Origin of the sequence: Thiomicrorhabdus heinhorstiae, from assembly GCF_013391765.2 — a bacterium.
In the GTDB taxonomy this organism is placed as follows: domain Bacteria; phylum Pseudomonadota; class Gammaproteobacteria; order Thiomicrospirales; family Thiomicrospiraceae; genus Thiomicrorhabdus; species Thiomicrorhabdus heinhorstiae.
This window is the reverse complement of sequence record NZ_JACBGI020000001.1, coordinates 286,406-343,139: the sequence shown is the minus strand read 5'-3', so window position 1 is coordinate 343,139 and position 56,734 is coordinate 286,406. Positions and strand designations below refer to the sequence as shown.

General features: G+C 47.4%; 57 protein-coding genes, 1 pseudogene and 1 riboswitch (2 of these 59 cut by a window edge). Of the genes and pseudogenes, 30 read left to right on the top strand and 28 right to left on the bottom strand.

Annotation, left to right across the window (positions count from 1 at the left end):
• The 5 genes from kdsB to H8792_RS01685 all read left to right on the top strand — a co-directional run.
• A protein-coding gene (gene kdsB, locus H8792_RS01705) for a 3-deoxy-manno-octulosonate cytidylyltransferase (protein WP_194947398.1) crosses the window boundary here: on the top strand, positions 1–660 show its 3' portion. 114 nt of this gene lie to the left of the window's left edge; 660 of the gene's 774 nt are visible here — the last part of the coding sequence; the start codon falls outside the window, past its left edge; the stop codon is at positions 658–660.
• A gap of 11 nt (positions 661–671) precedes the next feature.
• Complete coding sequence (locus H8792_RS01700) at positions 672–875, top strand: hypothetical protein (protein WP_194947397.1); 204 nt, start codon at positions 672–674, stop codon at positions 873–875.
• A 141-nt stretch (positions 876–1,016) separates the two neighbouring features.
• The gene (locus H8792_RS01695) at positions 1,017–1,307 is read left to right on the top strand and encodes a DUF3817 domain-containing protein (RefSeq protein WP_194947396.1); all 291 of its coding nucleotides are present in this window, start codon (positions 1,017–1,019) and stop codon (positions 1,305–1,307) included.
• A 123-nt stretch (positions 1,308–1,430) separates the two neighbouring features.
• Positions 1,431–2,300: a tetratricopeptide repeat protein gene (locus tag H8792_RS01690; RefSeq protein ID WP_194947395.1), complete on the top strand. Its 870-nt coding sequence runs from the start codon at positions 1,431–1,433 to the stop codon at positions 2,298–2,300.
• A gap of 75 nt (positions 2,301–2,375) precedes the next feature.
• Positions 2,376–2,828: a BLUF domain-containing protein gene (locus H8792_RS01685; RefSeq protein WP_194947394.1), complete on the top strand. Its 453-nt coding sequence runs from the start codon at positions 2,376–2,378 to the stop codon at positions 2,826–2,828.
• A gap of 5 nt (positions 2,829–2,833) precedes the next feature.
• Here H8792_RS01685 and H8792_RS01680 read toward each other — a convergent pair whose 3' ends face one another.
• The 4 genes from H8792_RS01680 to H8792_RS01665 are packed head-to-tail and all read right to left on the bottom strand — an operon-like array spanning position 2,834 to position 7,699.
• The gene (locus H8792_RS01680; RefSeq protein ID WP_194947393.1) at positions 2,834–3,688 is read right to left on the bottom strand and encodes a cobalamin-binding protein; all 855 of its coding nucleotides are present in this window, start codon (positions 3,686–3,688) and stop codon (positions 2,834–2,836) included.
• A 29-nt stretch (positions 3,689–3,717) separates the two neighbouring features.
• Positions 3,718–4,326, bottom strand: a complete 609-nt coding sequence (cobO, locus tag H8792_RS01675) for a cob(I)yrinic acid a,c-diamide adenosyltransferase (protein WP_194947392.1) — start codon at positions 4,324–4,326, stop codon at positions 3,718–3,720.
• Between the two features lie 37 nt (positions 4,327–4,363).
• Entirely contained in the window at positions 4,364–5,839 is a 1,476-nt protein-coding gene (locus H8792_RS01670; protein ID WP_194947391.1) for a cobyric acid synthase, read from the bottom strand.
• 36 nt (positions 5,840–5,875) lie between these two features.
• The gene (locus H8792_RS01665; RefSeq protein WP_194947390.1) at positions 5,876–7,699 is read right to left on the bottom strand and encodes a TonB-dependent receptor plug domain-containing protein; all 1,824 of its coding nucleotides are present in this window, start codon (positions 7,697–7,699) and stop codon (positions 5,876–5,878) included.
• A 127-nt stretch (positions 7,700–7,826) separates the two neighbouring features.
• A riboswitch (cobalamin riboswitch) is annotated at positions 7,827–8,024 on the bottom strand.
• 128 nt (positions 8,025–8,152) lie between these two features.
• On the opposite strand from H8792_RS01665, the gene H8792_RS01660 reads away from it, so the two are divergent.
• From H8792_RS01660 to H8792_RS01645, 4 genes are read left to right on the top strand one after another with little or no spacing between them, the layout of a single operon-like run.
• Positions 8,153–8,983, top strand: a complete 831-nt coding sequence (locus tag H8792_RS01660; RefSeq protein ID WP_194947389.1) for a CvfB family protein — start codon at positions 8,153–8,155, stop codon at positions 8,981–8,983.
• Positions 8,984–9,004: 21 nt separating this feature from the next.
• Positions 9,005–10,636: a hypothetical protein gene (locus H8792_RS01655; RefSeq protein WP_194947388.1), complete on the top strand. Its 1,632-nt coding sequence runs from the start codon at positions 9,005–9,007 to the stop codon at positions 10,634–10,636.
• A gap of 16 nt (positions 10,637–10,652) precedes the next feature.
• On the top strand, positions 10,653–11,465 hold the full coding sequence (locus H8792_RS01650; protein WP_194947387.1) for a hypothetical protein: 813 nt from the start codon (positions 10,653–10,655) through the stop codon (positions 11,463–11,465).
• A gap of 30 nt (positions 11,466–11,495) precedes the next feature.
• A complete protein-coding gene (locus tag H8792_RS01645) occupies positions 11,496–11,816 on the top strand; it encodes a hypothetical protein (RefSeq protein WP_194947386.1) in 321 nt (106 codons plus the stop codon).
• A gap of 40 nt (positions 11,817–11,856) precedes the next feature.
• Here H8792_RS01645 and H8792_RS01640 read toward each other — a convergent pair whose 3' ends face one another.
• The gene (locus H8792_RS01640; protein ID WP_194947385.1) at positions 11,857–12,696 is read right to left on the bottom strand and encodes a 23S rRNA (adenine(2030)-N(6))-methyltransferase RlmJ; all 840 of its coding nucleotides are present in this window, start codon (positions 12,694–12,696) and stop codon (positions 11,857–11,859) included.
• A 209-nt stretch (positions 12,697–12,905) separates the two neighbouring features.
• On the opposite strand from H8792_RS01640, the gene H8792_RS01635 reads away from it, so the two are divergent.
• From H8792_RS01635 to H8792_RS01605, 7 genes are all read left to right on the top strand, one after another.
• The gene (locus H8792_RS01635; RefSeq protein ID WP_194947384.1) at positions 12,906–13,874 is read left to right on the top strand and encodes an HlyD family secretion protein; all 969 of its coding nucleotides are present in this window, start codon (positions 12,906–12,908) and stop codon (positions 13,872–13,874) included.
• Complete coding sequence (locus tag H8792_RS01630) at positions 13,871–14,833, top strand: ABC transporter ATP-binding protein (RefSeq protein WP_194947383.1); 963 nt, start codon at positions 13,871–13,873, stop codon at positions 14,831–14,833. The genes H8792_RS01635 and H8792_RS01630 overlap by 4 nt, the downstream gene beginning before the upstream one ends.
• A 5-nt stretch (positions 14,834–14,838) precedes the next feature.
• Positions 14,839–15,969: an ABC transporter permease gene (locus tag H8792_RS01625; RefSeq protein WP_194947382.1), complete on the top strand. Its 1,131-nt coding sequence runs from the start codon at positions 14,839–14,841 to the stop codon at positions 15,967–15,969.
• Between the two features lie 14 nt (positions 15,970–15,983).
• A complete protein-coding gene (locus tag H8792_RS01620) occupies positions 15,984–17,165 on the top strand; it encodes a 3-phosphoglycerate dehydrogenase family protein (RefSeq protein WP_194947381.1) in 1,182 nt (393 codons plus the stop codon).
• Between the two features lie 130 nt (positions 17,166–17,295).
• Positions 17,296–17,859, top strand: coding sequence for a hypothetical protein (locus H8792_RS01615; RefSeq protein WP_194947380.1), 564 nt, complete (start codon positions 17,296–17,298; stop codon positions 17,857–17,859).
• 191 nt (positions 17,860–18,050) lie between these two features.
• The gene (locus H8792_RS01610) at positions 18,051–19,046 is read left to right on the top strand and encodes a putative transporter (protein ID WP_194947379.1); all 996 of its coding nucleotides are present in this window, start codon (positions 18,051–18,053) and stop codon (positions 19,044–19,046) included.
• Complete coding sequence (locus H8792_RS01605; protein ID WP_194947378.1) at positions 19,039–19,812, top strand: ATP-binding protein; 774 nt, start codon at positions 19,039–19,041, stop codon at positions 19,810–19,812. Before H8792_RS01610 ends, H8792_RS01605 begins: the two co-directional genes overlap by 8 nt.
• A 58-nt stretch (positions 19,813–19,870) precedes the next feature.
• Here H8792_RS01605 and H8792_RS01600 read toward each other — a convergent pair whose 3' ends face one another.
• Positions 19,871–20,536, bottom strand: a complete 666-nt coding sequence (locus H8792_RS01600; RefSeq protein ID WP_194947377.1) for a hypothetical protein — start codon at positions 20,534–20,536, stop codon at positions 19,871–19,873.
• Between the two features lie 358 nt (positions 20,537–20,894).
• On the opposite strand from H8792_RS01600, the gene H8792_RS01595 reads away from it, so the two are divergent.
• The 5 genes from H8792_RS01595 to H8792_RS01575 all read left to right on the top strand — a co-directional run bounded on the left by H8792_RS01595 (position 20,895) and on the right by H8792_RS01575 (position 25,106).
• The gene (locus H8792_RS01595) at positions 20,895–21,230 is read left to right on the top strand and encodes a hypothetical protein (RefSeq protein WP_194947376.1); all 336 of its coding nucleotides are present in this window, start codon (positions 20,895–20,897) and stop codon (positions 21,228–21,230) included.
• Positions 21,231–21,413: 183 nt separating this feature from the next.
• Positions 21,414–23,093 carry a glutamine--tRNA ligase gene (gene glnS, locus H8792_RS01590; protein WP_194947375.1) on the top strand — a complete coding sequence of 560 codons (1,680 nt, stop codon included), beginning with the start codon at positions 21,414–21,416 and terminating at the stop codon, positions 23,091–23,093.
• Between the two features lie 61 nt (positions 23,094–23,154).
• On the top strand, positions 23,155–23,658 hold the full coding sequence (locus H8792_RS01585) for a DUF3010 family protein (protein ID WP_194947374.1): 504 nt from the start codon (positions 23,155–23,157) through the stop codon (positions 23,656–23,658).
• Positions 23,659–23,687: 29 nt separating this feature from the next.
• Positions 23,688–24,407, top strand: a complete 720-nt coding sequence (locus H8792_RS01580) for an SIMPL domain-containing protein (protein ID WP_194947373.1) — start codon at positions 23,688–23,690, stop codon at positions 24,405–24,407.
• 87 nt (positions 24,408–24,494) lie between these two features.
• Entirely contained in the window at positions 24,495–25,106 is a 612-nt protein-coding gene (locus H8792_RS01575) for a LysE family translocator (RefSeq protein ID WP_194947372.1), read from the top strand.
• Positions 25,107–25,130: 24 nt separating this feature from the next.
• Here H8792_RS01575 and H8792_RS01570 read toward each other — a convergent pair whose 3' ends face one another.
• From H8792_RS01570 to H8792_RS01550, 5 genes are all read right to left on the bottom strand, one after another.
• On the bottom strand, positions 25,131–26,117 hold the full coding sequence (locus H8792_RS01570; RefSeq protein WP_194947371.1) for a nuclease-related domain-containing protein: 987 nt from the start codon (positions 26,115–26,117) through the stop codon (positions 25,131–25,133).
• A 247-nt stretch (positions 26,118–26,364) separates the two neighbouring features.
• Positions 26,365–26,829, bottom strand: coding sequence for a peroxiredoxin (locus H8792_RS01565; protein WP_194947370.1), 465 nt, complete (start codon positions 26,827–26,829; stop codon positions 26,365–26,367).
• Between the two features lie 98 nt (positions 26,830–26,927).
• Entirely contained in the window at positions 26,928–27,614 is a 687-nt protein-coding gene (locus tag H8792_RS01560; protein ID WP_194947369.1) for an MOSC domain-containing protein, read from the bottom strand.
• Between the two features lie 75 nt (positions 27,615–27,689).
• Positions 27,690–29,078: an aldehyde dehydrogenase gene (locus tag H8792_RS01555; RefSeq protein WP_194947368.1), complete on the bottom strand. Its 1,389-nt coding sequence runs from the start codon at positions 29,076–29,078 to the stop codon at positions 27,690–27,692.
• A gap of 3 nt (positions 29,079–29,081) precedes the next feature.
• Positions 29,082–29,405, bottom strand: a complete 324-nt coding sequence (locus tag H8792_RS01550; RefSeq protein WP_194947367.1) for a TfoX/Sxy family protein — start codon at positions 29,403–29,405, stop codon at positions 29,082–29,084.
• Between the two features lie 293 nt (positions 29,406–29,698).
• Here H8792_RS01550 and H8792_RS01545 point away from each other — a divergent pair, with 293 nt between their 5' ends.
• Entirely contained in the window at positions 29,699–30,025 is a 327-nt protein-coding gene (locus H8792_RS01545) for a hypothetical protein (protein WP_194947366.1), read from the top strand.
• 161 nt (positions 30,026–30,186) lie between these two features.
• On the opposite strand, the gene H8792_RS01540 is transcribed toward H8792_RS01545, so the two are convergent.
• Positions 30,187–31,140 (bottom strand): hypothetical protein, encoded by a 954-nt coding sequence (locus tag H8792_RS01540; RefSeq protein ID WP_194947365.1) that lies wholly within the window; start codon positions 31,138–31,140, stop codon positions 30,187–30,189.
• 159 nt (positions 31,141–31,299) lie between these two features.
• Entirely contained in the window at positions 31,300–32,406 is a 1,107-nt protein-coding gene (locus H8792_RS01535; protein WP_194947364.1) for a serine hydrolase domain-containing protein, read from the bottom strand.
• A gap of 435 nt (positions 32,407–32,841) precedes the next feature.
• On the opposite strand from H8792_RS01535, the gene edd reads away from it, so the two are divergent.
• Entirely contained in the window at positions 32,842–34,671 is a 1,830-nt protein-coding gene (edd, locus tag H8792_RS01530) for a phosphogluconate dehydratase (protein ID WP_194947363.1), read from the top strand.
• On the top strand, positions 34,668–35,291 hold the full coding sequence (gene eda / locus H8792_RS01525; protein WP_194947362.1) for a bifunctional 4-hydroxy-2-oxoglutarate aldolase/2-dehydro-3-deoxy-phosphogluconate aldolase: 624 nt from the start codon (positions 34,668–34,670) through the stop codon (positions 35,289–35,291). Before edd ends, eda begins: the two co-directional genes overlap by 4 nt.
• On the opposite strand, the pseudogene H8792_RS12775 reads toward eda, so the two are convergent.
• From H8792_RS12775 to apbC, 15 genes and pseudogenes are all read right to left on the bottom strand, one after another.
• Positions 35,288–35,386: pseudogene (locus tag H8792_RS12775) on the bottom strand (hypothetical protein); the annotation flags it as partial. The gene eda and the pseudogene H8792_RS12775 overlap by 4 nt on opposite strands.
• Positions 35,377–36,399, bottom strand: coding sequence for a DUF3800 domain-containing protein (locus tag H8792_RS01520; RefSeq protein ID WP_194947361.1), 1,023 nt, complete (start codon positions 36,397–36,399; stop codon positions 35,377–35,379). The gene H8792_RS01520 and the pseudogene H8792_RS12775, both read right to left, overlap by 10 nt.
• A 111-nt stretch (positions 36,400–36,510) precedes the next feature.
• The gene (locus H8792_RS01515) at positions 36,511–37,164 is read right to left on the bottom strand and encodes a DUF2026 family protein (protein ID WP_194947360.1); all 654 of its coding nucleotides are present in this window, start codon (positions 37,162–37,164) and stop codon (positions 36,511–36,513) included.
• Entirely contained in the window at positions 37,142–38,431 is a 1,290-nt protein-coding gene (locus H8792_RS01510; protein ID WP_324187580.1) for a hypothetical protein, read from the bottom strand. The genes H8792_RS01515 and H8792_RS01510 overlap by 23 nt, the downstream gene beginning before the upstream one ends.
• Before the next feature lie 283 nt (positions 38,432–38,714).
• Positions 38,715–39,230 carry a ribonuclease HI gene (locus tag H8792_RS01505; protein ID WP_194947359.1) on the bottom strand — a complete coding sequence of 172 codons (516 nt, stop codon included), beginning with the start codon at positions 39,228–39,230 and terminating at the stop codon, positions 38,715–38,717.
• A 27-nt stretch (positions 39,231–39,257) separates the two neighbouring features.
• Positions 39,258–39,692: a DUF1841 family protein gene (locus tag H8792_RS01500; protein WP_194947358.1), complete on the bottom strand. Its 435-nt coding sequence runs from the start codon at positions 39,690–39,692 to the stop codon at positions 39,258–39,260.
• Positions 39,693–39,696: 4 nt separating this feature from the next.
• Positions 39,697–40,329 carry an endonuclease III gene (gene nth, locus H8792_RS01495; RefSeq protein ID WP_194947357.1) on the bottom strand — a complete coding sequence of 211 codons (633 nt, stop codon included), beginning with the start codon at positions 40,327–40,329 and terminating at the stop codon, positions 39,697–39,699.
• A 22-nt stretch (positions 40,330–40,351) separates the two neighbouring features.
• On the bottom strand, positions 40,352–41,107 hold the full coding sequence (locus H8792_RS01490; RefSeq protein WP_194947356.1) for an electron transport complex subunit E: 756 nt from the start codon (positions 41,105–41,107) through the stop codon (positions 40,352–40,354).
• On the bottom strand, positions 41,100–41,747 hold the full coding sequence (gene rsxG / locus H8792_RS01485; protein ID WP_228766867.1) for an electron transport complex subunit RsxG: 648 nt from the start codon (positions 41,745–41,747) through the stop codon (positions 41,100–41,102). The genes H8792_RS01490 and rsxG overlap by 8 nt, the downstream gene beginning before the upstream one ends.
• An 8-nt stretch (positions 41,748–41,755) precedes the next feature.
• Positions 41,756–42,805, bottom strand: a complete 1,050-nt coding sequence (locus H8792_RS01480; protein ID WP_194947355.1) for an RnfABCDGE type electron transport complex subunit D — start codon at positions 42,803–42,805, stop codon at positions 41,756–41,758.
• On the bottom strand, positions 42,805–45,180 hold the full coding sequence (gene rsxC, locus H8792_RS01475; protein ID WP_194947354.1) for an electron transport complex subunit RsxC: 2,376 nt from the start codon (positions 45,178–45,180) through the stop codon (positions 42,805–42,807). Before rsxC ends, H8792_RS01480 begins: the two co-directional genes overlap by 1 nt.
• Entirely contained in the window at positions 45,177–45,743 is a 567-nt protein-coding gene (gene rsxB / locus H8792_RS01470) for an electron transport complex subunit RsxB (RefSeq protein ID WP_194947353.1), read from the bottom strand. The genes rsxC and rsxB overlap by 4 nt, the downstream gene beginning before the upstream one ends.
• 49 nt (positions 45,744–45,792) lie before the next feature.
• Positions 45,793–46,368, bottom strand: coding sequence for an electron transport complex subunit RsxA (gene rsxA, locus H8792_RS01465; protein ID WP_194947352.1), 576 nt, complete (start codon positions 46,366–46,368; stop codon positions 45,793–45,795).
• A 70-nt stretch (positions 46,369–46,438) separates the two neighbouring features.
• On the bottom strand, positions 46,439–48,547 hold the full coding sequence (metG, locus tag H8792_RS01460; RefSeq protein ID WP_194947351.1) for a methionine--tRNA ligase: 2,109 nt from the start codon (positions 48,545–48,547) through the stop codon (positions 46,439–46,441).
• Positions 48,548–48,779: 232 nt separating this feature from the next.
• Positions 48,780–49,904 (bottom strand): iron-sulfur cluster carrier protein ApbC, encoded by a 1,125-nt coding sequence (gene apbC / locus H8792_RS01455; RefSeq protein ID WP_194947350.1) that lies wholly within the window; start codon positions 49,902–49,904, stop codon positions 48,780–48,782.
• 302 nt (positions 49,905–50,206) lie between these two features.
• Here apbC and mutL point away from each other — a divergent pair, with 302 nt between their 5' ends.
• From mutL to hflC, 6 genes are all read left to right on the top strand, one after another.
• A complete protein-coding gene (mutL, locus tag H8792_RS01450; protein ID WP_194947349.1) occupies positions 50,207–52,060 on the top strand; it encodes a DNA mismatch repair endonuclease MutL in 1,854 nt (617 codons plus the stop codon).
• A gap of 58 nt (positions 52,061–52,118) precedes the next feature.
• Entirely contained in the window at positions 52,119–53,087 is a 969-nt protein-coding gene (gene miaA, locus H8792_RS01445; RefSeq protein ID WP_228766866.1) for a tRNA (adenosine(37)-N6)-dimethylallyltransferase MiaA, read from the top strand.
• Between the two features lie 256 nt (positions 53,088–53,343).
• A complete protein-coding gene (hfq, locus tag H8792_RS01440; protein WP_194947348.1) occupies positions 53,344–53,613 on the top strand; it encodes an RNA chaperone Hfq in 270 nt (89 codons plus the stop codon).
• A gap of 86 nt (positions 53,614–53,699) precedes the next feature.
• Positions 53,700–54,992, top strand: a complete 1,293-nt coding sequence (hflX, locus tag H8792_RS01435; protein WP_194947347.1) for a ribosome rescue GTPase HflX — start codon at positions 53,700–53,702, stop codon at positions 54,990–54,992.
• Positions 54,993–55,153: 161 nt separating this feature from the next.
• Positions 55,154–56,368, top strand: a complete 1,215-nt coding sequence (gene hflK, locus H8792_RS01430; protein ID WP_194947346.1) for an FtsH protease activity modulator HflK — start codon at positions 55,154–55,156, stop codon at positions 56,366–56,368.
• Positions 56,368–56,734: the start of a protease modulator HflC gene (gene hflC / locus H8792_RS01425; protein ID WP_194947345.1), read on the top strand. It continues 491 nt past the right edge of the window; the window shows 367 of its 858 coding nt (coding positions 1–367); its start codon is at positions 56,368–56,370; the stop codon falls past the right edge of the window. The genes hflK and hflC overlap by 1 nt, the downstream gene beginning before the upstream one ends.

The window sequence follows — 56,734 nt, the reverse complement described above, 5'->3', positions numbered from 1 at the left end:
CAGAGTGGAGCCGAACGGATTATTATTGCGACCGAGTCGGAAAAAGTCGCCGGCGTTTGCCGCGCTTTCGGTGCGGATGTTTGCCTGACGGGCGAGCATCATCAATCCGGAACCGAACGGATTGCCGAAGTGATCGAGCTGTGCGAATTGAATGAAGACGATATTATCGTCAATGTTCAGGGCGACGAACCGATGCTGCCGGTCGAATTGATTCACCAGGTGGTTGATGGTCTGGAACAGAATCCGCATATCAATATGGCAACCTTGTGCGAGCCGATTGAATCGATTGAAACCCTGTTTGATCCGCATGCGGTTAAAGTCAGTCGCGATATTAATCAATGCGCGATTAATTTCAGCCGGGCACCGCTGCCGTGGGCGCGGGACAATTTTGCCAAGGAACCGAAAACTCTACCGGACAACTGGCATTACAAACGTCACATCGGCCTGTATGCGTACAGAGCCGCATTTGTAAAACAGTATGTTGCCTGGCCGGAATGCGATTTGGAACATGTGGAAAAACTCGAACAGCTTCGAGTTTTGTGGCATGGCGAAAAAATTCTGGTTCTTGACGCCTTGACCGATGCGGGAGTGGGTGTCGACACCGCCGAAGACTTGAAAACCGTACAACGTTTGTTGTCGCTAAGCGTTGACGGACAATAAGAGACGGCAGTATGTTGAAGTACATTACCTTGCTGATAGTCGTGTATTTTTTCTACTGGTTGCTCAAGCAGAAAATTCGCGAACGTAAGATGGAAATAAAAGGTGAAGTCGTCAGCAAGCAGCCGATCCGTCCAATCACTTTGATGAGTTTTATAATGGTCGCCGTTTATGGCGGCTATATGTTGTATTACCTGCTAACGTCTCAAGCTTCCTGAAATAGCCTGATCTCTCTATTTTCTTCCAAGGCGTTATCCTAAAAATTGAATTTCTTAAGATTCACTTCATCTTTTGCTGTGGCGGTTTGTGCGGATTTATGAATAATAGAATGAACTTATTTATACATAGGGAAATGTAATATGTCTGTTGTTTCTTTTCGCTGGCTGCGTTTTTCTGCGCTGCTTGAAGGGTCGTCATTATTGCTTTTATTGCTGGTTGCTGTGCCTTTAAAACGCTTAGCCGATATGCCGGAAGCGGTTGCGATTGTCGGGCCGATACATGGTGTCTTGTTTTTATTCTTCATTTCCATGCTGTTTTCACATGCCGCACGCGGCGATTTAAGCGCTAAGCAAACGCTGATCGGTTTTATCGCTTCTTTTATTCCAACCGGAACCTTTATTTATAAGGCAAAAGTGTTAAAAAGCACTTAAGCGAGCATTTCCAAGTCTAAAATCATATATTTTTGTTAATGATTCTTATAATTTTTTATAAACATCATTAACAAAAATGCTCATTATAATGGAACCGTTTTCAATAAATTGACGGGGAAATTTATGAGCAACGATGCCTATATTTTTGATATTACTGATAAAAACTTTGACGATCTGGTTATTCAGAATTCACATCAATTACCGGTAATATTGTTATTTATGGGAGTTTATTCCGGACCATGCATTACCATGGAGCGGAGCCTGAGTGAATATGCTAAAGATTTCAGCGGTCAATTTATTTTCGCCAAGGTTGATATTGATGAGCAGCCGGAATTAGCGAAGTCCTTCGATATTCAAAATGTTCCGACAACCTTTGTCATGCGTGACGGTGAAATCGCCGAAGCGGTTGAAGGTTTTATCGAAAATGAAGAGTTAGGCATTCTGTTAAAGGGATTGGGAATTTACCGTCGTTCCGATGAATTAAGAGAGCAGGCGCGTAGCGTCTATCTGCTGGGGAATGTCGCCGAAGCCGTTCGACTTCTGACCGAAGCGATTCAAGCCGATCCGGGTAACGTCCGCGTGGCGATGGATATGACGCAGATCATGATCGATCTTGACCAGCTGGAACAAGCGACCGGACTCTTCAATCGTCTGCCGGATTCGGCCAAATCCTCACAAATGGGTAAAGCCTTGATCGGGCAGTTGACCTTTAAGGGACTGGCGGCTAAAACCATCGGTAAAGACGCCTTGCTAAGTGTGGTGCAAAACGGTAGCGAAGATCCTCAAACCCGTTTCGATTTAGCCTTGTGCTTGGTGGCCGAACACGACTATTCACAGGCTATGCAGCAGTTGTTTACCATCCTGAGACAAACTCCGGGGTTTAAAGAAGGTGCGGCCAAGGAGCTGGCGGTAACGGTCACCAATATGCTGGAAGTTAACGAGCCGCAGATGTCTCAGCAATTCCGTCGTCAGTTGGCTAATCTGCAAAACTAACCTTAGGCGGCAGCTGTAAAGAAATCCAAGGCCCGGCCGATAACTTATTTTAAGTTTGTAAAAAGGGCCTTGTTTATGTCAGCAGACAATCATGAAAATCTCATCCACCTGATTTACATCAGCTCTTCTAAACAAGTTCTACCGCAATCGGAGATCGACGGCATTTTGCAAAGCAGTCGTCGTAATAACGGTGAAATGGATGTTTCAGGTATGTTGCTCTATGCTGATAATACCTTTTTCCAGGTTTTGGAAGGCGAGCTGTCTAAGGTTGAAGCTCTGTACGACAAGATTTCTGCCGATCCACGCCATCTCAGAGTGATGAAACTGATTCAGGAACCGATCGAAGAGCGTGACTTTGCTGATTGGACTATGGGCTTTTCCGGTATGACTCGTCAGCAGTTGAATCAGATTGATGGTTTAAATGATTTCTTCCTGTCGGGAGAAAGCTTGATCTCTCTTGATGAAGGGCGGGCACGTAAACTTCTCTTGGCGTTTAAAGATGGTGCCTGGCGCCAACAGCTCCGTTAAGTGCGTTAATTGGAACTGTCGCGCGCTTTGTTCACTAAGTTACATAGATCCGGCAGGGCGCGAATAAAGCGTTCCGTCGGCCTCTGATAAAGGTCGTTATTGACTCTGAATATATGGCGGTTTTTTACCGCCGTGATAGTGGGGTAACGCATCCAGGCGGTCTGCCAGTCTTTTTGAAATGCCTTATCACCTCCGAGTAGAATCAATTGCGGATCACGTTGCAAAACCGCTTCCAATGAAATCTGGGCACTCAGACTAGGTAGATCGTTAAAAATATTTTCCGCATTGCATAGTGCCAGTCCCTGACTGATAAATTGCTCTTTTCCCATGGTAATCAGTGGGTTATTCCATATTTGATAGAAAGTGCTCACGTTTGCTTTACGCTGATTTTGTTGGCGAATTTCCTGCAAATGCGCCTGCAATTCATCGGCTGTTTTGATTGCCGTCTCGTCGGTTCCTGCCAGTTTTCCGATTGCTAAAATCGTGGACGGAATATCTTCCAGCTTATGAATTTCGTTTTCTACGACCCGAAAGCCCAGAGACTTCAAACGTTCGATATCCTGCAATCGATTTCCGGATTTCCAACTCAGGATGATATCGGGTTTCAGTTGAATCAGGGCTTCGAGGTTTAAGCTATTGTAATCGCCGATGACAGGTAGTTTTTCAGCTTGTGGAGGATAGTCGGAATAGTTGACGACGCCGACGAGATGATCGCCGGCTCCGGCTGAATAAATCATCTCGGTCAGATGTGGCGCGAGGCTGACGATTCGTGGTAAAATCGATTTTTCAGAATGGTTGTCGGCGGCAAAAAGTGGTTTGACGGACAGCAGGTAGATAACACCGATTAGAAATGGCGCCATCAGTCTTAGTCGGTTGCCCCCCAAAAACACTAGAAATCGATCCCTTTTTGCGCCTTGATTCCGCTGGTATAGGCGTGCTTTTCATCTTTGATTTCCGACACCGTATCCGCCAGTTCGCGTAATTCGTCCAGTGCCGAACGTCCGGTGACCACAACATGCTGCATCCCCGGTCGTTCGCTAATGGTATTGAGTACGAGATCCTTATCCAGATAGTCGTAACTCAGTAAGTAAGTAAGTTCGTCTAAAACGACCAGATCGTAACTTGGGTCTTGAAGCATGTTGCTGGCGATTGCCCAACCTCTCTCCGAGGTGGCAATATCCTGATCTCGGTTTTGCGTCTCCCAGGTAAAACCGTCTCCCAATACATGCCATTCGCAATTCGGTTGTGCTTTGAAAAATGCCTCTTCACCGGTGTCGGTGCGGCTCTTGATAAACTGGCAAACACCGACTTTCTGACCATGACCAAGTGCACGAGCCACCATGCCGAAAGCAGACGTTGATTTACCCTTGCCGTTACCGGTAATGACCAGCAACAGGCCTTTTTCACTATCAGCCCGGGCAATCGATGCATCGATCTGCGCCTTTTTTCGCTCCATGCGAATTTTGTGATAATGGTTTTTTTTCTCTTCCGGGGTCATATCTATCCTTTTGTGCTTAACGGCAAAATTGACTGTATCAGCTGTGCGTGAGCAGTTGCAAAATTTTCTCTAAATCCAGGTTTTGTTCAAAGCAGTCGGCGAGGCGGTCGATCTGCCGTTCGCGAAATTGGTTGAAACCGAATGGTGTGCCGTTTTTTAATCCGGACCAGTCAAGAAAGGTGCTCAGAGCTTGCGGCTGATCGAACAGGCCGTGGCAGTAGCTGACCAAAATTTGTCCGTCTACGCCGATGGCACCGTCATGTTTGCCATCCTCAAAGAGGATTGCCGGTTTTAAATCGCCGAAATCGGTCTGGCCTTGATGAATCTCGTAGCCTTGAATTTGCACTTCGTTTTTCGTATCGAAGTTTAGCTTGCCTGTACGATTGATCAGCTTCTTCTCTGTTTGATAACGGGTTGAATAAGGCATAAATCCCAAGCCGTCAGCTTCTTTGATTTCCGATTCGATGCCATCCGGATCAAACAGCTTTTGGCCGAGCATCTGTAAACCTCCGCAAATACCGACCAATTTGCCGCCATAGCGCAGATGTTTTTGCAGGTAGCTTTTCCAGCCCAGCGATTCCAGCCAGTTCAGATCGAAGAGTACGCTTTTCGATCCGGGAAGTATAACCAAATCAGCCGATGGAATCGTTTCTTCGTGCTTGACCCAGCGAAAATTCACTTGTGGATGTTGAATGAGCGGATCAAGATCGGTGTGGTTGGAAATGTGCGGCAGCAGAGGGCAAATGACATTTAGATTTTGTTCATTATCAGTTTGAATCTGCTGATTCAAACTGACGGAATCTTCGGCATCCAGATGCAGGCCGTGCAGATAGGGCAGAACGCCTAGAACCGGTTTACCGGTTTCGCTTTCCAGCCAATCCAGTCCGCTTTGTAATAATTTAATATCACCGCGGAAGCGATTGATAATAAAGCCTTTTATTCGATCCCTTTCAGATTCACTCAAACATTGTAAAGTGCCGATAATATGTGCAAACACACCACCTCGATCAATGTCGGCGATGAGAATAACCGGACAATCGACGGTTTCGGCAAAACCCATATTGGCGATATCGCCGTGACGCAGATTGACTTCGGCCGGTGAGCCGGCACCTTCGACGAGAATATAGGGATATTGCCGCGAGAGAATTTGAAAGGAATCGAAAACCGCCTGGGCGGCTTTCGGTTTGTAGGCATGGTAGTCCATCGCATTCAGGTTGCCGATGGATTTTCCTTGCAGGATGACTTGCGCGCCGGTATCCGAATTTGGTTTCAGCAAAACCGGATTCATATGTACCGAAAGCGGCGCTTTAGCCGCTACGGCCTGCAGCGCCTGCGCACGGCCGATCTCTCCGCCGTCTTCGGTGACCGCCGAATTTAGCGCCATATTCTGCGGTTTGAAGGGCGCAACCTTTAAACCTTTTCTGTACAGAACGCGGCACAAACCGGCAACCAGCGTGCTTTTCCCAGCATCGGAAGTGCAGCCTTGAATCATTAAGACACCGCGAGTGGCCATGGCGATCCTTTAAGGTAACGAAAAAAGTAACGAAATTTATAGGTGACCGCTGATACCGATTGAATATTGACGCCCACCATTGCCGTAAACATAGGTTGGAGTGATACTACCGTCACGCGGCGAGGCGACGGCTGTCGTGTAATCCTCGTCAAACAGATTCATTACCTTCGCATAGAGCGTGATATTCGCTGTTGCACGGTAATCGGCACTGATATCCGTGATCAGATATTCACCGATCTGGGCACCTTTCTGATCCGCCATGTCGTATTGAGTGCCGACATAACGAAGTTCCATACCGACACGACTGCGATCGAAGCCGAAATAATCCAGCTGGAGGTTTGCCATCTGCTCCGGGCGACGTGCCAGCCACATGCCTTGACCGTCTTTAGCGGTTTGCTGAGTGAAATTAAAAGCATAATCCAGATTCCAGCTTTCGATACTGTTGCGATAGCTTAACTCGATGCCTTCATAGATCGATTTGCCATTTAGGTTGGCGTAGCTGCCGAAAGAACCGAGACTTGAATCCCAATCGATTTCATTGTCGTATTCAGAGCGGTAATAACTCAGGCTGAAGTTTTGGCTGCCGAGGCTGATATCGTAACCTTCCTTGGTTTCCGAATCGAGTGTGCCGAGATAGGTGTAAGCCTGTTCGGCCAGCGAAGGTGCGCGATAGGCGGTACCGTAGTTGGCTGAGAGATACCAGTCGTCTTGCAGGTAGAATTTACTGCCGACTTTACCGGTTACCTTGTCTTTGAAACGATCGTAAAGATCATTGCGCACCGATAGATCCCAGATCCAGCGATCAGCCAGGAAACGGCTGCTGTGCGCCAAGCCGTAGCCGTCATGCTCGTAATCGTTGGCCGGATTGGTATCGCTGGTTAAATTTCTGTGTTCCGCGAAAAGGGTCAGACTGTGGTTTTCTGCATAATCGTAGCCTAGTTTGGCATTGGTTTTCACCAGGCTGCCTTGAGAGTAGGTGGTCGAGGTGTCGGTTTTCTGAACAGCGGCCTGCGCACGAAATTGCTCGAATTGCCCCTGATATTGCAGTTGTTTGATCTGGTTACTGTAATCACTTTGATATAGGGCATTCGGATCGGTTGCCAGATCGTAATCCGAAAGCGCATCCGAGCTGCGGGTCAAAAATTGAATCTGCTGGCCTTCCGCCGGGCGAACACGTAGTTTAAAACCGATGTCGGTCTGCTCAAATGCATCGTCTTCCAGCCCGTTTAAACTGCCTTTATAGGGTTGAACGGCAGAGAAACCGTCGGTGCTGATACGTGAGAAATCGATCGAAAAATCTGCCTGCTCGTTACCGGCGCCGAGAGCGGCAGACAATTTTTGCGTTCCGTAGGAACCAAGTTGCAAGTCGACCTGAGCTTGTTGGCCACCGGGTTTGGTAATGATGTTGATGACTCCGGCCATGGCGCCGCTTCCCCAGACTCCTGACTGCGCCCCGCGAATGATCTCGATGCGTTCGATATTATTCAACTGCAGGTTTTCGAAGTGAGCACCGGCGACACTCATCGGATCGTTCATTTCCACGCCATCCTGTAGTACCAATATACGCTTGGCACCTTCACCGCGCAGGAACATGGTGGTGACGGTTCCTAAACCTCCGTTATGCGAAACGCTGAATCCGGCTACGGACGCGACGACTTCATCCAGCGTTCTGTACTGTTTGGCACGGATTTCATCGCCGCTGATAACTGTGACATCGGCAGTCACATTGCGCAGGGATTGGGTTTCGTTATTGGCAGTGACGATGACTTGGTCAAGTGCGGCGTCGGTTTGTGCTTGTGCCGTTAAAGCACATAGTTGGGTGCCGCAAAGTGCTGCGACGGCAAAATAAACAGGTTTCATTTGAAGTCCTTCAATTCATAAATGTTATGAACGAAGGCAAAACGGTTCGTTAGCTTGGCTGGGTTAAATAGGCTCAAATTCACGCCGCATTGCCCTCCGCAATCGGTGGTTGGCGTCACTGTGAGCCAGTCACGCCGGGATTCAGGCCGGTCTCCGGGCTTAAGAGCATTTTCGAACCGCCTTCTCGGATCTATTCCAATGGCGACCGGGTTCGTCTTCTCTATTACCGTTGCGGGGGCAGCGTCGGAATGGCCTGCATTGAGCAGTCGCACCGAACTTCCCGTTTAACTCCATGAAAAGGAGCACCTGTATCAAGGCGAATTATAGCTTTCTCGGCACGGAATTTCCATACGTGCAGTCTATGTCTGTGGTCCAATCCATAGACAGATCGTTTTTTGATTTTGATACGTTGTAAAATGTTTTTTCCTCCAACGTCTTCAACAAGGAACCTCAATGGCGCAAATTGGAAAAATCAATGAATTAACGGTGGTCAAAGAAGTCGATTTCGGACTCTATCTGGATGGAGGAAAAGAGGGTGAAATCCTACTGCCGAAACGCTATGTGAGCGACGAGTGCAAAATCGGTCAAAAGGTAAAGGTTTTTCTGTATTTCGACTCGCAGGACCGGATTGTTGCGACGACGGAGTTGCCGAGAGTGTCGGTTGGAGAAGTGGCGTTTTTAAAGGTCAAACAGGTCAATCGAACCGGAGCGTTTCTGGAATGGGGCGTGCCGAAAGATTTATTGGTTCCTTATGCCGAACAGCGGATACCGATGGAAGAGGGGCGTAGTTATTGCGTGTATGTTTATCGGGACAACAGCGGTCGAATTGCCGCTTCCAGCAAGCTGAGTCTTTTTTTGACAGAAGATAACGACTTCCATTTCAAGCGAGGACAGGAAGTCGCGTTGATGGTGTGCAGCCGCAGCAAATTGGGTTATACCGCTGTGATCGAAGGGAGCCACTTAGGCCTGATTCATAATAGTGAACTCTTGCAACCCTTGCGAATGGGTCAGAAGTTGAAAGGCTATATCAAGTCGGTGCGTGACGACGGGAAAATCAACCTGACTTTGCAAAAGCAGGGCGAAGAGGGCATTGAAGAGATTGAAGAACGAATTTTAGCCTTTTTAAGCTCGAATGGCGGCATTTCCGATTTGACCGACTACTCATCTCCGGAAGCCATTTTTGAACAGTATAGGATTAGCAAAGCGCGTTATAAAAAAGCTTTAAGCCGACTTTACAAAGCGCGCAAAATTCTCATAGACGCCGAGCAGATCCGCTTGGCGTAAGGTTTGAGTGGAGGAGGAATAATGAGGCAGGCAAAACCGGATTCTCAAGATAATAACTCCTCCCTCTCCTCAAAAGAAGAGGGTGCGACTGTCGTTAAAAAATGGGCGGCAAACCTGATTACTTTTCTTGCTCTGCTTGCTTTACTTATTGCTGCCGGTGGTTTTATTGGTCTTGCTATCGGTTTTTCTATTGGCGCTGCTTGGTTTTTTCTTGATTTACGCAATAAACAAAGAGACGCAAAGAATAGCGGTCAAGGAAATACTAAGGGGCAAGAGCAAACCGCAAACGCTAATCCAGGTGCCAACAAAGCGGCAATTTGGATTCTTACCACGATTTCCATTCTGGTCCTTTTAATCGGTATCGGCGTAGCGCTTGGAGGAGGATTGGTGATTGCGCTGATAATGCTACTGTTGTTTGACGGCATCGCCAATTTAGCCTTTTATGCACCAGCGCTATTTGGCCTCTATAGCGGTGTTCTTCATTTCGGTAGTGCCAAAACGGCTTGGTTGTTATTGCCTGCGGCTATGTTGGCCGTACAGGGATATCTGTATTATGATCGGTATTTCTATAAGATTCCAACAGTAGAAGCTGAGTATGAATTCAATAAATTATGGGTTGAACCTGATTTGCTTAAGCCGAAATCGGTACTGTTCGTTCATGAAAAAAGTTTTGCCAGAACACTTGAAAAGGAAACAATAGAACGCGGCCTCTGCGGAAAGTTGTGTGCCGATCTTTTGTTGTCGAGACAGTTGGATACTTATGTCTTACAGCTCTGGGATCGAGGCGAATTACGATTTACCAAAGCCTTTAAGGCTGATCCCGTCTGTACAAATCGCAACTTAATTTCATCGTCAACACGCACCACGGTTACCAGCCAATACGGTAAGACAACCGGCGTACCATTTTCTGCTCTCCAAGCGTTTGACTTGTGTGTCAAAGAGGTACCACTGCAGGATTTGCCAAGTATTCGCGTCTATTACAACGTCAATGCCCGGAATCTACCTGGCGACGATTTTCAACCCGGTTACTCCGGCGTGACTCGTATAGAGCGCTGGCGAGATGGCCGAGGGGAAATTGTGGCGCATAATTACCGAAAACAAAAACCGCAATGGCGCCCGAATCATGCGCAAGTGATTGCCTTGCCTTTGATGATCGATCTATTCGGCGCGAATTCGAGCATGGGCTTCTCTTCCGATCCGCATTGGGTCAAAACCACTGTATATTTTCCTGATAAAGTAAACGAAAAAGAGAAAGATCTTCAGCGCTTTTTATTTTTACAAGCCTTCGGGTTTGAATCGGGCTTGAAAATTGACGTTCCCGAGCCTCTTCAGGCATGTACCTTGTTGAAAACGGCTTTGGATAAAGGTGAAGCAATGGATTCAGGTGCTGATGCCTATAGTTTGATTAGTCTTATGTCACTGTATTTACCGCAATATCAGTTTAATGGTGTCGCCGAAAAGGTGTTATTCGCGTCTCAGAATAAAGCGGTGATCAATGCGATCAATACCTATTTATATCGGGTCGCTCGAGAACAGACTCCATGTGGTTCGGGTAAAGAACCGCAAAATATTGACTGTGGTCTTGATGGCAGCGGTGATCTGCGCTATCAAGGAAAAGTATTTTGTTATCAGAAAGAACGCAATGTTAAATAACTATGAGGATTTTTCGATGAAACATCAGCAAACGATTTTGCCAAAACTGTTTTCCTCAGCCGCACTGATTGCTGCAATGGTGGTGCAGTCGGCTTACGCCTCCGATCTGGAAGCATGTTTAATGAAATACCAGAACAACGTCTGCGGTTTATTAAGTATGCAACAGTTTCAAAAATTAGTGCCGACGGACAGTAAAGATATTCAATTTACCCAAGAGGATGGTGAGGAAGAAGAGGGACAAGGTCGTTCATGTACTTTTTCACAGGATATGTCGGCTATGATGAATAGTTCGCAGCCGCAGAGTTATATGGAGATGCTTGCAAAAATACAAAGTGGGGTAGCAGTCGTAGTCGATCTGTCTAAAATCGATAAAAGTAGTTTTTCCGAATTGCCGCAGAAGTGGCAGCAGCGCCTGAGTGGCAAAAGCAATAAAGAGCTGTTTTATTTTATGGCAGACCCGAAGCAACGCGATGAATTATTCTCCGATATGGCAAATGAAACTATGCAGAAAGAGGGGGGGCAGATGTCTGCGGAAGAACGTCAAATGTATCAATCCATGATGCAACAGTTGAAAAATATGCCGAAAAGAGAAGCGGCAATGCAAAAGGTATCCGGTTACGGTGATGCCGCGGTTTGGGCATATCAAGGCAAGTTGGATCAACAAGGACAGGTTTCGTTTATGGGAATGATGTCTCCTCCTCAAGGTGAGCTTTCAGTTCTGCAAGGAGACTATATTCTGGGAATAAAAATCAAACATTCACAGCCTGAGAAGCAGAAAGACTGGGCCGAGAGTGTCCTTAGACAGGTACTGAAGAACTGTCAGAAATAGAATGACGATTGTAAATAACAAAGACAACGAATGAAGAAGAAAAACGGCTTATTACTTCTGCTGGCCTGGCTGATGTTGTTGATCGGGTTGATTTTAGGGGTTGCGTGGGACGGTATCTGGTTTGCGCGCTTCGGCAGTCTGGTGGTGCTGTTTGCGGTGATGAGTGAGTACTCACTCATGCATCGCGAACTGGATGTACTTTATCAGCGGCTTGAAAAGGTCGATGTCGGTGATGATATTCCTGACTTGTCGCCATCGAAATGGCACCGGAAAAAGGTCTGGTTATCGCATCTTACCGTGGTGTTGGGAACGCTTGTCTGGGGCTTTGGAGATTTATTATTTTCAATTTGACAAGTGTTTAGAATCAAATTGTTAAGCTGAATACCTAATGTTATTCGTCAGACAGTTGTTGTATGCGGAAAGAACCTTTCGCCCCGGCAAGTCGATCGGCCAGAAAGGGCAAGGTCTCTTGCATGGTCTGTTTCAAGGTCCACGGCGGATTGATGACAATCATCCCGCTGGAGGTCATGCCTTTATCACTGTCTTTGGCAATACCGAGTTCAAACAGTTGAATGTTGCGGATTCCGCTATCCTTGAATAATTTTTCTATGCGATCAATTCGTCTTCGTTCGACGACCGGATACCACAAGGCATAAGTGCCGATTGCGAATTTTTTATATGCTTTGATCAGGGTATTTACCGCAGTATCGTAATCGTCTTTGACCTCGTAAGGTGGGTCCATCAAGATATAACCGCGTTTTTCTTTTGGTGGCAATTGGCTGATACAGGCATGAAAACCGTCTTTGTTAAAGACTTTGAAACGGCGATCTTTGCCGAAATTGGCAAGACAGTTCTGATATTCCCGCGGGTGTAATTCAAACAGATTGGCGCGATCATGCTCTCTCAGCAGCGTTTGCGCAAACCAGGGTGAACCCGGGTAAAGTTGAAGTTCTTCTCCCGGATTAAAGGTTTGAATCAGTTCAAGGTATTGCTGAACGGCCTGCGGTAAGGTTTCATTAAGCTGCCATAGTTTGCCGATACCGTTGAGAAATTCGCGGTTTTTTTGAGCCTCACTGCCCTGCAATTGGAAGCCGCCACTGCCTGAATGGGTATCCAGATAGAACAGCGGTTTCGGTTTTTGTGTCAGATAACTCAAAATCTGACTGCTGACCAGATGTTTCAGGACATCGGCAAAATTGCCGGCATGGAAAGAGTGAAGATAACTCAGCATAGTGTGAACCCGTTTACAGCAACCGGTATGAGAAAGTCGATAACGGCCGTACTTCGCAAACCGCTTATTTTACCCCGCTTTCCCAAAATGCGAGCCCTTTTTGAGGGAGTGTGGAGAAAAACTTGTTTTTGCTGTTGGGGGATTGGAAATTCCCCCGGCTTCGTTTCATAATGCTAGAAACATATAAATTGTGCGCTTGGAGATAAGGGATGCTCACTAAGTTGTTTAAGCTTCTGATAACCGCTTTGGCTCTGTTGAATTTATTTAGTACTTCAGTTGCATACGCCGAGACGGACAGCTCTCCCAATATTTATCACGGTTATGTAGAAGCCGATTACAGTTACATAGCTGCACCTGCTAGTGGGTGGCTCAAAAGCGTCGATGTTAAAGAAGGGGATCAGGTTATTGCCGGTCAGCCGTTATTTTTTCTCGATGACGATTATCAAAAAGCTCAGGTGAAAGCTGCCAGTGAAGGGGTTAACCAAAGCGAAGCGCAGTGGAAAAATCTACAAAGCGGGGCTCGTAAGGAAGAATTGGATGTTCTTGACGCACAGCTAAAAGAAGCAAAGGCCCAGCTTAAACTGGCGGCGGCGGAGAAACAGCGTTGGAGTGCCTTGGTTAAAAAAGGGACAGCTGCGATTACCCAAGGCGATCAGGCTCAAGAAAGTTGGGAAGTGGCAAAAGCACAGGTCCGCCTGATTGAATCCAATATAGCTGTTTCCAAACTCGCTGCTCGCGAAGAGGAGCAGAAAGCTGCTGAAGCTGCAGTGCAACAGGCTAAAAGTCAACTTAGTCAGGCGCAATGGCAACTCGATCAACGCAGTGTGTACAGTCAGATCCAAGGACGGGTAGAGCAACGTTTCCACTATCCCGGCGAATTTGTTACAGCCGGTTCACCGGTATTGTCCATCCTGCCGCCTAAACGTCTGAAAGTGAAATTCTTCGTTGGTGAGGCCGAACTGTCCGATCTGCATTTGGGACAGCAAGTTGAAATCAAACGAGACGGCCAAACTCAATCCCTTCCGGCAGAGATTCGTTTTATTTCCGATTCGGCCAGTTACACTCCTCCGGTTATTTTCAGTAATGCTGCGCGCCAGAAGCTGGTGTTTTTGGTTGAGGCCCGTTTAAAACAGGGTTCTTTGAGACCTGGCCAGCCGGTGGATGTGTTGATTCCATGAGAGAGAAAGCACTACAGCAAAATCTTTCCGACGACCTGGCCATTGATGTATGCGATCTGGTAAAGGATTTCGGAAGTAAGCGTGCCGTCGATAAGGTCAGTATTCAAATGCCGCGCGGTCAAGTTTGGGGATTTCTCGGACCTAACGGTTCAGGCAAAACTACGACGATTCGCATGATCTGCGGTCTGTTGGAGCCGACGTCGGGATATGGCAACTGCCTGGGGCTGGATATTCAGAAAGAGGCGGATGCCATCAAGAAGGCCACTGGCTATATGACCCAGAAATTCTCTTTCTGGGAAGATATGACTATTCGCGAGAATCTGGCGTTTGTCGCACGCCTATACCAGTTGCATCCAATCAAACAGGTGGTTGACGAAACCTTGAAAACTCTCGGGCTGTTTGATCGACAGCATCAACTGGCAGGCCATTTGTCTGGTGGTTGGAAACAGCGTTTGGCGCTGGCCGCAGTCACGATGCATAATCCGGCTTTACTGCTGCTCGACGAGCCGACCGCAGGAGTCGACCCACAGGCACGGCGTGACTTCTGGGACGAGATACATCGACTTGCAGGCTCCGGTATGACGGTACTGGTTTCAACTCACTATATGGACGAAGCAGAGCGCTGTGACCGGATTGTTTATCTATCGCATGGCAAGATCATGGTTCAAGGCCGGGTGCAGGAGATCGTCAAGGAAGTCGGTTTGGTGACCTTTAAAGCCACAGGTGACGGCGCGCGTGAAAGAGTCGAAGCGTTTCGCCGCGACGATCGTGTCGATTACGCGTCTTATTTCGGTGCTGCACTGCACATCAGCGCTAGGGATCGGCAAGCTTTGCAGGCAGCTATTGGCGAGTTTGGCGATGGTTTGCAGTGGCAGGAGATTGAAACCGGCCTGGAGGACGCCTTTATCGCTTTGAGTCAAATGCAACATATGCAGTCCAATACGTCAGGCAAGGGATAATACGGATGTTGAGGAGTTTGAACGGTATTTTTGCGATTCTCAGCAAAGAGATGATTCAGATGAGTCGTGACCGCTTGACCTTTGCAATGATTCTGATGATCCCTGTGGTACAGTTGGTACTGTTCGGTTATGCGATCAACACCGATCCGAAGCATCTGGCTACGGCGGTGCACGTCGAAGAGCAGACGCCGATGGTACGGTCGATCCTGACCGGCATGAAAAATTCGGATTATTTCGATTTTATATTAACGACCGGTAACGGCGAAGAGACCGAGTCTTTATTGCGCGACGGCAAGGTGTCTTTCGTGTTGTCGATTCCGGCCGGTTTTACCAAGGCGTTGATTCGTGGCGAACAGCCGCAGCTGTTGCTGGAGGCGGATGCTTCCGATCCGGCGGCGGCCTCAAATGCGATGGCGCAAATCCGCCAGATTGTCCTGCAGGCGCTGCAACCCGATTTAACCGGTCCTTTGAGTTATCTGGCGGTTTCCGCAGACCCGGTCGATGTCGTGGTACATCGTGCCTATAACCCGGAAGGCATCACCCAATACAATATCGTTCCCGGCCTGGTCGGGGTGATTTTGACCATGACGATGGTCATGATCACTTCAATGGCAATGACACGCGAAGTGGAACGCGGCACAATGGAAAACCTGCTTGCCATGCCGGTTAAGCCTTATCAGGTGATGTTCGGCAAAATTACGCCGTATATTTTTGTCGGGATCATCCAGACGTTTATTATTCTGGCTGCGGCGCACTTCCTTTTCAGGGTGCCCTTTGCCGGTTCCATGTCGGTGCTGGCTCTCGGCGTCAGTCTGTTCATTCTTGCCAATCTGGCCCTTGGTTTTACTTTCAGCACCATTGCCCGATCACAGATGCAAGCGATGCAGTTGACGATCTTTTTCTTCCTGCCGTCGATTCTGCTGTCGGGATTCATGTTCCCGTTTCGAGGTATGCCGATCTGGGCGCAGTGGATCGGCGAAGCTCTGCCGCTAACGCATTTTTTGCGGATTATTCGTGGAGTGATGCTTAAGGATACGCCGGGAATGGCTTTACTGAATGAATTTGCCGCCATCGGCCTTTTTATGCTGGTAGTCGGTGCCATTGCGATGAAACGTTATAGACGAACTTTGGATTAAGGAAAGCGACAAATATGAAACGGATTCGGGTGTTAAATCAGATTGCGCCAAGCGGCCTGGCACTGTTAGGTGAACCGCAGTACCGGATTTTTGAAGAAAGCGGCGAGCAGGAAGACGCCGAAGCGATTCTGGTGCGTTCTGCCGATATGCAGCAACTGGAAATTCCGCCGTCTTTATTAGCTGTCGGTCGAGCCGGTGTCGGGGTCAATAATATTCCGTTAGCGAAAATGAATGAAGCCGGAGTGGCGGTGTTCAATGCCCCCGGCGCGAATGCTAATGCAGTGAAAGAACTGGTGATGGCAGCCATGTTGATGGCGGCGCGGAACCTTTACCCGGCCGCCGAATTTGTTCGTCAATTGGATTTAAACTCCGACCAGCCGAGTAAGTTGGTCGAGAGCGGCAAAAAGCGTTTTTCCGGCTTTGAACTGGCAGGGAAGAAACTGGGGGTGATCGGCCTGGGGGCGATCGGCGTTAAGGTCGCCAATGCTGCTTTCGCACTCGGGATGGATGTCTACGGTTACGACCCGGTCATATCGGTACACCACGCCTGGCATCTGAATTCGGCGGTGCATCAATGTGACCGTTTGGAATCTCTGCTACAGAAATGCGATGTGGTGACCGTGCATGTGCCGTTGCTTGATTCGACACGCGGAATGCTGAATGAGGAACGTCTTAACTTACTACCGACCGGAGCGATTTTATTGAATTTTTCACGTGGGGAAATTGTGGTCGAAGAGCCTCTGAAAGCATTACTGGAACAGGCGAAACTGCATGCCTATGTCACTGACTTCCCGAGTGCGGGTTTGGCACACTTGCCGCAAGTTTTGAGTTTTCCGCATTTGGGGGCTTCGACGCTAGAAGCCGAAGAGCAGTCGGCGATTCAGGTGATTCGAAATCTGAAAGCGTTTTTGGAACACGGTATAGTGCAGGATTCGGTCAATCTGCCGAATGTGCCTGTCGAACCTCAAGGCGACGGTATTAGCCGAATTGCGATTGTTAACCGCAATCAGGCGGGGATTCTGGCGGAAATTACCGAAACATTAGGCCGGGAAAATCTTAACATCGAAGATATGATCAATAAATCTCGTGGAGAGATTGCTTATACTCTTATCGACCTGCAAGGGGAAGTCGATCAGACGTTATTGCTGCGTTTGCGTCAATTACCGAACGTTTTATCGGCAAGGCTGTGCGGTTAGGGCTTTTCAGTGCTTGCATCTCGTTTTATGATGGGCGTTTTCAATGTAAATTTACAGTATTACATTTCGCAGTATCGGGGATGCGATTCAAAAAGCTATAAAAGCTAAATACAAAAACAGGAGTATTCCAATGTCGGTTCTGGTTGAAGGTTATTCGATTATCATCAATAAAGAAAAAGCTCAGCAAAATCCCAAAGCCTTGGAGGCTTTGCAAAAGGTTCAGGGAAATTTACATCCGATGGCGATCTGTGCCGATCAAAATTTACTGCGTATTGGTTTTTTGCGTCTTGAAGAGATGCAGGCATTCGGTAAGCAGCTGATTGAAGGCGGTTTGCAGGAGCGTGTCGAAGTTAACGGTGAAGTTCAGGCCGGAGATATGGTTCTGGTAACTCAATTCGGCGAGCTGGAGGTGATCTGTCCTTGGCTGCAGATCGGATTTCAGAAAATGAAAGACGGAACCTTGATTTGCCTGGCGAGTTTGAAACCGGCTCAAGCACAACAGGCGGCTTTTCCAAAAGGCTGGACGCTCGAAGATTCGATTTTGCAGAGCTATTACGAAGGACGCATGGCGTATATGGACGAAAACTACGACCGTATTGATGAAGATCCGAGTTTTATGCGTTTTAAAGAGAAGGGCGGCGATAAAGTCGTTAAGCTGGTTAAACTACATTATTCGCAAGCAGATGTGCATTAAAGCGATCTCGGTCTGAAGGTAGAGTATCTTCCAAGATGTCGTCACTATTCTCAATAAATCGCAAGGTTAAGATGATAACGAAATTGAGAATAAGTGACCGGGGAGCCGTTGGTGGTTGTATCCGTTTCTTGGAAACGTTCCGATGAAAGCAAATCGTCGGCACTAAAAATAAGAATGAGAATAAGAAGGCTATGTTAAAGAGTTTTTTTGGAACCAAAGAGTGGGCTCTTTGGGCGTGGGGCGGTTTGGCTCTTTTGTTTGCTCTGGTGATTTTCCAGGTGCAAATGACGGTTCTTTTGAACCAATGGTATAAAGAGTTTTACGACATTCTGCAGGCAGCGAACGATATCAACGCTTTCTGGGAAAAGATGCTCCAGTTTCTCTACATAGCAATTCCATATATTTTTGCCGCCATAGCTTCCAGCTATTTTGCACGCCATTATGCTTTCCGCTGGCGTCAGGCGATTACGTTCTATTATCTGCCTTATTGGAGTTCCCATCCGGGGAATATCGAAGGGGCATCACAGCGTATCCAGGAAGACACCTATCAATTCGCCAATGCGCTTGAATCGCTCGGTTTGGGTTTCTTCCGCTCGGTTTTGACGCTGATTGCCTTTATTCCGATTCTCTGGGCTTTGTCCGAACAGATGACGATTCCGTGGTTGGCGGAAATTCCGGGGTCTCTGGTCTGGGTTGCCATGCTGACTTCTATTGGGGCTATGCTGATTTCGTTTCTGGTTGGGATTAAACTGCCGGGGCTGGAATATAATAACCAGCGGGTCGAAGCGAGTTATCGTAAGCATCTGGTCTATTCCGAGGACGATAAGACCTATGCCAATATGCCGACCATGGCCGAACTGTTTTTAGGACTGCGCCCGAACTATTTCCGTCTGTTCAATCATTACACCTATTTCAATCTGTGGTCGAATATCTATGGCCAGTTGATGATCGTTCTGCCGTATCTGATGATGGCGCCGTCACTGTTTGGCGGAGTGATTACCCTTGGGGTGGTGACGCAGACCGGCAATGCTTTCGGGAAGGTTAACGATGGTTTTAACTTCTTTATCGATCGTTGGACTGACATTACCAAATTCCTGTCGGTCATCAAGCGTTTGCGCGAATTTGAAACCCATTTGATCGATAATCATCCTGATCCTAAGGCTGTCGGCGAGAAAAACAATGTCTAAGAAGATTGATTGGCATAAAACCCGCGCTGCGGTCTGGCGCAGCCGTAAACAAAAGCTCCGCGCCGTTAAGGCATTGGATCCGATCGGAATGGGCGATCTTTTGGGCATTGACGAACAAAAACGCCGTTTTAACCTTAATCTGCAAGCTTTTTTGCGCGGCGAAGAGGCGAACCACGTTCTGCTTTGGGGAGCGCGAGGAACCGGGAAATCGTCATTGATCAAAGCGGCTTTAAATCACTACCATGATCAGCGGTTAAGGGTGGTCGAGGTTGAGAAAGACGATATTGAAGATCTTCCGGAAATCAGTGATCAATTACGCGACGAACCCTGGAAGTTTATTCTGTATTGCGATGATCTGACCTTTGAAGCCGGTGATAAACGCTACCGTCATATGAAGGTGTTGATGGAAGGTTCGATTGAACTGCCGCCGCAGAATATTCTAATGATGGCGACGTCGAATCGCCGACATCTGCTGCCGGAAAAAGGCAGTGACAATCAAAATGTGCGCGTCAATCCAAACGGCGAATTGCATTACGGTGATAACATCGAAGAGTCTCTGTCTCTGGCGGACCGCTTTGGTCTGAGTCTGTCGTTTTACGCGCCGATTCAGGATGTTTATCTGCAAATGGTCGATAAGTTGTTTGTCGACTTTGATGGAGACCGTGAAGAGTTACATCGCTTGGCGGCACGCTTTGCGACTTCGCGCGGGGGCCGCAGTGGTCGAACCGCCAGACAGTTTAAAATCGATTTCGAAACTAATCGTTAATTTCGCTATTTTCCTATGTCAGCCGGTCAGATTGACATTGCCCGGCTGAATTCGCTTCTTAGACATTCCAATCAGAAGGTTGGAGAGTGTTGTATTTAGAAATTCTTTTTTCCGGATCGCCTTTCAAGCGGAAATACTCTGTTTCGTAAATGTTCCAACGACATAAATCGATTGGTGTTACTTCCGATGCATTGACAGTACCGACCGTACCGGCTTTTTCTAAACCGGCTGCTACCAGTTCAGAGCAGAAAAATTTGCTGAAATCTTCCCGGTTATATCCCGGACCGTGGGTGTCGAACGGCAATTGATCGAGCACGTCGAGAGCTGATTTAATTGCTTGCGGCATATCGTAGCCTTTACGTTCCCTGGCCTGATTAAAAAGAAATTCATAGAAGGCTTTGGAATCGAACCGTTGTTCTCTCAACTGGCGGTTAAGCGGTAACCACCATATTTCACCCTCATAATTATTTAAACGATCGCTGAAGCGCGAGATATTGACACCGTTAAAACCGTTCAGAGATGTGGATTCAATGATTTGATTGAAAAAACGGTCGCTGTCATCATCAGTTACTTTGGTTTGCAAAATAACCCCGACATGCGAAACGGCAGATAGTGTAGCGAATTTAATGATTTCTGAAAAATGACCTTTACCACCGAAGGCGATCACGTCTCCGGGCATCATTCGTTTGCGGGCTTCTTGATATTCTATAGTGATTGCAGTCATGGTGACTTCTCCTTAAAAGAAAGCGCGAATTCAGTGTTATATGTATTGAATTCCAGCTTGTTAACTAAGCAAGTTTGTCGTCGATTTAGCCCGCGAATGACAAACGTTTCGAATTTTAAAGAACGAGGAGTGAGAGAAAATACTTAATCAATGAGATTCTCATACTAGGACGAAGCGTGATGCCTGTCAATAGAGTGATTTTGGGCTTGGAGAAGAAAAAACCTATAGATAGGTATTACATTTATTAAGGATTACTATTACAAAAAACTATTTCCGGGTCATGCAGTAGGTTTTTATACTGGAAGCGAGAGGTAAGGTCTTTTTAATTGTTGATTTCCCCCGTTATAAGGAGAAAACTATGGCAAGTGTGACGGTTTTAAACCCTAAGACTTTACCTAAACAATCCAAGCGCCCTGACTTCCAAAAAACTCAGGGCAGTGCCGGTGAAGGTAAAGCAGATAACAAAGTAGCTACTTTTCGTTGTAAAGAGGTATTTATGATGCCTGGCGATTGGGCGGTAGCCGGTAATCCAACTCCGTACGAGCTCAGGGTCACTCTGCATACTTGTCGCCGCTTGTGGCAGATGAATCTCGATGCCTTGGAAGATCCGAGATTCAATCCTGAACGCAGCCAGGAAAATATTGCAGTACTGGAAAGGCTGCATACGAGGTTGATGGATCTTCTTGTCAAATAGCTTAAATTACTCGACTCTTTTCGCCTTTTGAAAGGGTGGAGTAATATTGTTTTTCGGGTCTCAATAACAGTTTGCAAGCAACTTGCAAATGCCTTTTATATGCTATAATCAAGCGCATTTATTTCATGGGCCGTTTTCTCGGCCCGTTTGTCTTGAAGAGTTTGTTATAGGTTTTGTATTTCCATGAGCAATAAGCCGGAAGGGATCGAGCGTCCAGTCAATTTTATCCGCAATATTATTAACGACGATTTAGCTAATCATCTGCACGATCGCGTGTGTACACGTTTTCCGCCTGAACCGAATGGTTATCTACACATCGGTCACGCCAAATCCATCTGTTTGAACTTCGGTTTGGCTGAGGACTACCAGGGAAAATGCAATCTGCGTTTCGATGACACCAATCCGGCCAAAGAAGATGTTGAATATGTTGAGTCCATCAAAAAAGATGTGCGCTGGTTAGGTTTTCATTGGGAAGGCGAGCCTTGCTACTCCTCAAACTATTTCGAAAAGTTTTATCAATATGCGGTTGAGCTGATTAATAAAGGCTTGGCTTACGTTTGCTTTCTTAATGCCGAAGAAACCCGTGAATATCGTGGAACCTTGAAAGAACCGGGGAAAAACAGTCCTTATCGCGACACGTCGCCGCAAGAAAACCTGGCGTTGTTCGAAAAAATGCGTGCCGGCGGTTTTAAAGAAGGCGAGTGCGTTCTGCGTGCGAAAATCGATATGGCTTCTTCGTTCATGTGCATGCGCGATCCGACGCTTTACCGTGTTCGCTTCGAGCATCATCACCAGACCGGCGATGAGTGGTGTATTTATCCGATGTACGATTTTGCACACTGTATTTCCGACGGAATTGAAGGGGTAACCCACTCGCTTTGTACGTTGGAATTCCAGGATAACCGCCGCATTTACGATTGGTTGCTTGATAATCTTGATGACTTCAGTCGTCCTGACCGTCCGCATCAGTATGAATTCTCGCGTTTGAACCTGGAATATACGGTGATGTCCAAGCGAAAGCTGCACCAACTGGTGAGCGATAAGCTGGTTGAAGGCTGGGATGATCCGCGTATGCCGACAATTTCCGGTATGCGCCGTCGCGGTTACACGCCGGCTTCGGTGCGTGACTTTGCCGAACGGATCGGGATTTCCAAAGTTGACAGCATGACCGAGATGGGCATTCTTGAAGCGGCCGTTCGCGATGATTTAAATAAGGTTGCACCGCGTACTATGGCTGTGATGGACCCGATTAAAGTGGTGATCGAGAACTATCCAGAAGGCGAAGTGGAAGTGATTCAGGCGCCAATTCACCCGCAAAACGAAGCGATGGGCAAACGCGAGATATTCTTTAGCCGCGAATTGTACATCGATCGTGCCGACTTTATGGAAATCGCCCCGAACGGAAAATATCAGCGTTTGGCGATCAATAAGGAAGTACGTTTGCGTAACGCCTACATCATTAAAGGCGAGCGTTTCGAAACTGATGTTGATGGCAATTTCACCACGATTTACTGCTCTTACGATCCGGAAACTCTAGGCAAAAACCCGGCTGACGGGCGTAAGGTAAAAGGTGTCATTCACTTTGTCGAGGCGACGAAAGCGCTCCCGGCCGAATTCCGTGTCTATGACCGTTTATTCACTGTGCCGAATCCGGGCAAGGCCGAGGATTTCGAGTCGGTCTTGAATCCGGATTCATTGATTGTTAAAAACGGCTTTGTCGAACCGGGTATGGCCGAGGCACCGGTTGAGCAGGCTTATCAGTGCGAGCGTGAAGGTTATTTCTGTCGCGATAATAAAATTAACGACCGCCTGGTCTTTAACCGTACGGTTGCCCTTAGAGATACATGGTCTCAGCAAAAATAAACGGTTTAGAAAGGCGGCTTCGGTCGCCTTTTTTATTTCAAAGTTCTTTTTAAGGAAAGGTATGCGAATTTTAGGAATTGAGTTGGCCGGTAATGATGCGGTTTTAGCGTTGGTGGAATACAGCAACGGAATGTTTTATCTGCCTGAATGTCGTGCGCGTCGAGTCGAATGCCGTGACCCGGACAGTGCCGGAGACTTGCGTTATTTTCAGAAGAGTATTCGCAAGCTGGTCGAAGATTATAAAATCGATCAGATTGTCATTCGTGAACGCATGAAAAAAGGCAAGTTTGCCGGTGGAGCCAATGGGTTTAAGCTGGAAGCTGTAATTCAGCTGATTGATAACTGCGAAGTGCTGCTAATGACCAGCACCACGCAAAAAGCGATTTTTAAAAAATATCCGATGACGATCCCGTTCACCGAAACCGGCTTGAAAAAGTTCCAGCAGGGTGCGTTTGATATCGCTTATGCACAGCTGAGCGATCCGGAAGGTAAAGCCGAACAGGCGCGCCAGAATGAGATTCAACGCCGTAAAGAAAATCGGGAAGCCGAAGCCGACACGGATTAAGTCTTTTTTACGATGAAAAGAGGTAAATTATGCAGGTCAATTCCAAGTTTAATGCGCTGGTTTTAGGCATCAGCTTAGTGGTCGGTTTGGGATTGCTCGGCTGGTTATTAGGCAAAGCGACGATCGATTTTAAATCCTTCGATCGTATCGTCACAGTGAAGGGGTTGGCGGAAAAGGAAGTTAAGGCGGATGTGGTCATCTGGCCGATTCGTTTTTCGATTGCCGATAATAATCTGGAAACCTTGTATAAGACTCTGGATAGCAACACCGGTAAGATTGTCGAGTTCCTCGAATCCTCGGGAATTGCCAAATCGGACATCTCATTTTCGTCTCCGTCGATTACCGACAAACTTGCCCAGCAGTATGGTAATCAGAACCGTGCTCAGTTCCGTTATACGGCTACGCAAAACGTTACGGTTTATTCGAAAGACATTGATTTGGTGCGTACCCTGCAAAGTCGCCTGTCGTCATTAGGGCAGCAGGGCATTGTCATTACCGGTGGAAACTATGAAGCGCGTACAGAATATCTGTTTACCGGACTAAACGATATTAAGCCGGGAATGATTGAAGAAGCGACGCGCAATGCTCGCGAAGTAGCTGAGAAATTTGCTAAAGATTCCAGTAGCGTATTGGGGAAAATTAAATCCGCTTCGCAGGGGCAGTTCAGTATTATCTCACGTGATAATAATACGCCTTACATTAAAAAAGTCCGCGTAGTCTCGACGATTACCTACTATTTGTCGGATTAAGTTTAACCAGACACTAGCTTATGCCGGGCAATTTTGCGCTGCCAAGCTTATTGGAAGACACGCCCGAAAAAATCCTTGGTAATTTGAATGACAGTCTATTCGCTTGCGGCTTTTGCAACGGCGTTGTTTCTTTTAGCGATTATTCCCGGTCCCGGCGTATTGCTGACGGTTTCACAATCTCTACTGGCAGGGGTACGCAGCAGCGTTCCGGTTATTGTCGGTATTGTCAGCGGTGATCTGCTGTTTGTACTGCTGGCGATCTTTGGTTTGGCAACGCTCGCCGAACACTTCACCCTATTATTCAAATTGATCCAATATTTAGGCGCGGTCTATCTGATTTGGATGGGCTGGCGTTTGCTGCTCAGTGATCCGGAAGTGATTAAATCGGCGCAAGTAATGACGTCGAAAACCACGCGTTTTGCTAGCGGTTTTATGACTATTTTTGCCGATCCGAAAGTGATTTTATTTTATATCGGTTTTTTGCCGGGCTTTGTTGATATGGCCGAGTTAAGCGTACAGGGTGGGCTTCTGGTTTTGGGGATGGTGGCGACGATTTTGATTACTGTCATGTTCGGTTATGCGTTGATTGCCTCTAAAGCGCGGGCATGGTTGCGTAGTCACGCTCTGCAACGTAATTTGAAAAGGGTCGCGGCGATTACGATGTTTGCAACCGCACTGTTTCTAGTAATCGATGTTTAAGCTCTTTTATTGGCGATAAACAATTTAACCGCGTTTAATCCACTCGATCTGCTTTAGGTCAATTTGCGAAATCTGCGGGTTGCCTGCCTTATGGAAGAGGATGTGGTCTTCCAGAGGATTCAAGCGGTAACTGCGTTTTTGCAATTTGGTTTTTCCGAATGCAAAATTCATTACGCAAGAGCTGAATAAGCTTGAGAGTTTGCCACGTTTCCAACGCAATTCGATTTTTTCATCCCTCTGTAGAGGTTCAAGTTCGAAGCGTTGTCCTCCGATTGAGATTCTGCGTGCATCGCCTTGCAGGATTTTGCCGCCGTGCAATCCGATTAGATCCCATGTTCTTAAAGAACCGAGAGCTTCAATGGTTCTTTTGAGCTGCTTTCTCGGCATGGCTTTAAATAATCCATCAAGAAGAATGCTTCCGGTTTCGGAAGAGGTGCAGCTTTCGATCACGCTATGCAGCATCCGCTCGCTGAAAGAGGCGCCTTTTTGCGATTGCAAATAATGATCAAGATGGCTCCGCGGGATAACGTTTGGATCGGATTGTATTTGCGGTGAGATTTTCAGTCGCGGATTGATTAAGACCACTTTTTGGCTGATGTAACTCGGGTCGATATGAATGTCATGCTTCTGCAGATAGTCTTGCAGAGATTGCAGCTTGGCTGAATTATGATCCGTCAGATTATCGTGTTCGATCGATTGTCCGTTGAGCTTATGCTGAATCCACTGTCCGTTTTCCTCAACGAGTGAACCTGACCAGTTTTTAACTTCAATGACGTGCAGTTGTTTTTTAGTCAGCACGATCAGGTCTATTTCATAGCGGCGGCTTTTCTCAGGGCACGGAACCCGTTTGCCGACAAAACAATGCACACCTTTGTACTTCAAGTTTGACTCGACGATTCGAGTTAGAAAATCTTCGGCTTTACGGCCTGCCAAAACTTCGGGATCTTCGAAGACAGGAGAGACATTAATTAAATCACGCCACTGCATCAGCTTGGTTCTGCTAAACAACACTCTACGTCCTATTCAGTATTGAAAGCAGACATTCTAAATGGGCAATACTGGTTTGATCAATGCTTATTTTGGGTTAATTGAGGTTGTAACGGATGGCTTGAAGATTGATTGAAAGTGAAAGATGTCAAAATCGGTTAGGCTGGATAAAATTACCGTAAATTTTGAAGTGATCGGGTGAAATAAATGAGAAATAAGATAAGCGGGAAAGAGAGTTGTTTAGATTCTTTTCCCGCAAATTGGCAGGGTTTTACAGGTTTTTAACCTTTTCCAGCATCGCTTGAGCGTGACCGTCCGGGCTAACACCGTATTCCACGTAGGCTAAATTACCGCTGGTGTCGATAATAAATGTCGAGCGGACAATGCCCATTTTGGACACACCGTTTTTCTCCTTCAGCTGCCAGACTCCGTAAGCGTCGCAGAGGCTTCCGTCGGTATCGGCAAGCAGGTCGATTTTCAAACCGAATTTATCGATAAACGCCTGATGGCTGGCGCAGTCGTCCTTACTGACGCCGATCACCTGAGTATCGGCGGCAGCAAATTCTCCAACAAGAGAGGTAAAGTCGTTTGCTTCAATAGTGCAGCCCGGGGTGTCGTCTTTCGGATAAAAATACAGAACGACTTTCTGCTTACCGGAAAAGTCACTTAAAGAAACCGTTTCGTTTGCTTGGTTGACGCCGGAAAAATCCGGAGCCGGTTGATTGGTTTGTAGCATCGAAAATTACCTTTTAGGTTTATAGTTTTAAATTGAACAGGAATGAGTTTAGCGGATTTTGCTAATGAAAACCGTCTTTTCTGTCTTGGAAGAAGTGATTAATCGCGACCGAATAGACGCGATGTCCAGTCTTCAACCGTATGGGTCTCTAAACGCTTGGCAATCACCTTTTTCCAGGAAGCGGGAAGGGGTAATTCATCGGCCAGCCGCAGTTCGCTTTCATTCAGTGTATCCCGATAAAACAGTTTCATAATCCGGGTCAACGGCCAATCGGGATAAGGGCGCTCTAATAGAATGACTTCATCTGCTGCTTGTATTTCACCTTCCTGCAAAACGCGCAGATAACCGCCGGTTTTCATTTCATTCTGTAGTTGTTCTGCCATATCAGGCACGTCAAAACGTTGCGCCAGTTTCCAGCAAGGTTGACGGCCTTGCGATACCTGAAATTTTGCCGATCCGATCTGCCAGATATCACCGAGACAGATGTCGTTTTCATCCGGGCCGACCAGCGTCAGATTTTCTCCAAAGGCGCCGACTTGATTCAGCAACGGTGATTCAATTCGGGTTTTCCAGAAATCATAATGGGAACGCGGATAAAAATGTACGGCTTTGTCCGGACCTCCGTGCACGCGCAAGTCGGCTTGCTCGTCACCTTCCAGACCGAGTTTACCGACTTTGATTTCACCATCAACCGGATGCTTATCCATGCCGCTAAGCACTTGTTTCTTGCCCAGAGGTTTCGCTGTACCGATCAGTACGGCTTCAATCGATGCTATTTTGTGCATGAATTTAATATCCTTGTTTATGCTGTTCTTTCATTCCTAAATGCCCGATCCTGACGCGGTGCTTGTGCCCGGTAATTATTTTAAAAACCATTTGAGCAGGTTTAACTTCCATTTTGAATAGGGCGGGTGTTTTAGGCTGGGTTCCGACAAGAAAGGTTTATGCAGAATGCTTTTATAGTGGGTAAAGGTGTCGAACCCGGCTTTGCCGTGATAGCAGCCGAATCCGCTCATGCCGACGCCCCCAAACGGCAGGTTGCCGTTGGTTAAATGCATGAGGCTGTCATTAACACAGCCGCCGCCAAAAGAGATTTCATTCAGTATTTTATCGATCAGTTTCTGGTTTTTCGAGTAGATGTAGCATGATAGTGGTCGTGGTTTTTGCTTGATTGTCTGAATGACTTCATCCAAATCATTAAAAGCGATGACAGGCAGAATAGGCCCGAAGATTTCTTCCTGCATAATCTCGTCGTTAAATGTAATGTCTTGAAGGATTGTAGGGCTAATAAAACGTGAATCTGTATCGCGATTGCCGCCAAAATGGACTTTATCCTGCGCGGTTTCGATCAGGGAATTTAATCTCTGGAAATGATGCTGGTTGATAATTTGTACATAGCGTCCGGTGAGTGGATCAATCTCGGTTTCAGGGGTTTGCGGATAGTGTTGCAGGGCATGTTGTACGGCTTGCAGAAAGGCATCTTTGATGGATTTTTCGACCAGTATATAATCCGGCGCAACGCAGGTTTGACCGGCGTTTAAAAATTTGGCCCATACGATGCGCTTTGCAGTCATTGGCAGATCGCAGTCGGCGAAAACAAATGTCGGGCTTTTGCCGCCCAGTTCGAGAGTTACCGGCGTTAAATGTTCAGCGGCGGCTTGGTAGACGATTTTGCCGACAGCGGTACTGCCGGTAAAAAATATTTTATCGAAGCGGTATTTCAGCAGTTCCGTTGTTTCTTCCACGCCTCCTTCAATGATATGCAGATAATCCGCCGAAAAACTTTCGTTAATCAGCTTTGCCATGGCCGAAGAGGTTCTCGAAGGAAGTTCGCTCGGCTTGATAATGACGGTATTTCCGGCAGCCAGCGCACTGATTGCTGGGATCAGCGAAAGATGATAGGGATAGTTCCAGGCACCGATAACTAACACACTTCCCAGTGGCTCCGGGACCAGATAGCTTTTGGCCGGGAAGTTTGCCAGATCTGTGCGAACGCGTTGCCGCTTACTCCATTTTTGAATGTTTTTAAGTGCTAAATCAATCTCATGATAGATAGGAGAGAGTTCGGCAAGATAGGTTTCGAATTCGGATTTGCCGAAGTCGTTAAATATCGCTTGATAGAGCGTGGTTTCATTATCGGAAATCAGTTGTTTCAGCTTTTCCAGTTGGCGGATTCGAAAGTCGGTATCTTTCGTATGGTTGAAGCGAAAGAATTCATGCTGGGCATTGATGACGTCTGCAATCTTCATGATTTATTTCTTGGCTCGTAAAGCGGCCTCAAAGGCTAGGGTGGCCCACTCTTCCGCGAGATGCGGATCATCGAAAATTTCTTCCGGAGCACGAAAATAAGACATTTTCATTTTTTTACCGCCTTTCTCATATTCAAAAGGAGGAAGTTCCAATTCAATAAATCTTTCTACAGAAAATTTATCCGCTTTGAGATAAAGGGTATTGTCTGCAACCAACGCGAACATCAAGACATCATGATAAATGCCGTAGCCACCGAACATACGTCTGGCGGTAATGGCACCAAATTCAGAGAAGACTTCATGCAGGTGTTCAATAAACTCATCCATGCTGATTTCCAATTCAAAAAATGAGGTTGGTGAATGGTGCTTGGAGTTGTTTTTCATCTTAGCATTTAGGCTGCGAGAATGGGGTTTTTCTGATGAAATTTCGTTTTTGTATCCGCTGTTTATTCCGGATTTATCTGTAGGAGTGGTGAAGGGCCGGAAAAGAGAATGTCGTTATAAACATCTCTGTTTTCTGCCTGATATCGAGCTTATTTGATTTTTAAATTCTCAAGAGTATATTGCTAAGAGGGAGATTTGCTGTTTTTTCTTTTATGAATCGAAGCGAGGTGATTGAGATGAAAAATAAATTGTTGGTAGCAACCGTCTTTTCGGGTTTAACAATGTTGGCGTCAGTGGTTCAGGCGGATGCCACGGCGATGATCGGCGGGGTTTATACCTTTAACGGTAAATTCGGACTGACGGCCAAGGTGCTGTCGGATGATCAAAAAGATACATTTGTGGCGACGGCAGGGGCGACTTACTATCCGAATGCTCGTGAGAAAGTGGATGTGGATGTCGGTGCAGGCTATAACTTTAGTAGTGATATTGTCATTGGGGCAGGTTGGGGGCTTTTCAGCAGTCAGCCTCAACTGACGGCCGGTTTTGCAGACATTAAGGATTAAAGGCGGTTTTAGAATGATTCAAATAGATAATCTATTGCCATAACACAAGGTAAATTGTTTTAATTTCAAAGCGCCCGTTGGATTTCTTCGGGCGTTTTGTTTTTTGCATGCAGTGTAGGCTTTTAAATAGAAGAAGTCTTGTTAAACAGGGTTCAAAGAATTCAATGTAACGAATCTTTTAGATCTACTTTGAATAAAGGCGCGGGCAGGCCTTCGGAGGTGACATAGATACTCTGTCCATCGTGATCGAAACAGATTGATTCCCCTTGTTGCAAATAGGGGAGATCGATTTCTTTTGGAGATTGTGCCAGAACGGAAGCCCAATTAGAGCGGGTTTTATTTTGATACAGATAGGCTTTTACATAGGTTAAAACAATCAGCGCCGAACCGTCAGCAGACATGTCCATGGCCGTCGGCCGCTTGGCGTAAAACAGATTTTTAAGCGCACGGACATCCTGTACCTCAGGCTCGGGAAGCGGTTTTATATCGCCGAGTTTTTGGGCAATCAGTTCCTCTTTCTTATCGCTTTTGCGCATGGGAAGTTCATAGAGCACCGGTGGCTTGTCTCGTTTGCTCAATAAAAGAATCTTGTTGTTTTTTAAGTCGAGGGCAACCGATTCGCAATCTCTAGGCCCGTCTTCATAGGTAAACTCAATTGACCATTCCGGTTTAACGGATAAAGGTTCATCAGGAGAGAGTTTGTTTGCCTTAGGCTCTTTGATAAAGTGCAGGAAATACTTTTTTCGTTTAGCGGAATTATCGCCAACGTCCGCGATGAGCAGATAGGATTTGCCCTGGTATTTAAAAGAGGCTAAATCTTCCCAGTCTTTATTTTTGACGCCTTTAATTTTTACCGTGCCTAAGCGTTCGCCTTGCTCATTGATGGCAAATATCCATGGTTTATTTCCGCTATCGTTCAATACCCACAAAACATTTTTTTGACGCTGAGAGATCGCTAGACCACTGGCTTCCGGAATCTCTTTATCTGTTATATAGCCGGTATTGACGGTGTTCTTATTGAGTGTCTGGTTTGCTGCGTAAGAGCACGCCGACAGGCTCAATGTCAAGGTTATGGAAAGAATCGAGTAGGTTGTTCGTTTAAATAATTTGGTCATGCTGAGTCTGTTTTAGATCTGGATGTAAAAGTTTAAATTACCGGAAAATACCGCTTCTTTCAGAGTAGAAACCGCTTGCTGTTGTCGCTGATCGAATTGTCTTATTTTATCTTAATGATAAAGGCTAAGCTCTCAAAAAGCTCAGTCAGCCATTTAAAACTAATTAGCATTGCTTTCCGCCCATTGGGATAATTCCGTTTTTACCGGATTCCAAATCAGATAACCTTCTTCGCTGTTTCCAAGCGGGGCTTCGAGAGCAACAATTCCAAAATACTGATTGGCAAAATCCATAAATGGATAGGCTCCATAAGCTCCGGCGCTAGAGACTCTGGTTGTGGATGGGCAGTTAAAGGGCACCGTATCACACTCTATCCAGAGACCCAATCCATAATGCCAATCTTTTTGCGGAGACCAGGATTCAATCGGCGAATATGCGATTGATGCCGCACTAATCTGATCCAGGGTCATCTCCGTAAGAAGAGTCGGGGACAAGATGTCTCCCAGATAAAGAGCTTTGAGAAAATCTAAATATTCATTGGCCTGCCAATGCATGCCTCCCGCAACACGCGGATTGCCGGCAGAAGGTAGATCATAGGTCGCATTGGGAAATAGCTGAGTTTGCGATTTGAAGAAGTTAAACACTTCCTGCCAATCGGCAAATCCCCCGGCCCGAATTGCCATCAAAGCCGCTACCTGCATGTGTGTACCGGAATAGTAGAACTCGCTGCCGGGAACGGGGATCGTCGAATTTTGATTTAGAATCTTCTCAACACAACTGGCGAAATCCGCAAACGGGTTATTCATACAGATATCTTCTTGAGTAATGCCGGAAGTAAAGTCTAAAAGTTGGCGTAAGGTAATGTCTGCATGACTACCGCTTGTCGGCCAAAAATCGAGGTAGTCTTGCGGATGGTCCTCTAACGAGAGAATGCCGTCCTGCACTAACGACAGGATAATTGCAGAGGTCACCATTTTTGAAGTGGATGCGGAGCGATAGACGGTTTCAGGTGTGGAGGAACCTCGGTTATAAACGTATTGGGTTCCATTATTGGATTCGACCAAGAGGGTAAAATCCCGGTCGGATTGAACCTGGTCCAACTCGGCTGTGAGTTGTTGTTCGACCGTCAAGTCTGTACCAGGCGTACTACCAATCGGTTCTCCGCCACAACCATTTAGAGATAACAGAGCAATAACGAAAGCTGCAAAAAACGGTATTTTCGATACAAAATTGACAACAGGAGTTAATTGATGGATTCCGAACTTCATAGCAATCCTCGTTTTGGATTAAGCGATATTCAAAAATGACTTATATTCAATGGGTTAGTGAAGTTGGTAGAAGTGAAAAGGTTCGGCCTATTATTTCATTTTCTGTAGCCTACTGATAGTGCGATTTTTTCTTCTGGTTACGCTCATTGGTAATAATAAAAGGTTTTAGCGATTTCTGATGTAACATTGTTCTGTTTTGGAATCAGTAATAGTATGGACTCTTATGGTGCGTTATGCACTAGTTCGAGTAGTCGGCTACGGCTTGGATGGGGATTTGCTTGCCTTTCTTGGCCCGGTTCGAGGAGTAAATATCCCGGATTTTGGCCTTAAAGCCGGCAATGGAGCAGCTTTTAACATTGGTCTGTATCATGCTTTAAACTGGTTTAGTGCTTGCCAGACTTGCAATAATAAATATGAATTAGAAGTGGAGTCGCGATGAATAAAGGGATCTTAGAAGTTACCGAGCGTATTATCGAGCGTTCACGCAAGACGCGGGAAATTTATCTGGAACGGATCGCTGAAGCGGAAAAAAAGAAAGTGCATCGTGCGGCACTGGGGTGCAGTAACCTCGCTCATGTCATGGCGGCCGAATCCGCTGAAGATAAAGCGATTATGTCGGGCATGAAGGCACCGAACATCGGCATTATTACCGCCTACAACGACATGCTTTCCGCGCATCAACCCTTTGCGGATTTTCCGCTTAAAATCAAGGCGGCGTTGCGCGAAGTCGGCGCGACCTGTCAGGTTGCCAGTGGCGTACCGGCGATGTGCGACGGGGTGACTCAGTCGCAGCCGGGGATGGAACTCAGTCTGTTCAGTCGCGACACCATTGCGATGTCGACGGCCGTCGGCCTCTCGCATAACGTATACGAAGGCGCGATCTATTTAGGGGTTTGCGACAAGATCGTTCCCGGATTGGTGATCGGCGCTTTGACTTTCGGTCATCTTCCCGCCGTCTTTATCCCTGCCGGGCCGATGCGTTCCGGCATCAGTAATGCGCAAAAAGGCAAGGTGCGCCAAGAGTTCGCACTCGGTAATGTCGGGGTAGACGTCCTATTGCAAAGTGAATCGGCCTGTTATCACAGTAGCGGAACCTGTACCTTCTATGGCACGGCCAACTCAAACCAGATGATGATGGATGTGATGGGGCTGCATCTTCCGGGCGGGACTTTTGTGAATCCGGATACTCCGTTGCGTGAAGCGATTACCGTCAGCTCCGCACAGCAAATCGTCAAACTGACGCAACTCGGCGAGAATTTCATGCCGGTCGGCCGTATGATTGATGAAAAAAGTATCGTCAATGCCTTGGTCGGTCTGATGGCAACCGGTGGTTCGACCAACCATACCATGCACCTGATCGCGATGGCCAAGGCGGCCGGTATTCACATCAACTGGGAAGACTTTGACGATATTTCTTCCATCGTTCCGCTGATTACCCGTCTATATCCAAATGGCAGTGCCGATGTAAACCAATTCCACGATGCCGGCGGCATGGGGTATGTTATCAGCCAATTGCTGGATGCCGGTATTTTGCATGAAGATGTGAATACCATTGTCGGTAAAGGTCTGGCGCCTTACGCCACCGAAGCTTCCCTTGTCGACGACAGGCTGACCTGGACACCCGCGCCGGACAAACCGCGTGACCCGGAGATCGTTTCAACGGTCGACGAGCCGTTCGACCACCACGGCGGCCTGACCATGCTGGGCGGTAACCTGGGGCGTTCTGTCATCAAAACCTCGGCACTGAAACCGACACAATTATGTATTGAAGCACCGGCTGTGGTGTTTGAATCACAAGAAGAATTGCAGGCCGCGTTTAAGGCACACGAACTGGATAAAGATTTTATTGCGATTGTCCGTTATCAGGGGCCAAAAGCCAACGGTATGCCGGAACTGCACGGCCTGATGGCGCCATTGGGCGCTTTGCAGGATAAAGGTTTTAAGGTTGCTGTCGTCACGGACGGACGCATGTCCGGTGCTTCAGGTAAAGTGCCGTCGGCAATTCACGTTACACCGGAAGCGCTGGATGGCGGTATGCTGTCCAAGGTTCAAAACGGTGATATTGTTGTGCTGGATGTCGAAGCCAAAACACTGGAACTGAAAGTGTCTGCGGAAGAACTGGCGGCCCGAGAGGAGGCTCATCCAGATTTGTCACATGATCGATGGGGAACCGGACGTGAATTGTTTGCGATGATGCGCCACTTTGTCGGCAGTGCCGAAATGGGGGCATCGATATTTGATTCTATAGGAGAAGAACAAGCATGAAGGCGACTGAAATTTTAGGCATTTCCCCAATCGTTCCCGTGGTGGTGCTGGAAGACCCCAAAGACGCTTTGCCGCTAGCGGAAGCGTTACTGGAAGGGGGGATTGCCGTCATGGAAATCACCCTGCGCAGTGATGCGGCGCTTGCCAGTATTGAAGCCATCGCCAAAGAACTGCCGGAAATGAATGTTGGAGCCGGTACGGTTGTGAATGCCGAGCAGATGCTTAAGGTTAGAGATCTAGGCGGCAACTTCAGCTTCAGTCCGGGTATCAGTACCGGACTGCTGGATTGTGCCAAAGAAGAAGGTATCCCATTTATTCCGGGTGTTGCGACTGCCAGCGAAGTCATGCTGGCAATGGAATACGGTATTGAAGGCTGCAAACTCTTTCCGGCCACGGCGGTCGGCGGTATTGAACTGTTAAAAGGCTTTGCCGGCCCATTCGGGTCAATGAAGTTTTGCCCGACAGGCGGGGTCAGCCTAGCCAATATGAACGACTTCCTGGCACTACCGAATGTTCTATGTGTCGGCGGCAGCTGGATCGTCCCGAAAACCAGCGTTGCAGAAGGTGATTTTTCTAATATCACCAGCCTCTGCAAAACCGCATTGGAAGCGATTGATTAAGTTCTTAAAAGTCTAACGACTAAACTTAACCGGCCGCGCGCATAGCACGGTCGAGTTGAGTTGAGTGAATTGTTATGTGTTCTTATCATGTAAGCATTGGTTTTTGATGGTCTTTAAAAGCTTTTGAAGCTTTTATGGCATTTGGACTTAGTGATTGCTGTTCTTCTGATGTCGTAATGAAGTGTATCGGGAATTTATTATCTATTGCTTGCACCATTAAGCTTCCTAAAGCTTCAGATATAACTTGACTCTTAGTCTCCCAGTCTCCACGTAGTGTTCGCCTGATTCCGGATACTAACAGGTCTATTATTTGAATACCTTCTTCAATCTTGGAGTCTACAAATTCAAAATCATTCAAAACAATTTTACCAATATTTAATCCACCCTCTGGACTGGTTTTGATACCGTAATCTTTCTCCAAGTATTGAGGTTTATTATCTTCTGTGTAAAAAAAATCGTTCATCGCGCTGTAATCAAAATCAGTGACATGAACGTCCGGATTTCTGAGTGATTCAGATTGAAGAAATGGGAGGACTAATGAACGAAATGATTGTTCATATTTAGATATCCTGCCAGCAGTTTTTTTGTCAATTTTCCACTGAAAAGCATTTATCTGTTTAGGACACCTTTGAACATAGAACAATATGCTTTTTCTCACTACATCAGACATTAACGTTGTCTGGCAGATAAGTTGAAGATAAAGTTGTGGGGCAAGCTTTCTAACTTGATTTGCTTGATTCTCAAGTTGCTTAGTCATTTCTTCGTGTTGCATTTTATCTTTATGTTCTTCAATTTTATCGGCTTGTCGATCTCGGTGAGCTTCGATATCTTCAACGGTCTGAGTACCTGCATCTGTCGCTACAGAATATAGAGTACAGTTAGTATTCCCAAGTTTATGAAGAAAACTCAAATAGCTATCTTCTGATACGTTTTTTAATTTAACTTCATCATTGTGTCTAAATTTATTTTCAATTTTAAGTTCTTTCAATGCTTCTATACATTTCCTTTTATCTGGAGCAGGTAAAACAATGGCTGATGTCAGACTCCAAGAACCTTGGTGCTCGGCAGTAGCAAATGAACCAGATTCATCGATAAAAATCTTTAACATTTAGTTTCCTTTTTGATTTGTTCATTTACAACACATAACGTTAAAGCTGTGCGGCGCAAACGAAGCACAGCGTAGTTTGTGTCCGAACGAGCGCCTTGTTATGCGTAGGTATTACCAAGCACCCTGAATGGTAATACTACTAAGTTTTGCCTCTGTTAGTTTACCCTTGCCGTCAGATATAGGTATTTCCTTAAGTATCTTCTTTGGGGTTTTAACAAACCATCTTGAGGCTATGTCAACAAGATCAGCATTTGCCAGCTTCTCTGCCAGACCTCTTTGTAAGTGTTTAGTTAATTCTGTGTTTGGAGATAATAAAAAATCTCCTGATTTATTAAGCACATCTAATGAGTCGGCCATACTGGATAGATTTTTCTGAAACATTTTTCGAGGAATGCTTATGTTCACCCCTGTATCTTTTAATGCCTCAGGAAAAAGTGGAGCCATAAAATCAATAATCCAATCCCCGCATTGCACCCATGCGTGGAATGCTTGATTGTTTGAAGAAACATAATCTTCTGTCAAATCAGCAAATGAGAGAACTGAGGCGGTTTCATCGTGGAGAAAGTAGAAAGCTGCTCCTGCTATTGGTTCGGCTTGCAGCTTAAAGTGCTTACTTAAAATTTCTGCTCCAGCATTTGCAAAGAACAAGCATGCTTTATGGGGCGTTGAATCTTCGTTTAAAAGAATCCCATGCATTATCTGAAATGCCCGGTAGTAATCTGGTAATGTGATTGGTAGGGCATTATTTTTCTTTCGATTTTTCATGGATGAGATATTTATAAAAAAATACGCTTTTTATTACGTGGTGAAGACTGTGCATTTCTCTGAATGCGATAAGCAATAATCTAACAAATACCAGAAAAGTCATAGTTTCGTTCGAGCTAGCTTCAAGCCGCCCGCCACTAGGGCTGTATGTGATAATTTGACTGCTTCCGTTATAATGAATGTTGTTGTGAGCAATTGCATTTCGCAAACCTAAGTTAAACGCATCTGGATCGATGTTGTACCAAGAGTCATCCAGGTATTTAAACTTTTCGGAAAGGGGCTTTCCGGAGAATTTCTTTAAATCACTCAATGCGCCACCATCAATTAATTTAAAGCTATTTGCATCTCCTCGAATCAGAAGATTATTAAATCCCGCAACCAATACTAGCTGCCGACTCAGAATTTCAACAATATCTTTATATAAGTCTTTAATCCGTGAAAAATCTTGTACCGAAACACGCGTCGCAGTCTTTTCAGCTTCTGTATTGCCAGTAAGATCTAGAAACAAAGCAGGCCGCAAAGGAAGCTCAGCGTCATAAATTCTTGGATATATGCTGAGACAGTCTCGCTGAAGAGTGCTCAGGAACCCTGACGCATCGAGGTGATCGATAAATTCTCCCAATTTCTCACGATCAATGCTTCCCATTAGTTGCGGCATCTTTTCTGAGATTTCTTTGCTATGTGCGAACACTGTGAACGGAAAAAATGCAATAGAAACCACTGAATATAGAGTTGCATTTATATCCTGTGGCAATAGCGATTTTTCTTCTTGCTTACCCAGAAATGATGCTGCTCGCTGCTGAAATAACTGCTTATTTTTTCCGTTGTAAAGATTTATAAGCCTTTTGATTTCTCCGGCCTTCTCAGTCATTTCATTGAGAGCATTGAGATGAACATTGAGGAATTGGAGCATCGAATGTGCTTTTTTACTATTTCCTCCAGAAGCAACAGTGATGTCTTCCATCGCCATCATGAATGGGGTATGACCTATTTGATACCCGCCAGAGCGAACAGGAAAATCGAGATGTAAATCTATGAATGGATTGCGCCCATCAAATGCCCCAGAGGGTTGAGCATCAGCTGGCTTGCATCCATCAAATGAGAATTTGGAGCTTGGCGCATTTGAGGTGTCGAGTGTAATTCCGATCTGTGAATCACAATGAGGACAGGAAAACGCTAACGGTTGCAATCGACGATTTGAATATCCAATGCGGCAGTCAATATCCTGTTCACAAGTGTCGCAGGTGACTGTCATACAAGTATTCACTAAAGAATGCTCCTCACGTTCCTGACGCCCTAACTATTATTAGACATCCTAAATACCTATTTATTGCGTATTTCAACAATGTATAAAACCGCCGTTTTGTATAGTGATTTAGGTTGCGTTAATCTTTATAAATTATTTATTTTCAAACGCTTGCGTTAATTTATCTAATGTTTAGGTGGCATAAATAGATTTCACTAAATTCAGATAAAGTGCGTTATCAGTTTTATTGATATTTATACTAATGAAACAGGTGGGAATTAGCTAGTAGAAAATGGATATTTCTCTAATCTGAGTACGGTTTTTTTAGAATCGATTGGCGGGCGAGTTGATCGGCGAGTTGGTTTTGGTGACTGTTGGTATGGCCTTTGATCCAGTAGATGTCAGGGTTGAGGTTTTCGGTGAGTTGATGGAGTTGTTGCCAGAGTTCGGTGAAAACGACAGGGTTGCCGTTGGGGGAGTGCCAATTGGATTCTTGCCATTGCGGGTATTTGTCGAAGAGTCCTTCAAGCAGGATTTGTGCATCGGTGTAGAGGGTGGGTGATGAGTTCGGGTGGTTTTGTTGAACCCATTGCAGGGCTTTAATCGCTGCAATAAGTTCCATTTCCAGACTGGATTCGGAAATTTGCACGCCTGAGAGAGTTTCGAGAAGTTGACCCTGATGATCGTAGATGGCGATGCCCCAGCCGCCAAGCCGGTGTTGTTTGAAGTAGGCACCGTCGGTATAGAGATTCAGTAAATAGGTTTGCGGCTCTGGCGCATCTGGATTTAAACGGTAGGGGGTGTGTTGCCGAAAGTCCAAATGCGTGATGTCCGATTCGTGAAGTAGTTAGTATTTCAGCAGCAGATTCTGCAGGCATTGCAGATAGGCGGCTTCATCCGGTTCGGATTGGCTGCGTTGCGCCTGCCACATCATTTCCGCCAGACATTCCATCATGGCGTGTTCGGTCTTCATCACATCGCCCGTCTTTTCGCCGAGCTGTTGGTAAATGGCTTTGATGCCGGCCGGACGGTCCATAACGACCTGCTCCTGTAGTCCCAGATGCATGCCCATATGCAGAAACGGATTGGTTTCGCCGTCTTCCGGTTTGTATTCGTTGCCGAGGTGTTTTTCGTTTTCCAGCATGCGGTGGTATTCCGGATGCATTTCAATCACGCGCGCGACCATTTGCTCCATCGGTTCCATCGGCAGGCCGTGACGCGCTTTCTTCCAGCAGTCGGCATAGAATTGACGCAGTTTGTCTCGTTCAGAGGTATACAACATAGCTTTATTCGGTTTTGTCTTTGTATTCGCACAGGTCGTAAATACAGCAGGCGCCGCAACGCGGTTTGCGCGCGGTACAGGTGTAACGGCCGTGCAGAATCAGTAAATGGTGCGCCGGAATCAGGTACTCTTTCGGCACGTTTTTCAGTAATTTCTTTTCGACTTCCAGTACGTTCTTTCCGGGGGCGATTTTTGTGCGGTTGGAAACGCGGAAAATATGCGTGTCGACTGCCATCGTCGGCTGGCCGAAAGCGGTATTCAATACCACATTGGCGGTTTTACGCCCAACGCCTGGCAGCGCTTCCAGATCCTTGCGGTTATCCGGTACTTTTGAGCCGTGCAATTCAACCAGCATTTTGCAGGTTTTAATAACGTTTTCCGCTTTGGTGTTAAACAGGCCGATGGTTTTGATGTATTCCTTCAAACCCTCGACGCCCAGCGCATAGATCGCTTCCGGCGTATTGGCGACCGGAAACAGTTTGGCGGTGGCGATATTCACGCCCTTATCGGTCGCCTGTGCCGAAAGAATGACGGCAATCAGCAGCTCGAACGGATTGGAGTAGTTCAGCTCGGTTTCCGGTTCCGGAATCGCTGCGCTCAGGCGTTGGAAAATTTCTAGGCGTTTCTGTTTATTCATGGCTTTAAATGTTTTTTGTTGATTACTTTACGGCGACTTTAATACCGAGCTGGTTTTGCTGTTGCTGAGCTTTTTTCTGATCCAGATAATTCTTGGCGGCAATCAATAATCCTAGACCGATAAAAGCACCGGGAGGCAGAACGGCCAGTAAGACGCCCTGGTAATCGTCACCAAAATGCAGCGTCCAGCTACGGGCGGCTTCGCCGAACATCAGATAGGCTTGATCGAACAGGGTGCCGTTGCCGATCAGCTCACGCAGACCGCCTAATACCACCAGTACCAGTAAGAATCCAAGCCCCATAAAGAAGCCGTCTAGCAAAGCTTTGTCGACCGAGTGTTTGGAAGCGTAGGCTTCGGCTCGTCCCAGAATGGCACAGTTAGTCACGATCAGCGGAATAAAGATACCGAGAATACCATGCAGCGTGTGGAAATAGGCGTTCATTAATAGGTCGATAATGGTTACAGCAGTGGCAATAATCGCAATATAAACCGGGATGCGGATTTCATTCGAGACGTGGTTACGGATGATCGATACCAAGGCATTGGAAATCATCAGAACCAACAGGGTCGCCAAGCCTAGGCCCAGTCCGTTGATAAAGTTATTGGAAACCGCCAGAAGCGGGCATAAACCAAGCAGGGCAACTAATGCCTGGTTGTTTTGCCACAGGCCGTTTTGAATGATTTTTTTGTATTCGGCTTTTTTTTCTGCCCATGAACCGGTCGTATTTTCCAAGGCGTCAGAAGTCGTTGCTTGCGAAGAGTGCGTCGTTTCATTCATAAAGCTTTGCTCCTAATTCATTCACCATTTCCAGTGCATGTTTAACGGCACCGACGACCGCGCGCGGGGTAATGGTCGCACCGGTAAACTGGTCAAAATCGCCGCCGTCTTTTCTGACCGCCCAGTCATGCTGGTTTCCAGGGGTTAGAATGCGACGATCAAAAGAAAGAATCCAATTGTTTTTTTCTAACTCGATCTTATCGCCGAGCCCGGGAGTCTCGGCATGTTTCAGGACCCGTACGCCGGAAACCTGACCATCCGGAAGCACGCCGACCAGAATATAGATATTGCCGCTGTAGCCGTTGGGGGCAATTGTCTGGAAAATAGCTCCGGCAGGCTCGATGCCTTTACGGGCACGATAAACGACGACCGGTTCTTTGGCTCCGAGCAGCTTGAGGTAGCGCTCGTTTTTAATCAGCTTTTGATCTTGTAACGGATCGTTGTCGTACAGTGAAGCAGGCAGAACATCGTTAAAGCGATTGAGCAGATTCTGGCGTTCTTCCTCGGCGATGGTCGGGGCGGTGATATAGCGCACTCCGAGTAGCAGGATAATGCACACCAGAACGAAGGCACTCAATTTTCCGGCCGAGTTACCCATCGTTTTAAACAGTTCCGGATTTAACATCGGTTTCTTGTTCATCAGAGCTCCTAGCGCTTATGCCCGAAAACGCGTGGCTGGGTATACTGATCGATCAGCGGCACCGCGATATTCATTAACAGGATGGCAAACGCCAAACCGTCCGGGAAAGCGCCCCAGTTACGAATGACATACACCAGCACGCCGATTCCGCAAGCGTAGATAAAGCGTCCCGTCGGTGTGGTGCTGGCAGTGACCGGATCGGTGATAATAAAGAAAGCGGCCAGCATGGTTCCGCCGGTCAACAAGACAAAATCGACCGGTGGGTAGGTGTTTGGATCGATGCTGTGGAAAATCCATGCCATTAAGGCAAGCGAACCGAGAAAACCGACCGGAAACTGCCAGCGGATTGTGCGGCTGTACAGCATCCACACGCCGCCGAGCATAAAGGTAATATTGATCCATTCCCAGCTGTTAAAACCGAGCAGGTGATGCGTATAGCTGGTGTGGGTCGGAATTTCCGGGTTCAGGGTTTCACCGACACTAATGCCTTGAGAAACGCCTATCCGCAGTTCGTTTAACGGTGTTGCGCCAGTCATCATATCCAGCGGGACATTATTCATGTTGCCTTGAAAAATCAACTGTAAGGCTTCCATGAAATCAATGTAATGGCCGCTTAATTCTGCCGGTAGAATCCACTGAGTCATCGGAACCGGGAAGGAGATCAACAGGAATGCATAACCGAGCATGGCCGGATTAAACGGGTTATAACCCAAACCGCCGTACAGATGTTTTCCGAAAATTAGAGCGAAGGCACTGCCGGTAACGATAATCCACCAAGGGGCGGTCGGCGGAATACAAAATACCAGACCGGTAATGGTGATCAGGCCGCTTAAATCGGTCAGATAAGGCAGAATCGGGCGACCACGCAATTTGAGCATCGCACTTTCAACGACGATTAGGGTGATTACTGCCAACAACCACTGTACGACAATGCCAAATCCGAAAAAGTACAGATGAACCAACAGAGCCGGGAGCGCGGCAATCTGCACTTGCATCATTACTTTACGAACGTTCTGATCATTATGCGCGAATGGGGATGACTGCATGCGATCGTTCATCAGGAATCGCCTCCTTGTTCGGCGTTTGATTGCTGTTGAGCCTTGCGGGCGGCGGCGCGTTTTCTCGCTGCTTCAACGGCAGCGGCACGTTTATCGACAACGGGTTGATCAGTAACGGATTGCGCAGCGTCTTGTTTGGTTTGCTGTTCTGCATCTTGTTCCAGAGCCTGCTGCTTCTGCGCTTGTTTTCTGGCCAATGCCGCTTGGCGGGCTTTTTCAACCGCCAGCTTTCGCTGCTGCTCTTTTTCCAAAGCGGGAGAAGTGTGCGCACTGGTTTCGGTTAAGTCGACGGTTTGAGGTTCAGTTGGCACCGTGGCTGGTTTTACCGCTTCATTTTTGTCGGTTTCACTTTGCTCGTTTACTTGCTGCTGAGCCTTTTTACGGGCGGCCGCTTTCGCTGCGGCAGCCTTAGCGGCTGCACGCGGGTCTTTCTTCACTTCTTCCGTTTTCTGAGGAGATTGTAAAACTTCTTGCTTAGTCTGTTCGGAATCGTCAGTTTGTTGAGCGGCTTTCTTGGCTGCGGCACGAGCCGCTGCAGCTTTTGCAGCAGCAGCTTTTGCAGAGGCTTTAGGATCTTTTGTCGATCCGGCTTCTGCTTTGGTACGATTTTCCGGAGATGCACTGGCGCCTTTAGTCGAAGGCGTTTTTTTGCCTTGTGCCGCTTTACGCGCCGCCTCAATCGCTTTACGGCGAGCCGGAGGCAGGTTCGCTAAATCGTCATCGGTCGGTTCCGTTTGAGTGGGTGCATTTGCTTGAGCTGCTTTCTGAGCGGCGGCTTTTTTAGCCGCAGCGGCACGTGCTGCTGCCGCTTGAGCAGCATTTGGTTTTTTGGCCGAGTCGGAACTATTCTCTGAAGAAGGTTTTGAAGAGTCTTCGCTAGCGATTTGTTTTTTAACCGCTTCTTTTTTCTGTCTCAGGCGTTCTTCACGTTCCTGCTTCTCGCGTTCGATACGCGCCAGCTTGAATTCATGCCGCTGTTTTGCCAGCTCAACCGCTTTTTGTTCGGCATGGATTTCTTTAATTTCCGATTTGGCATGACGGTAATATTGCACCAGTGGAATATGGCTTGGACAGACATAACTGCAGCAACCGCATTCGATACAGTCGAAGACATTCAGCTTTTCGACTTTTTCGTATTCATGTCCTTGGGCGTGCCAATACATCTGTTGCGGCAGCAGGTTGACCGGGCAGGCATCCATACACTCGCCGCAGCGAATACATGGCATCTGCATTTCCTGTTGTTGCGGCGGATTGGCCAGAACACAGTTGGTGGTTTTCAAAACTCCAACCTGATTATCCAGAACTTCGAAGCCCATCATCGGTCCGCCCATAACTAATGGATAACGGATCGTTTGATTGGGTTCAGCCAATTCGGCCAGTTCGTTAAACGGCGTTCCGATCAGAACTTCGGCATTGAAAGGGGATTTCAAACCGAAACCGGTGATTGTGACCATACGGGAAATTAGCGGCTTTTTTTCTTCCACAGCCTGGTAGATGGCGGCGTAGGTAGCGACATTCATCATAAGCAGACCCAGATCAACTGCATGTTTGCCTTTTGGCATTTCGATTCCGGTCAGTTCGTAGGTCAGTTGTTTTTGACCTCCCATCGGGTAGACGGTTTCCACCGTTTTGATTTCGACGATGGTTCCGGCTGCGGCCGAACGCATGGCTTCGATTGCGGCCGGTTTATTGGTTTCAATACCGCAGATCACTTTTTTGGCGCCAAGGGCTTTGGCAGTAATCAGTGCACCCTGGATAATGCGCTGCGGATAATGCTGCATCAACAGGTCATCGCAGGTGATAAAAGGTTCGCACTCGGCACCGTTAATCAACAGGGTATGAATTTTGCCGCTTTCTGCCGGTAGTTTGGCATAGGTCGGGAAGCCTGCACCGCCCATGCCGATAATGCCTGCTTCGCGTAACAGTTGTTTTAATTCAAGCGGATTATTCATGGTTAAAGCGTTTAGCGGCGATTCTCCTGCCTGATCTAAGCCGTCGGTTTCAATCACGATACACGGCGATTTCAATCCGGAAGGGTGAGCAATACTGTGCGCTTCAATTGCGATGACGGTTCCGGAAGTCGGTGCATGTACCGGTACGCTGCGGCTACGGACATATTCCGCGTCAGCTGCTGTAGCGATCACCTGATATTTCAGAACTCTGTCGCCGACCTGAACCTGAGTTTCCAATAATTCTCCGTCTTGCTCGATAGGCAGAAAGAGTTTTTTCGGTAACGCCAGTTCTCGGATCGGCATGCGCTCCGACATCGATTTATGATAAGAGGGGAAAACACCGCCATGAAAGCGATATAGCCAGCGTTTGGCTGTCGGATAGACTCTGGCGATTCCACGCTGGATCGTGTGCAGCAGGCTCATGCCGCACCCCCGTTGCGTTTGGCAGCGTCTTCGGCTTCCGGATCAGGCCATTTCCAGTTGTTCAGGGTCTGGGCCAGAGGACGCATTTCAATGCAGTCGACCGGACAGACCGGCACGCATTTTTCGCAGCCGGTGCATTCTTGTTGAATGACGGTATGCATCATTTTGGTTGCGCCGAGAATGGCATCCACCGGGCATTCTTTAATACACAACACGCAACCAATGCACAGGTCTTCATCGATAAAAGCGGTTTCTTTCGGTTTTTCTTCGGCAGAAGTATCTTCCATCGGTTTCTGTTCGCGGCCGGTAATCTCGGAGATTTTGATCATCACCTCGGTGCCGCCTGGAATACACAGATTGACTTCGGATTCACCTTTTGCCAGAGCTTCGGCATAAGGCTTGCAACCCGGAAAGCCGCACTGTCCGCACTGGGTTTGCGGCAGCTCTTTATCGATCTGTTCGGCCATCGGGTTGCCTTCGATCTTGAAACGAACCGAGGCGTAACCGAGCAGGAGTCCGAAGACCAGCGCCAGACCCAGAAAGATCAAAATCGCTTCTATCACAGCTTCGATCCCTTGTTGCGGCAGTTGGTCGAATTGACGGCGACAGACATCAGGCCAGCCCTCCGAAGCCCATAAAGGCCATTGACATGAGCCCTGCGGTAATCAAAGCAATCGGCGCGCCTTTGAAAGGCGCCGGAATATCGGCGATTTCCAGTCGTTCGCGGATGGAAGAGAAGAGGACCATAACCAGCGTAAAGCCGACCGCCGCACCGAAGCCGTAAACCGCCGAGGAGATAAAATCGTGCTTTTCGCCGACGTTCAGTAGTGCAACACCAAGCACGGCACAGTTGGTGGTAATCAATGGCAGATAAATGCCCAGGACTTGGTAAAGCACCGGGCTGCTTTTATGAATCGCCATTTCTGTAAAGCCGACCACTGCGGCGATGGCAAGAATAAAGGCGATGGTTTGCAGATATTCCAAGCCGAAAGGCTGCAATAGATAGGTGTAGATAATGTAACTCAGCACCGAGGAGAGGGTAAGCACAAAGGTAGTCGCCAGACCCATGCCAAGAGCGGCATCGGTCTTTTTGGAGACACCCATAAACGGACACAGGCCGAGAAACTTCACAAGGACGAAGTTATTGACCAGAACAGTACTGATTAAGATGACCAGATATTCCTGCATAAGTTTCTCGGTAATAAATTCCTGTTTCGTGTCGGTTTCCGTTCGAGCCGTTTTGACGGGTTAAACGTTTTTATTTAACGCGCATACCCGGTTGGGCACCGTCATCCGGATTCAAAATATAGAGATCAGAGCCGCCCGGACCGGCAGCCAGTACCATACCTTCCGATAAGCCGAAACGCATTTTACGCGGTGCCAGATTGGCGACCATGACGGTCAGTTTGCCGATCAGGTCTTCCGGGTTGTAGGCCGCTTTAATGCCGGCGAAGACTTGGCGCTGCTCAAATCCGATATCCAATGTCAGTTTAATCAGTTTGTCCGCCTCCGGAACTGCTTCGGCATTGATGATTTTGGCAATACGCAGATCGATTTTAGCAAAGTCGTCAATGGTAATGGTTTCTGCCAGTGGATCGAATCCGCCAGTGTCTTTAGTTTGAGCGTTTTCCGAAGTCATTTTATTCTCTTGCTTGTTCTTTTTCGGTTTGGCGTCGTCTTTTTTACCGTCAGGCGCCGATTTTGCACCCAATGATTGTGCCGAAGCTTCGACCATTTTCTCAATAGAAGGCATTTCCAGACGCGTCATTAAGGCTTTGAATTTATTGATTTCATGCCCCATTAGTGGAGTTTTTACATCATCCCAGCCCGGAGTTTGCAGATTCAGGAAGCCCCAGGCATCGGTCGCGGTTTTCGGCAATACCGGCGCAAGATAACTCATCAGTACGCGGAACAGGTTGATACCAACCGACACTGATTCATGCAATTCCGATTCCTTGCCTTCTTCTTTCGCCAGTACCCAAGGGGCGGTTTCAGCGATGTATTCATTGGCTTTGTCGGCCAGGGCCATGATTTCACGCATGGCGTGACCGTATTCGCGTTTTTCGTACAGCTCGGCGATTTCTTCCGATTTGCTTGAGAACTCGTTGTACAGTGCCTGCGCGGCGGCGGACCAGCTATCGGCCAGCTTGCCGTCGAATTTTTTCATAACAAAACCGGCGCAACGGCTGGCGATATTAATGACTTTACCGACCAGATCGGAGTTGACGCGTTGTGCAAAATCTTCCAGATTCAAATCGATGTCGTCGATACGGCTGGTCAGCTTGGCAGCGAAGTAATAACGCAAGTATTCCGGATTCAAGTGATCCAGATAGGTTCTGGCCATAATGAAAGTACCGCGTGACTTGGACATCTTTTGGCCGTCAACGGTCAGGAATCCGTGCGCCCAGACCGCATCCGGAGTGCGGAAGTCAGCGCCATGCAACATGGCAGGCCAGAACAGGGCGTGGAAGTTGATAATGTCTTTACCGATGAAGTGGTACAACTCGGCCTGGGAATCTTTCTGCCAGTATTCGTCGAAGTTCAGTCCCGATTTTTCGCAGTAGGCTTTAAAGCTTGACATATAGCCGATCGGAGCATCCAGCCAGACATAGAAATATTTATTTTGTTCACCAGGGATTTCAAAACCGAAGTAAGGCGCATCACGCGAAATATCCCAGCCGCGCAGTCCGCCTTCCAGCCATTCGTCGATTTTATTGGCGATTTGGGTTTGCAGGTGACCGGCACGGGTCCATTCTTTAAGCATGTCGGCAAACTGATCCAGTTCAAAGAATAGATGGTCGGAGTCTTTTTCGATCGGTGTTGCGCCGGAAACCACCGATTTCGGGTTGATCAGATCGGTTGGCGCATAGGTTGCACCACAGGCTTCACAGTTGTCGCCGTACTGATCTTCGGTACCGCATTTCGGGCAGGTTCCCTTAACGAAACGATCCGGCAGGAACATGGCCTTTTCAGGATCGTAGAACTGGGAAATCGACTTGCGTGCAATATAACCTTTCTCTTTCAGACGGTTATAGATCAACTCGGCAAAGTATTTGTTTTCCGGTGAATTGGTGCTGTGGTAATGATCGAAAGCGATATTGAAACCGGCGAAATCGGCCTGGTGCTCTTCGGACGATTTGGCGATCAGCTCTTCAGGAGTAATGCCTTCGGCTTCGGCGCGCAGCATAATTGGCGTTCCGTGGGCATCGTCGGCACAAACGTAGGTACACTCATGGCCGCGCATTTTTTGGAAACGAGACCAGATGTCGGTTTGAATATACTCGACAAGGTGGCCTAAATGGATTGGACCGTTAGCGTAGGGTAAGGCACTGGTGATTAAAATTTTTCTCTGTGCTTTGGCTGACATCGGTGTTTCGTTTCCTGTTTTGTTTTGAGAGACCGCAGTGGTAAAAAAATGCGATTAAAGTCCGTTTAAAAAGACCGAAAGAACTTTTGCGCAATTTTATTGTTAAATAGCCGGGTATTATAGCGATTTTAGAAAGGGTTGTCTGTAGTCTTGGCGGGCTTTTCGATAGGCATAAAAAAGGCGTTTCCTGATGAAACGCCCACGTAAATTTTCTTATGAATATCTTATATAATCAGGTGTTTTGAATGACGATTTCCGGGAACACATTGGCATAATTGCGTTTCTTGACACCGATGTCGGCGCTGATACGCTGAGCCATGTTGCGATATTTCTGGGCGATCTCACTATTTGGTTCGGCAGTAACCGTCGGTGCGCCCTGGTCGGTTTCTTCTCGAATGCGTTTGTCGAGCGGCAGGGCGCCGAGGAATGGGACTTGATACTGTTGCGCCATGGATTCGCCGCCGTGAGCACCGAAAATCGCCTCTTCATGTCCGCAGTTCGAACAGATGTGGGTACTCATGTTTTCGATAATACCGAGAATCGGGATTTCGACCTTTTCGAACATCTTCAAACCTTTTTTAGCGTCGATTAACGACACCTGTTGCGGGGTGGTAACGATGACTGCGCCGGTGACCGGGATCTGTTGCGATAGCGTCAGCTGGACGTCGCCGGTTCCAGGAGGCAGGTCGATCAGTAAATAATCCAGTTCCTGCCAGTTGGTTTCTTTAAGCAATTGAGTCAGGGTCTGGGTGACAATCGGTCCACGCCAGATCATCGGCGAATCTTCTTCGATCAGCACGCCGATCGACATCACCTGCATGCCGTAAGCCATAAGCGGTTCCATGCTTTTGCCGTCCTTGGATTGCGGCTTTTCTTTCAGGTTCAACATGGTCGGAATGCTTGGTCCGTAGATGTCGGCATCCAGAATTCCGACGCGGGCGCCTTCCTGCTGCAGGGCGAGTGCCAGATTGACGGTTGTGGTGGACTTGCCGACGCCGCCTTTTCCTGAGGCAATGGCGATAATGTTTTTGATTTCCGGTAGTGGCTGAGTGCCTTTTTGTACATCGTGCGCCACGATTTTAGTCGTGAATTCGACGTTGATCTGTTCGATGCCGTCCAGTCCGCTGAGGTTGTGCTGCAGTTGCTGTTCAAGAGACGGCCAGATCGATTTGCACGGATATGGCATTTCAATCAATAGACTGAGCAGGCCTTTTTTGAAGTCGATCTGCTGGACCGCTTTGAGTTCATGCAAGTTCTTCTTGGTTGAAGGATCAATGCAAAGTGCTATTTTAGCTTCGATCTGTTGCTGCAGTTCGGTGGAAATCGAACTGCCGAAAAGTTTACTTAAGAAGCCCATTTTCTATCCTTGATAATGTCGAGTTGTTGAGGATTTTTCTGCGTTTTCTTGTATTTAGTATCATTCAACGACGTATTTTTTGATAAACCGCTGCGGTTTTGTATTAACACTTCTTGGGTGACGCTTGCAGGGAGGCCGTTTGTAGGCCTGATATTTTAGCAGTTGGCGCCGGGTGAAGAAAGCGTTGTCGGTAGATTGATGTCAGTTTATTAATGTTATAATCGACGCTTTAAGCGAATTTTGTCATTATGATTCTCCGCTGCAATCCAATGCAGGATTACAGCAGAGGTTTAGAGGTTTGAATGCGTCAAAAAATCGAACAGCTGTCATCCTATCTGGCCGATCAGATTGCGGCGGGTGAGGTGGTTGAGAGGCCGGCATCAGTGGTAAAAGAGTTATTGGAAAACGCTCTTGATTCCGGAGCCACGCAGATCGATATCGAAATCGAGGAAGGTGGCACCAAATCGATCCGTGTTGCCGATAACGGCACAGGCATTCCGCAAGATGAATTGCCGCTGGCTGTGAGCCGACACGCTACCAGCAAGTTAAAAAGTCTGGAGGATTTGGCGGCGGTTTCTACGTTAGGATTTCGTGGAGAAGCTTTGGCCAGTATCAGTTCCGTGTCGCGCTTTCAAATTCGCAGTCGCAGCGACGGAGATTCGCTGGCATGGAATCTGAGCTCCGAAGGTGAAGGGCGCTGGAGCGAGTTGCAACCGGGTGCCGGGCGTGTCGGTACCGAAGTTCAGGTACGGGACCTGTTTTTCAACACTCCGGCGCGAAAAAAGTTTCTGCGCGCGGCTCGTACCGAATTCAGCCATATCGACCAATTGGTCAAACGGGTGATGTTAAGCCGTTCCGATGTGGCCTTTAAGTTCATTCACAACCAAAAAATCGTCCGCCAGGTGCATAGAGTCGACAGTGATGAAGGGGCTTTGCAGCGTCTATCGGCTTTAATGGGCAGTGATTTTGCCCGTCAGTCTCTACGTATTGAGTTCGAAAATTCCGATATCCGTTTACATGGTTGGGCCGGTTTGCCGACGTTCAATCGCAGTCAGGCCGATATGCAGTATCTGTTTGTCAACGGGCGAATCGTGCGTGACCGGCTGTTGTCGTACGCGGTTAAACAGGCGTATGCTGATGTGCTCTATCACGGACGCCATCCGGCATATGTTCTGTTTGTGGAAATTCCTTTCGATCTGGTGGATGTGAATGTCCATCCAGCCAAGTATGAAGTGCGTTTCGCCAATGGCAGTTGGGTGTATGACTTCTTAAGACGTAGTGTGCGTGATGCTGTTTCGCGGCCATTGGCGGCACCTTCAGGTAGCGGAGCGCAAATGCTGACTTCAGCGAATCCGTTTTCCGGGAGGGAATTTGCCGGAGAGCGTTCCGTAGGGTCGGTGTTTTCAGGTGAAAGGCAAAAAGATTCCGCGTACGGTGCTTTCGGTTTTCAGAAACCGTTGGAATTGAATCGGGCCGGCAGTTTCTCAAACGAGTTGCAGGCGGCTTTGACTCAAGTGCCGTCGGCAAATTCGATTGCCGAGCCGCAGATCGATTATGAAACAGATAACGAAATGCCGCCGCTCGGTTTTGCCAAAGCCCAGTTGCATGGGGTTTTTATTCTTGCGGAAAATGCCAAAGGAGTGATTCTGGTCGATATGCACGCCGCGCATGAACGCGTGGTTTACGAACGCCTTAAAGTGCAATGGGAACAGGCTCGTCTGGTTTCTCAACCGCTTCTGGTGCCGATGTCGATCGGTTTGGAAGCTTCGCAACTTTCCGTTTGGCAAACGCACCAAGAATTGTTTTCCCGACTGGGATTCGGATTGGAAGAACTCGGGCCGGAGCAGCTGAAGATTACCGAAGTGCCGGCGCTGTTGGCGAAAAGCGATATTGTCAGTCTGTTGCACGACATGCTTGCCGATTTGGGAGTAATGGGCGATAGCGATCTGGTCGAACGCAAAATCAATGCAATCTTATCGACTATGGCCTGTCACGGTTCGGTGCGGGCCAATCGCAAGTTAACGGTTGAAGAGATGAATGCCTTGCTGCGCGAGATGGAGGTAACGCTTTCGTCGGATCAGTGTAATCACGGGCGTCCGACATGGGTGCAGCTGGATATGAATCAGTTGGATGGTTTATTTATGCGCGGTCAATAGGTTGGTACTCAATGATAAATAACAAAGATAAAATCTCTAAAGAAACCAGGGTAAAGAGTTGAATAGTCTTCAGAAATTAATTGATCGAAAGACCTGCTTGGCAATTATGGGGCCGACGGCATCGGGCAAGAGCGGTTTGTCGATGTTGCTGGCGGAAAAGTGGCCGATTGAAATTATCAGTGTCGATTCCGCTCTGATTTACCGTGGAATGGATATCGGCACGGCAAAACCGAGTGTTGAAGAGATGCAGGCGGTCCCGCATCACTTGATCAATACGCATGATGTCGATCAGAGTTATTCGGCGTCGGAGTTTGTGGAGGATGCCAAGCGTCTGGTTGAAGAAATTTTTGCCCGTAATCGCTTGCCGGTGTTTGTCGGCGGCACCATGATGTATTTCAATTCATTGCAGCAAGGGATGTCCGATCTGCCGTCGGCTGATGAAGTGGTACGTGAAAGGCTGTTGCAGCAGTGGCAGACGGATCCGCAATCGATGCATCAGCGATTGCAGCAAGTGGATCCCAAGGCGGCAGAACGTATTCACCCGAACGATCCTCAGCGTTTGATTCGCGCGCTTGAAGTGTTTGAAGTGACGGGCACGCCTTTAAGCGAGTTTCAGGCTCAGCCCAAAAGCAGTCTGCAGGCTTTTAAATTGATTAAGGTCGGTTTGATTCCTGAAAATCGCGGCAAATTGCATGCCCAGATTGAAGAGAGGTTTCTGCAGATGTTGGAAAGCGGATTTTTGCAGGAAGTAAAAGGGCTATTCGAGCGCGGTGATTTGAACGTCGATATGACGTCGATTCGCAGCGTCGGTTATCGACAAGCCTGGCTGTTCCTGCAAGGAGAGTACGATTACGAAACTTTTGTGCATAAGGCGGTGGTGGCGACACGCCAGCTGGCAAAGCGCCAGTTAACCTGGTTGCGTAAAGAGTCGGATATGTTGGTGCTGGATCCATTTCAAACAACGGCGGACGAACGACTTCTGGCGGTTTTGAAGTTACTTGACTCGGTTGCGGAAGAAAACGGATAAGAAAGGCTTTCCAAGTGCCGTTTTGCTGTTGCTTGGCTCCTTGTCAGTCGCTTTTGTTTGAATTTACCTCAAAATGTGATTTTTAACGGTAAAACTTATTGCGAAAAAGGGATGAAATCGCTATGGTATGCTTTCAAGGTTCCTAAAAGTGAAGACGGTCAATTTTGACCTGGCGATAATCGGGATAGCTTGAAATCAACAGGGATGACCCCAAAAATAAAATTAAAAAATACAGAAAATAATATTAGGAAGCATCATGGAGAGTAAAAAAGTGGCAAAAGCGCTGCCGATTCAAGACCCTTATTTAAACGCTTTGCGTAAAGAGCGTATTAGTGTGTCGATTTATCTGGTAAACGGCGTCAAGCTTCAGGGGAAAGTCGATTCTTTCGACCAGTTTGTCGTTCTACTGCGCAGCAATGTTACTCAGATGGTATATAAGCATGCCATTTCCACTATTGTACCGATGCGTGATCCTAAACCATATGAACACGGTTCAGACGAACGTTCATCCGAGCAGGAAGCTTAATTTTTAATGATAGTGTTGCGTCGTTACTGTCCTAATACTTGCCGGTTTGTTTTAAAATAAACGATTTGGTGAAAATATAACGACGTATGGAACTATTTGATCGTCTCGAACGACGTGAGCTGGAGCGAGCCGTTCTGGTTCACGTCGATTTCCACAATGAAGCCGACCGCGAAGAGTTAGACGAGTTTTACGAGTTAGTCGACTCGGCCGGGGCTGAAATCTGTACTCTCATTACGACTAAACGCAATACGCCGGATTCGAAATATTTTATCGGAAAAGGGAAGGCCGAAGAGATTCAGCAAGCCGTTGAACTCTATGAGGCGGATGTCGTTATTGTCAATCATGCCTTATCTCCGGCTCAGGAGCGCAATCTCTCTTCTTATCTGGATTGCCAGGTGCTTGATCGCGTCGGTTTGATTCTGGATATTTTTGCGCAGCGTGCCCGTTCGCATGAAGGGAAACTTCAGGTTGAACTGGCGCAATTGAAGCGCATGTCAACGCGATTGGTAAAAGGCTGGAGTCACTTGGACCGTCAAGGCGGGATTGGTGCGCGCGGTCCGGGGGAAACACAGCTGGAAACCGACCGTCGATTGATTCAGGGTCGTATCAAACAGCTTGAATCGCGTATCGAGAAAGTACGTAAACAGCGTGCTTTGGGACGTCGCTCGCGTAAAAAGTCCGAACTGCCTACCATTACCATTGTCGGTTATACCAACGCCGGAAAATCGACTCTGTTCAATCAAATGACCACTGCCGGGGTCTATGCCGAAGATCGCCTGTTCGCGACGCTGGATTCCACTTTGCGTCGCGTGCATCTTCCCGGAGCCGGTCCGGTGATTTTTGCCGATACCGTTGGGTTTATCCGCCATATTCCGCACGATCTGGTCACCGCTTTCCGTTCCACTTTGGAAGAAACCAGTGAAGCTAGCTTGTTGATCCATCTGGTGGATGCTTCCGATCCGCATCGTGAAGAGAAGATGCGCGATGTATTCGAGGTAATCGATGAAGTCGGCGCGAGCGAGGTTCCGCAACTACTGGTGTTTAATAAAATCGATGCGATGTCACCACCGGTTGAACCGAAAGTCGATTTTGATGATCAGGGTATTCCGAAGCGAGTGTGGATTTCTGCCAAAGACGAATTGGGAATCGATGCTTTAATGGATGCGGTGGCTTCGTTTTTTAAAGGACGTTTTCATCGTGTCGAGCTCTGTCTGGATGTGGCTGCAGGTAAACGCCGCGCTGAACTGTATCAGCTGGGCACCATTCACAAGGAATCGTTTGACGACAGGGGCAATAGTCTGTTTGAAATGACCTTAACCGAACAGGAGTGGGGGCTGGTCAGTCAATGGCCGGAGATCCTGGAGAGCAGAGAAATTTAATCCATTTTTCGCTTGAATAAATCAGCAAAGATATTAATAAGAGTTAATAATCGATAAAGTTGTTTAATAGATGACATTTGTTCTCATTATCTCTACAATATCGAGAATCCTGTCCGTCGCAAAGATGGACCCAATTTGATGCCAATTCATGGAGAGGTTTAATGGCTTGGAACGAACCAGGTAAACCAGGACAAGATCCTTGGGGGAACTCGGGTAATAACGGCGGAGGAAATTCGCCCAAAAAACCGAACAAAAACGATGACTTGGACGTTATTGTAAAAAAAGTACAAGATATTTTCGGAGGTCAGAGTAACGGCGGCGGTTTCAGCAGTATCGGCGGCGGTGTGATTCTGGCAGTCGCCGTCATTGTTTGGTTATTGTCGGGTATCTATATCGTTGATCCAGCAGAGCGCGGAGTTGTTACCCGCTTCGGAGCTTTCGTAGACGAAACCAAAGCCGGACCTCACTGGCACATGCCTTTCCCGATTGAAAGCGTCAAGATCGTTAACGTCGATCAGATTCGTACTGCCGAAATCGGTTATAGAGCCGATAATCGCAGCAGCCGAACCGGTAATGTGCCGAGCGAATCATTGATGTTGACCAAAGATGAAAATATCGTTGACGTTAAGATCGCTGTTCAGTATCAGGTGCGCAGTGCGAATAAATATTTATTTAACCTTTCGGATCCGGATGTAACTCTGCGTTCAGTTGTGGAAAGTGCATTGCGTGAGGTGGTTGGCCAAAGCTCGATGGATTTTGTTTTGACCGAAGGGCGTAACGAAGTCGTTTCTCGCGTACAGACCCTGGCCCAGGATCGTTTGGATTCTTACGGAGCGGGTCTGGTTATTACCAGTGTCAACTTGCAGGATGTTCAACCGCCTGAGCAGGTTCAGTCTGCGTTTGCCGATGTGGTCAAGGCGCGTGAGGACCGTGAGCGTGTGATCAACGAAGCGGAAGCTTACGCGAACGATATTTTGCCGAAAGCGCGCGGTAAAGCTGCTCGTGAATTGGAAGAGGCCAGCGCTTACCACGATCAGGTTATTGCTCAGGCAACAGGGGAATCGGCGCGTTTTGACAGCATCGTTTCCGAGTATCAAAAAGCGCCTGAAGTCACTCGTAACCGTTTGTATATCGATGCAATTTCCACCGTCTTAGGAAATACGACCAAGATATTTGTCGGTTCCGATAGTGGGAATAACCTGTTGTATCTGCCATTGGACAAGATGGTGAATCAAGGGACGACGATTCCGTTTAAACCGCTGAGTACAGACGGCACCGGCACTCAGGCTCAGGCTACGCAAACAACTAATGGTACTTCTCAGTCGAGCACTCGAAGCAATATTCGTGAGTATTTAAGAAATAGGGAGTTACGTTAATGAAATCGATTTTATCTATTGCGGTAGCGGCGATTTTGTTTATCGGCGTCAATTCCATATTTACCGTCAAGCAGTCCGAGACGGCAGTTGTATTGCGCTTAGGGGAGATTGTTAAAGCCGATCTGGAACCTGGTTTGCACTTCAAAACTCCGTTTATCAACAGTGTACGAACCTTTGATGCGCGTTTGCAGACTTTGGACGCTAACCCTGAGCGCTATCTGACTAGCGAAAAGAAAAACCTGGAAGTGGATTCTTTTGTTAAGTGGCGTATTAAAGATGTTGCCAAGTTCTATACCACTATGAACGGTGACAACCGTTTGGCCGGAATGCGTTTGGGACAGATTGTCAAAGACGGGCTGCGTGCCG

Excerpts from the sequence above, each read along its gene's own strand:
- H8792_RS01700 (WP_194947397.1), top strand. The coding sequence starts at position 672 with ATGTTGAAGTACATTACCTTGCTGATAGTCGTGTATTTTTTCTACTGG.
- H8792_RS01695 (WP_194947396.1), top strand. The coding sequence starts at position 1,017 with ATGTCTGTTGTTTCTTTTCGCTGGCTGCGTTTTTCTGCGCTGCTTGAA.
- H8792_RS01690 (WP_194947395.1), top strand. The coding sequence starts at position 1,431 with ATGAGCAACGATGCCTATATTTTTGATATTACTGATAAAAACTTTGAC.
- H8792_RS01685 (WP_194947394.1), top strand. The coding sequence starts at position 2,376 with ATGTCAGCAGACAATCATGAAAATCTCATCCACCTGATTTACATCAGC.
- H8792_RS01680 (WP_194947393.1), bottom strand. The coding sequence starts at position 3,688 with ATGGCGCCATTTCTAATCGGTGTTATCTACCTGCTGTCCGTCAAACCA.
- cobO (WP_194947392.1), bottom strand. The coding sequence starts at position 4,326 with ATGACCCCGGAAGAGAAAAAAAACCATTATCACAAAATTCGCATGGAG.
- H8792_RS01670 (WP_194947391.1), bottom strand. The coding sequence starts at position 5,839 with ATGGCCACTCGCGGTGTCTTAATGATTCAAGGCTGCACTTCCGATGCT.
- H8792_RS01665 (WP_194947390.1), bottom strand. The coding sequence starts at position 7,699 with ATGAAACCTGTTTATTTTGCCGTCGCAGCACTTTGCGGCACCCAACTA.
- H8792_RS01660 (WP_194947389.1), top strand. The coding sequence starts at position 8,153 with ATGGCGCAAATTGGAAAAATCAATGAATTAACGGTGGTCAAAGAAGTC.
- H8792_RS01655 (WP_194947388.1), top strand. The coding sequence starts at position 9,005 with ATGAGGCAGGCAAAACCGGATTCTCAAGATAATAACTCCTCCCTCTCC.
- H8792_RS01650 (WP_194947387.1), top strand. The coding sequence starts at position 10,653 with ATGAAACATCAGCAAACGATTTTGCCAAAACTGTTTTCCTCAGCCGCA.
- H8792_RS01645 (WP_194947386.1), top strand. The coding sequence starts at position 11,496 with ATGAAGAAGAAAAACGGCTTATTACTTCTGCTGGCCTGGCTGATGTTG.
- H8792_RS01640 (WP_194947385.1), bottom strand. The coding sequence starts at position 12,696 with ATGCTGAGTTATCTTCACTCTTTCCATGCCGGCAATTTTGCCGATGTC.
- H8792_RS01635 (WP_194947384.1), top strand. The coding sequence starts at position 12,906 with ATGCTCACTAAGTTGTTTAAGCTTCTGATAACCGCTTTGGCTCTGTTG.
- H8792_RS01630 (WP_194947383.1), top strand. The coding sequence starts at position 13,871 with ATGAGAGAGAAAGCACTACAGCAAAATCTTTCCGACGACCTGGCCATT.
- H8792_RS01625 (WP_194947382.1), top strand. The coding sequence starts at position 14,839 with ATGTTGAGGAGTTTGAACGGTATTTTTGCGATTCTCAGCAAAGAGATG.
- H8792_RS01620 (WP_194947381.1), top strand. The coding sequence starts at position 15,984 with ATGAAACGGATTCGGGTGTTAAATCAGATTGCGCCAAGCGGCCTGGCA.
- H8792_RS01615 (WP_194947380.1), top strand. The coding sequence starts at position 17,296 with ATGTCGGTTCTGGTTGAAGGTTATTCGATTATCATCAATAAAGAAAAA.
- H8792_RS01610 (WP_194947379.1), top strand. The coding sequence starts at position 18,051 with ATGTTAAAGAGTTTTTTTGGAACCAAAGAGTGGGCTCTTTGGGCGTGG.
- H8792_RS01605 (WP_194947378.1), top strand. The coding sequence starts at position 19,039 with ATGTCTAAGAAGATTGATTGGCATAAAACCCGCGCTGCGGTCTGGCGC.
- H8792_RS01600 (WP_194947377.1), bottom strand. The coding sequence starts at position 20,536 with ATGACTGCAATCACTATAGAATATCAAGAAGCCCGCAAACGAATGATG.
- H8792_RS01595 (WP_194947376.1), top strand. The coding sequence starts at position 20,895 with ATGGCAAGTGTGACGGTTTTAAACCCTAAGACTTTACCTAAACAATCC.
- glnS (WP_194947375.1), top strand. The coding sequence starts at position 21,414 with ATGAGCAATAAGCCGGAAGGGATCGAGCGTCCAGTCAATTTTATCCGC.
- H8792_RS01585 (WP_194947374.1), top strand. The coding sequence starts at position 23,155 with ATGCGAATTTTAGGAATTGAGTTGGCCGGTAATGATGCGGTTTTAGCG.
- H8792_RS01580 (WP_194947373.1), top strand. The coding sequence starts at position 23,688 with ATGCAGGTCAATTCCAAGTTTAATGCGCTGGTTTTAGGCATCAGCTTA.
- H8792_RS01575 (WP_194947372.1), top strand. The coding sequence starts at position 24,495 with ATGACAGTCTATTCGCTTGCGGCTTTTGCAACGGCGTTGTTTCTTTTA.
- H8792_RS01565 (WP_194947370.1), bottom strand. The coding sequence starts at position 26,829 with ATGCTACAAACCAATCAACCGGCTCCGGATTTTTCCGGCGTCAACCAA.
- H8792_RS01560 (WP_194947369.1), bottom strand. The coding sequence starts at position 27,614 with ATGCACAAAATAGCATCGATTGAAGCCGTACTGATCGGTACAGCGAAA.
- H8792_RS01555 (WP_194947368.1), bottom strand. The coding sequence starts at position 29,078 with ATGAAGATTGCAGACGTCATCAATGCCCAGCATGAATTCTTTCGCTTC.
- H8792_RS01550 (WP_194947367.1), bottom strand. The coding sequence starts at position 29,405 with ATGGATGAGTTTATTGAACACCTGCATGAAGTCTTCTCTGAATTTGGT.
- H8792_RS01545 (WP_194947366.1), top strand. The coding sequence starts at position 29,699 with ATGAAAAATAAATTGTTGGTAGCAACCGTCTTTTCGGGTTTAACAATG.
- H8792_RS01540 (WP_194947365.1), bottom strand. The coding sequence starts at position 31,140 with ATGACCAAATTATTTAAACGAACAACCTACTCGATTCTTTCCATAACC.
- H8792_RS01535 (WP_194947364.1), bottom strand. The coding sequence starts at position 32,406 with ATGAAGTTCGGAATCCATCAATTAACTCCTGTTGTCAATTTTGTATCG.
- edd (WP_194947363.1), top strand. The coding sequence starts at position 32,842 with ATGAATAAAGGGATCTTAGAAGTTACCGAGCGTATTATCGAGCGTTCA.
- eda (WP_194947362.1), top strand. The coding sequence starts at position 34,668 with ATGAAGGCGACTGAAATTTTAGGCATTTCCCCAATCGTTCCCGTGGTG.
- H8792_RS01520 (WP_194947361.1), bottom strand. The coding sequence starts at position 36,399 with ATGTTAAAGATTTTTATCGATGAATCTGGTTCATTTGCTACTGCCGAG.
- H8792_RS01515 (WP_194947360.1), bottom strand. The coding sequence starts at position 37,164 with ATGAAAAATCGAAAGAAAAATAATGCCCTACCAATCACATTACCAGAT.
- H8792_RS01500 (WP_194947358.1), bottom strand. The coding sequence starts at position 39,692 with ATGTTGTATACCTCTGAACGAGACAAACTGCGTCAATTCTATGCCGAC.
- nth (WP_194947357.1), bottom strand. The coding sequence starts at position 40,329 with ATGAATAAACAGAAACGCCTAGAAATTTTCCAACGCCTGAGCGCAGCG.
- H8792_RS01490 (WP_194947356.1), bottom strand. The coding sequence starts at position 41,107 with ATGAATGAAACGACGCACTCTTCGCAAGCAACGACTTCTGACGCCTTG.
- rsxG (WP_228766867.1), bottom strand. The coding sequence starts at position 41,747 with ATGAACAAGAAACCGATGTTAAATCCGGAACTGTTTAAAACGATGGGT.
- H8792_RS01480 (WP_194947355.1), bottom strand. The coding sequence starts at position 42,805 with ATGAACGATCGCATGCAGTCATCCCCATTCGCGCATAATGATCAGAAC.
- rsxC (WP_194947354.1), bottom strand. The coding sequence starts at position 45,180 with ATGAGCCTGCTGCACACGATCCAGCGTGGAATCGCCAGAGTCTATCCG.
- rsxA (WP_194947352.1), bottom strand. The coding sequence starts at position 46,368 with ATGCAGGAATATCTGGTCATCTTAATCAGTACTGTTCTGGTCAATAAC.
- metG (WP_194947351.1), bottom strand. The coding sequence starts at position 48,547 with ATGTCAGCCAAAGCACAGAGAAAAATTTTAATCACCAGTGCCTTACCC.
- apbC (WP_194947350.1), bottom strand. The coding sequence starts at position 49,904 with ATGGGCTTCTTAAGTAAACTTTTCGGCAGTTCGATTTCCACCGAACTG.
- mutL (WP_194947349.1), top strand. The coding sequence starts at position 50,207 with ATGCGTCAAAAAATCGAACAGCTGTCATCCTATCTGGCCGATCAGATT.
- hfq (WP_194947348.1), top strand. The coding sequence starts at position 53,344 with ATGGAGAGTAAAAAAGTGGCAAAAGCGCTGCCGATTCAAGACCCTTAT.
- hflX (WP_194947347.1), top strand. The coding sequence starts at position 53,700 with ATGGAACTATTTGATCGTCTCGAACGACGTGAGCTGGAGCGAGCCGTT.
- hflK (WP_194947346.1), top strand. The coding sequence starts at position 55,154 with ATGGCTTGGAACGAACCAGGTAAACCAGGACAAGATCCTTGGGGGAAC.